Source organism: Streptomyces sp. 2-1 (genome assembly GCF_048564895.1).
In the GTDB taxonomy this organism is placed as follows: domain Bacteria; phylum Actinomycetota; class Actinomycetes; order Streptomycetales; family Streptomycetaceae; genus Streptomyces; species Streptomyces phaeochromogenes.
In genome coordinates, this window is the sequence record NZ_CP183383.1 from 7,547,253 (window position 1) to 7,604,923 (window position 57,671).

Sequence of the window (57,671 nt, forward strand, 5' to 3'; positions counted from 1 at the left end):
CCGACTCCTCGAAGGGGACGGCGGGGTCGGGCTTGTGGAGCTGGTAGAGGCCGATGGCCTCGACGCCCAGCCGCTTGAGCGAGGCCTCCGCCGCCGACTTCAGGTGCCGGGGAGACCCCGTCACCGTCCAGCTCCCGTCGGCCGGTCTGCCGCGTCCGCCCTTGGTGGTCACCAGGACGTCGGCCGTGTCGCCGCCGTACGTGGCGAGGGCGCGGGCCACGAGACGCTCGTTGTGCCCGGGCTCGTCACCGGGCAGGTGGTACGAGTCGGCCGTGTCCAGGAGAGTGACGCCCGCGTCCAGGGCGGCGTGCACCGTGGCCATGGCCCGCCCCTCGTCCGGCCGGCCCTCGATGGACAACGGCATGGCACCGAGCCCAACGGCACTCACCCGCAGGCCGCCAACTGTGCGGTGGCGCATGTCAGTTCACCTTCCCGAGCGTCTCCGCCACCGCACGCGGCAGCCATTCCCGCGCCTTGCCGAAGGCGAACCCGAGCTGTGTGGCCCGCGCGTTGTCCATCCCGTACGAACGCGCGAAGGAGAACGGCGAGAACTCCCCGATCTCGACGGCCCTGAACACGGCCCTGAACACGGCCCGGAAATCGGCCTGGAACGCGGTCCGCCCGCCCCGGAGGTGCTCCGCCAGCGCCTCGCACAACTCCCCGGTGGTGAGCACCCCGTGGGACGCGGCGTTCACCGGCCCGGTGAACTCCTGGCCCGCCGCCCACGCCAGGAAGTCGGCGATCTCCTCCACGTGGATGTACGTCGCCGGGTGGTTCGTGGCGGGGACGGCGATCGTCTCGCCCGCGCGGATCCGCTCGGCGTAGTGGTCGAGCCGTCCGGTGAAGTCGTCGTCCCCGCCCAGCACATGGGCGACGCGCACGGTCACGTACGGAAATTCGGGGTCGGCCGCGAAGACCGCCTCGGCCTGCCGCTTGCCCTCGCCGTAGTGGGTGTCGAGGAACTCCGGGTCGTCCCAGGGGAGTTCGAGATCGACGGGGACCGTACGCGGGTTCACGGCGTCCTCGCGTACGAGTTCCGCCGAGTCCTCGTACTCGTACACCTCGACCGTCGAGGTCATCACGTACCGCCGGGTGCGTCCCGCGAAGACCCGGCGGGCGATCTCCGCCTGCCTCGGCGTGTAGCAGACCTGGTCGACCACGACGTCGAAGGTCCGTGAACCGAGCGCTTTCTCAAGGGAATTCTCGTCATTGCGGTCGGCGACGAGATGAATCGTTCCCGGGGGAGGCGGCGACGAGCCGCGATTGATGACGGTGACCCTGTCTCCCGCGGCCGTCAGCCTGGCTATGAGCCGCTTGCCGAAATAGCGGTTTCCGCCAATGACACACACCTCGCGCACGGCGCGCCTCCCGTAATGCCCTTCACCGCGGTCCTGTTCCGTGGACCCTGTGGTCATAATTCTTCCGGCGTACGAGTGAGGTCTGAAGGGGGAGTCATGGGAGATCCGGCCGCGATACCGAAGGAACCACGGCATCTGCGAGCCGCCGCCAACGAAACGTCGGCGGCCTTCGACGCCCTGGACCGGCAGATCCTGGAGCTGCTCCAGAGCGACGGCCGGATCAGGCTGAGCGAGCTGGGCCGCCGGGTCCGGCTGTCCCCGGCGGCGGTCGCGGAACGCGTCCGTCGGCTGGAGTCCGTCGGTGCCGTCACCGGCTACGGCGCCCATGTCGCGCCGTCCCGCCTCGGCTACGGCATGCAGGCCTTCATCCGCGTCAATCCGCACGGCGGCTACACGCTGAAGCACCCGCGGACCCTGGAGCTGCTCGCCCGCCCCGAGATCACCGAGGCCCACCACGTCGTCGGCGAGGACTGCTGGATCCTCAAGGTCGCGGTCGAGGACACCCTCCACCTGGAGGAGGTCCTGGAACAGACCTCGGCGCTCGGCCGTACGACGACGTCGATCCTCCTGTCGTCCCCGGTGGAGCGGAAGCCGCTGCTGCCTCCGGCGTTGCCTTGACGCCGGGGTCAAGGATTACGTTCGTACGCATGCGAATCGGCGAGCTGGCGGCGCGGGCCGGGACCACCACGCGGACCCTCAGGTACTACGAGTCGCGGGGGCTGCTGCCCGCGCGGCGGGGGAGCAACGGGTACCGCACCTACGACGAGGGCGACCTGAAGCTCCTGCGGCAGATCAGGACGCTGCAGGACTTCGGGTTCGACCTGGAGGAGACGCGGCCCTTCGTGGAGTGTCTGCGGGCCGGGCATCCGGAGGGCGACTCCTGCCCTGCGTCGCTCGCCGTGTACCGGCGCAAGCTGGACGAACTCGACGCGCTGATCGGTGAGTTGGGGGCTGTACGCGCGCATGTCGGCGAGCAGCTGGCGCGGGCGGAAGCGTCGAGGGACGAGCTGGCGGCCGGGGCGGAGGTTCCGGGCGGTCCGGAGCCCGTGTGTGAGCTGGGAGGGACCTTCAAGTGATCAAGGCAGCGGGTGTGGCGGAAGTGACGGACGCCGACTTCGAGGCGGAGGTGATCGGGGCGGAGCTGCCCGTGCTGGTGGAGTTCACCGCCGACTGGTGCCCGCCGTGCCGGCAGATCGCGCCGGTGCTGAGCGCCGTCGCCGCCGAGGAGCGCGACCGGCTCAAGGTGGTGCAGCTGGACGTGGACACGAACCCGGAGACCACGAACGCGTACGGGGTGCTGTCGATGCCCACGCTCATCGTGTTCCGCGACGGGCAGCCGGTGAAGTCGATGGTGGGCGCGCGGCCCAAGCGACGGCTGCTGGAGGAACTGGCCGACGTGCTGTAGCCGGCCAGTCGGCCGACAGCCGCGTCCGCCGGTATCCATCGGCCGAAACTCCCGGGCCAACAAGAAATCCCCCGCGGCCAATTGCCTGCGGGGGATTTCTCTGCGTATATTGAATGGTTCGCGACTTCAAGGAAGTTGGTCGCGAAGAAGTTCACTAGGCGCAGTATATCCGGCCGGGAGCGGAATTGTCAAACAGGGGATCACACACAGAATTCACCGACGATGAATTGAGGCAGGAGCAGGAATTCATCGACGGTCTGTACGCGCGCGTGGACGCCCTGCGCGGCGGCACCGAGGCCTCGGTGACGGACGCGCTCGCGCAGGGCAGCACGCCGATGCAGGCCCGCCTGGAGCGGGACATCCTCGTCGCCGAGCGCTCGGGCCTGCTCTCCGCGCTCAACGCGGTGGACGGCTCGCTCTGCTTCGGCCGTATCGACCTGACCACGGGACTCACCCACCACATCGGCCGTATCGGCATCCGCGCCGACGACACCGAGCACACCCCGATCCTGATCGACTGGCGGGCCCCGGTCGCCCGCCCCTTCTACCTCGCCACCGGCCACACCCCGATGGGCCTGCGCCGCCGTCGGCACATCACCACCGAGGGCCGCTCGGTCGCCGCCCTGCACGACGAGATCCTCGACCTGGGGGACCAGCAGCGCACCGGGCACGAGGACCCGACCGGCGACGCCGTGCTGCTCGCCGCCCTCAACTCCGCGCGCACCGGCCGCATGAGCGACATCGTGCAGACCATCCAGGCCGAGCAGGACCGCATCATCCGCGCCCCGCACCGCGGAGTGATGGTGGTGGAGGGCGGCCCGGGCACCGGCAAGACCGCCGTGGCGCTCCACCGGGCGGCCTATCTCCTCTACGAACACCGGGAGTTGCTCGCCAAGCGTGCCGTCCTGATCGTCGGCCCGAACCCCGCCTTCCTCGGCTACATCGGCGAGGTCCTGCCCTCGCTCGGCGAGACGGGCGTGCTGCTCGCGACCGTCGGCGAGCTGTACCCCGGTGTGAGGGCGACCGCGTCCGACACCCCCGAGGCCGCCGCCGTGAAGGGCCGCGCCGAGATGGCCGACGTCCTGGCAGCCGTCGTACGCGACCGGCAGGCGCTGCCCGACCCGGTGATCGCCATCGAGCACGACCGGGACATCCTGATGCTCGACGCCGGTCTCGTACGCGTCGCCCGTGACCGCACCCGCGAGGTGAACCTGCCGCACAACGCGGCCCGGGAGCACTTCGAGGGCCACATCCTCAACACCCTCACCGACATGCTCGCCGAGCGGATCGGCACGGACCCCTTCGACGGCACGAACCTGCTCGACCCGAGCGACGTCACCCAGATCCGCGACGAGCTGGCCGAGAACCGCGAAGTCTGGGCCGCCATCGACCAGTTGTGGCCGCGTATCACCCCGCGTCGGCTGATCGCGGACTTCCTGGCGGAACCCGACGCGTACGTGTCCGAGGCGGACGCGAACGCCATCCGCCGTACGGTGACCCGGGCCTGGACCACCGGCGACGTCCCTCTTCTCGACGAGGCTGCCGAACTCCTCGGCGAGGACGACCGGTTGGCGAAGGCGGCGGCGGAGCGGGAGCGCAACCAGCAAGTCGCTTACGCCCAGGGCGTGTTGGACGTCTCCTACGCCTCGAGGACGTACGAGTTCGAGGACAAGGACGACGAGGACGCGGAGGTGCTGTCCGCGCACGACATCATCGACGCCGAGCGGATGGCCGAGCGCCACGAGGAGGACGACCACCGCAGCGCCGCCGAACGGGCTGCGGCCGACCGGACCTGGGCCTTCGGGCACATCATCGTCGACGAGGCGCAGGAGCTGTCGCCGATGGCGTGGCGCCTGCTGATGCGCCGCAGCCCCACGCGGTCCATGACGCTCGTCGGCGACCCGGCCCAGACGGCCGACGCGGCGGGCGTCGGCTCCTGGTCGGACATCCTCCACCCCTACGTCCAGGACCGCTGGGAGCACACCCGCCTCGCGGTCAACTACCGCACCCCGTCCGAGATCATGGACGTCGCGGCGGCCGTCCCGCGGGCCGAGAACGCGGCCTTCGAGCCGCCGAGTTCGGTCCGCTCGACCGGTGTACGCCCCCTGGTCCGCGAGGCCGCCGACGTCGCCGAACTGCCCGGCGCCGTGGAGAAGGCCGTCGCGGAGCTGGCTCCCGCGGAGGGGCGGCTCGCGGTGATCGCCCCTCGCGACCTGCATGCGGCTCTGGCCGCGCGGCTCGACGGGGTTACGGCCGGGGCGGAGCCCGACCTCACCCGTGCGGTCGTGCTGCTTGACCCCCGCCAGTCGAAGGGCCTGGAATTCGACGCGGTCCTCGTCGTCGAGCCGGGCCGCTACGGCACGAGTGACCTGTATGTGGCCCTGACGCGGGCCACGCAGGCGTTGGGGATCGTGCACACGGGGGAGCTGCCGCAGCCCCTGGCGAAGGCGCTGAGCTCCTAAGGCCTTCTCCGCCCCCGCCGCCCCTACCCATTCCCGTCCCTGACTCAGGGGCTCCGCCCCCGAACCCCCAAAAGATTGCGCAGTTCCCCGCGCCCCTAAAAAGGGGCGCGGGGAACTGCGCAATCAGCGGCAGCGAACCTGCACTCGTACCACTCCGCAAGCCTCCGTCCACCCAACCTGTCCGGCGCCTGAGGACGCGGCCGTCCAGGCTGATGCCCCCCGGCACCCCACTCAGCCCGTCCGGCGTTTGAGGACGAGGCCGTCAGGCCGATTTCCCCACCCGCCCACGGTCAACCCATCCACCCCCCAGCAGCCCCCTCCCCCCCAGCCCCTCCGGCGTTTGAGGAGCGGGGGTTCGGGGGCGGAGCCCCTGAGTAAGTGACGGGAATGGGTAGGGGCGGCGGGGGCGAGAAAAAGCTAAGCCGGCCGCAGCCACACCGTTGCCAGTGGTGGCAGTGTGAGGCGGATGCTGGCCGGGCGGCCGTGCCACGGCTGGGCGTCGGGCTTGACGGGGTCGGGGTTCGTCACGTCGGCCCCGCCGTAGCGACCGCCGTCCGTGTTCAGGGCCTCGTGCCACGCAGGCACATCATCCGGAACCCCGAGTCGATACTCGTGCCGGACCACCGGCGAGAAGTTGGACACCGCCAGCAACGGCGACCCGTCCGCCGCGTGACGCAGGAACGCGAAGACGTTGTCCTCGACCGCATCCCCCGCGATCCACGCGAACCCGGAGGGATCGATGTCCCGCTCCCAGAGCGCAGGAGCATGCCGGTACACGGTGTTCAGGTCCCGGACGAGGTCCCGCACACCCTGGTGATCGGCGGCGGCCCCGTACGACGGATCGAGGAGCCACCAGTCGGGCCCGTGCGCCTCGGACCACTCCGCGCCCTGCGCGAACTCCTGCCCCATGAAGAGGAGTTGCTTGCCGGGATGCGCCCACATGAAGCCGAGATAGGCCCGCAGAGTGGCCCGCTGTTGCCACCAGTCACCCGGCATCTTGGACACCAACGACCGCTTCCCGTGGACGACTTCGTCGTGGGAGATCGGCAGGACGTAGTTCTCGCTGTACGCGTACACCATGGAGAACGTCATCTCGTGGTGGTGATACTTGCGATGGACCGGCTCGTGCGCGGCATAGCGGAGCGAGTCGTGCATCCACCCCATGTTCCACTTCAGCCCGAAGCCGAGCCCCCCGAAGCCGCCGGGCCCGATGTGGTGGGTGGCCCGCGTGACGCCGTCCCACGCCGTTGACTCCTCGGCGATCGTGACGACCCCCGGCTCGCGCCGGTACAGGGTCGCGTTCATCTCCTGGAGGAAGGCCACCGCGTCGAGGTTCTCGCGCCCGCCGTGGGCGTTGGGCGTCCACTGCCCGGGCTCGCGCGAGTAGTCGAGGTAGAGCATGGAAGCCACCGCGTCGACCCGCAGGCCGTCGATGTGGAACTCCTCGCACCAGTACACCGCGTTGGCGACGAGGAAGTTGCGCACCTCCCGGCGTCCGTAGTCGAACTCCAGGGTTCCCCAGTCGGGGTGCGCGGCCCGCAGCGGATCCTCGTGCTCGTACAGGGGCCGGCCGTCGAACTCGGCCAGCGCCCAGTCGTCCCGCGGGAAGTGCGCGGGCACCCAGTCCATGATCACGCCGATCCCGGCCCGGTGCAGCGCGTCGACGAGGTACTTGAAGTCGTCAGGCGTGCCGAGCCTGGCCGTGGGCGCGTAGAAGCCGGTGACCTGGTAGCCCCACGAGCCGCCGAAGGGGTGCTCCGCCACCGGCATCAGCTCCACATGAGTGAAGCCCAGGTCCGAGACGTACACCGGCAGTTGCTCGGCCAGCTGACGGTACGTCAACCCCGGTCGCCAGGACGCCAGATGGACCTCGTACACGGAGAAGGGCGCCTCATGGGCCGGTGGGTCGGAGGCCCGCCGTGCCATCCACTCCCCGTCCTGCCACTCGTGACGCGAGGCGTGCACGATGGAGGAGGTGGCGGGCGGGATCTCCGTACGGCGTGCCATCGGGTCGGCCCGCATCGTCTTGGAACCGTCGGGCCGGGTGATCTCGAACTTGTAGAGCTCGCCCTCGCCGATCCCGGGAACGAACAGCTCCCACACCCCGGAGGAGCCGAGCGACCGCATCGGGAAGGCCGTGGCGTCCCAGAAGTTGAAGGACCCGGCGACCCGCACGCCACGGGCATTGGGCGCCCACACGGTGAAACGGGTGCCGCTCACGCCCTCGTGCACCATCGGCTCGGCGCCGAGCGCCTTCCACAGCTGTTCGTGCCGCCCCTCGCCGAACAGATGCAGATCGAACTCGCCGATCGTCGGCAGGAACCGGTACGCGTCCTCGGTGTCCTGAACCGTCCCCTCGTACTCCACGAGCAGCCGGTACGCGGGCACCTCCCGCAACGGCAGCACGGCCGAGAAGAACCCCTCGCCGTCGTCGTTCAGCTCGGCCCGCAGCTCCTCGGTGACGACCGTCACCGACAGCGCGTACGGCCGCAGCACCCGGAAGACCACACCGCCGGGCACGGGATGGGCCCCGAGCACGGAGTGCGGCTCGTGATGCGCGCCCCCGAGCAGCCGCTCCCGGTCACCCCGGTCCAGCACGGCCAACGGCCGCACATCCGGCACGGCAGGCTCCACCACGGCCGGCTCCACGTCCCGTACGGGCGCGGCAGCCTCTACCTCTACGGGTTCCACATCGCGTACGGGCTCCGCGTCCTGCATGGTCGGCTCCACATCGTGTACCGGCTCCGCGGGGTCCGCGACCGCGGGCTCGGTCTTCGCCTTCGCCTTGGCGGCGGCCTTGCCATTACTGGCCTTGTCCTTCGCGCTCTTCGGCTTCTTGGCGGGCGGGTTCGGGCGGGGCGTCACGGGTGGAGCCTCCTCGGCGGAGTCGACGGTGGTGAAAAGGCGGGCGGGGCGGGCGGGACGGACGGAACGTGAGGGACGTAAGGGCGCCTACGACGACCCGGAGAGGGCCAGGCGGCGGACCGCCTCCATCGGCACGGGCAGCCAGTCGGGCCGGTGCCGCGCCTCGTACACGACCTCGTAGATCGCCTTGTCGGTCTCGTACGCGCGCAGCAGCACCGGATCCGTACGCGGATCACGCCCGCCCGCCTCCGCGTACCCGGAGCAGTAGGCCGCCCGGCAGGTGTCGGCCCAGCCGGGCACGACGGGTGCGTGCGAGTGCGCCGCGTAGTCGAAGGAGCGGAGCATCCCGGCCACGTCCCGCGCGGTCGGCTGCGGCATCCGCCGCTCGGCGAGCGGCTTGGACGGTTCGCCCTCGAAGTCGATCAGCGACCATTCACCGGACGGCGACCGCAGACACTGCCCGAGGTGCAGGTCACCGTGGATCCGCTGGGCCGTCCACGTCTCGCCCTCGCCCGCCAGATCGGCGAGCGCCTCGAAGGCGGTGTGCAGCCCGGGCGCGTACGGCCGCAGCGCGGGCACCGCCTGGGCGGCAGCCTCCAGCCGCTCGGTCATACCGTCCACGAGCAGTTCCATCTGTCCGCGCCCCATGGTCACCGTGGGCAGCGCCCGCGCCAGCGCCATGTGCACCTCGGCGGTGGCCCGCCCCAGCGCCCGCGCCTCACCGCTGAAGTCCTCGCCCTTGGCGAGCTCCCGCAGCGCGAGCTCCCAGCCGTCCGCCGCACCCTGGACGAAGGGCTGCAGCACACCCAGTACGTACGTCTCGTCGGCCAGGTCCGCGAGCAGCCATCCGGCGGGCGCCGGAACCCGGGGGCAGCCTTCGCGGGACAGCACCAGCGGCAGCTCCAGGTCGGGGTTGTCCCCCGGCACGATCCGCCGCAACAGCTTCAGGATGAACGTATCTCCGTAGACGATCGAGGAGTTCGACTGCTCGGCCGTCACCAGCCGCGGCACCAGACCGTCCCGGATCTCCTGCCGCATGTCCCGCTCGAAGCGCAGGTCGCCGACGCGCGCCCGCGACCGCAGCGCCTCCAGGAGCACATCGGCGGGCCGTGCGTCGTGCAGAGCCTCGTACACGGTCCGTCCGGCCAGCGGTCCCTCGGTCGGACGGCCGATCAGCGCGGGCGCCAGCCGTGGCGGCAGTGTCTCGCGCACACCGATCAGGAGCTGGTAGCAGTCGGCCGGATGCGTGGCGGCACTCTGCGTCGGTACGAGCGGCTGGTGCGCCCGCACGAGCAGATGCAGCAGCCCCAGCTTCGCGTCCAACGGCAGCACCTCTGTCGCCGCCACCAGCGAGAACCCGGTGACGGGACGGCCCTTACCCGCGAACCACCGCTGCCGTGGCAGCCACTCGCGAAGCAGCGGATCGAGGGACGCAAGGAGGCCTGGACTCGTCGAAGCGGAGTGCACGGAGCGGGTGACGGCTTCCGACATGGCGTCGCGTCCTTTCCCCAGGACCCGGAAACCGGGTGAGTCGGGGTGTTACTGATGCGTGCCCAGGGCGGGGCGGGAGAAACCGCCCCGCCCCTGTTCTACTCCTACCTGCTTCTTCTCCCTGTTTCTAGGCCATGTCCTTGCGGAGTCGGAACCAGTAGAAGCCGTGTCCGGCGAGGGTGAGGAGGTAGGGGAGTTCGCCGATGGCGGGGAAGCGGACGCCGCCGATGAGTTCGACGGGGTGGCGTCCGCTGAAGGCCTGGAGGTCCAGTTCGGTGGGCTGGGCGAAGCGGGAGAAGTTGTGGACGCACAGGACGAGGTCGTCGCCGTGTTCGCGCAGGAAGGCGATGACGGCGGGGTTGGAGGAGGGCAGTTCGGTGTAGGAGCCGAGGCCGAAGGCGGGGTTCTGCTTGCGGATCTCGATCATCCGCCGGGTCCAGTGCAGCAGCGACGAGGGCGAGCTCATGGAGGCTTCGACGTTGGTGACCTGGTAGCCGTAGACCGGGTCCATGATCGTCGGCAGGTAGAGGCGTCCCGGGTCGCAGGAGGAGAATCCCGCGTTGCGGTCCGGGGTCCACTGCATGGGGGTGCGGACCGCGTCGCGGTCGCCGAGCCAGATGTTGTCGCCCATGCCGATCTCGTCGCCGTAGTAGAGGATCGGCGAGCCGGGCAGCGACAGCAGCAGCGCGGTGAAGAGTTCGATCTGGTTGCGGTCGTTGTCCAGCAGGGTGGCGAGCCGCCGTCGGATGCCGATGTTGGCGCGCATGCGCGGGTCCTTGGCGTACTCCGCGTACATGTAGTCGCGTTCCTCGTCGGTGACCATTTCGAGGGTGAGTTCGTCGTGGTTGCGCAGGAAGATGCCCCACTGGCAGCCCGACGGGATCGCCGGCGTCTTCGCCAGGATTTCCGAGACCGGGTAGCGGGACTCCCGCCGCACGGCCATGAAGATGCGCGGCATGACGGGGAAGTGGAAGGCCATGTGGCATTCGTCGCCGCCGGCGCTGTAGTCGCCGAAGTAGTCGACGACGTCCTCGGGCCATTGGTTGGCCTCGGCGAGGAGGACGGTGTCGGGGTAGTGGGCGTCGATCTCGGCCCGCACCCGCTTCAGGACCTCGTGGGTGGCGGGCAGGTTCTCGCAGTCGGTGCCCTCCTCCGCGAACAGATACGGCACCGCATCCAGGCGGAAGCCGTCGATGCCCAGGTCCAGCCAGAACCGCAGCGCGGAGACGATCTCCTCCTGCACCGCCGGGTTCTCGAAGTTGAGGTCGGGCTGGTGGGAGAAGAAGCGGTGCCAGTAGTACTGCTTGCGGACGGGGTCGAAGGTCCAGTTGGAGGCTTCGGTGTCGACGAAGATGATGCGGGCGTCGGGGTATTGCTTGTCGTCGTCGGCCCACATGTAGTAGTCGCCGTAGGGCCCGTCTGGGTCGTTGCGGGACTGCTGGAACCAGGGGTGCTGGTCGCTGGTGTGGTTCATGACGAAGTCGATGATGACGCGCATGCCGCGTTGGTGGGCGGCGTCGACGAACTCGACGAAGTCGGCGAGGTCACCGAATTCGGGGAGGACGGCGGTGTAGTCGGAGACGTCGTAGCCGCCGTCGCGGAGCGGGGATTTGAAGAAGGGGGGGAGCCAGAGGCAGTCGACGCCGAGCCATTGCAGGTAGTCGAGTTTGGCGGTGAGGCCTTTGAGGTCGCCGATGCCGTCGCCGTTGCTGTCCTGGAAGGAGCGGACGAGGACTTCGTAGAAGACGGCGCGTTTGAACCATTCGGGGTCCCGGTCTTTTTGCGGGGTGTCTTCGAAGGTGTCCGGGACGGGCTCGTTGACGATCATGGTGTGGGTGACCCTCCGGTTGGCGGTGAGGACGGTCGCAGGACGGTCAGTACGTGCGCGGGCTGGTGCCCGGGCGCTAGGCGTACGTAGTTGGTCCTGCCCCAGTGGTAGGTCTCGCCGGTGAGCTCGTCGCGCACCGGGAACGACTCGTGCCAGTCGAGGCCGAGTCGTGGCATGTCCAACGAGACCGTGGCCTCCTGGGTGTGGTGAGGGTCGAGGTTCACGACCACCAGAACCGTGTTCGATCCGCTGCGTTTCGAGTACGCGATCACCGCCTCTTTGTCCGCCTGGTGGAAGTGCAGGTCGCGCAGTTGCCTCAGGGCCGGACTGCGGCGCCTGACCGCGTTGAGTTCGGCAATCAGAGGCGCGATGCTACGACCCTCGCGCTCCGCCGACTCCCAGTCTCGCGGACGTAGTTGGTACTTCTCCGAGTCCAGGTATTCTTCGCTCCCGTTCCGCACCGGGACGTTCTCGCACAGCTCGAATCCGCTGTAGGCACCCCAGGCCGGCGACAGGGTCGCGGCGAGCACGGCCCGCAGTTCGAAGGCGGGCCGACCGCCCTGCTGGAGGAATTCGTGCAGGATGTCGGGGGTGTTGGCGAAGAAGTTGGGCCGCATATAGGCGGCCGCCTCGCCCGACAGCTCGGTGAGGTATTCGGTCAGTTCTTCCTTGGTGTTGCGCCAGGTGAAATACGTGTACGACTGCTGGAAACCGATCGCGCCGAGCGTGTGCATCATCGCGGGGCGGGTGAACGCCTCTGCCAGGAAGATGACATCGGGGTCGGTGCGGTTGATGTCATCGATCACCTGCTCCCAGAAGATGACCGGTTTTGTATGGGGGTTGTCCACACGGAAGATCCGCACCCCGTGACTCATCCAGAACCGCAGCACCCTGAGCGTCTCCTGGACCAGACCTGGCATGTCCTTGTCGAAGGCGATCGGGTAGATGTCCTGGTACTTCTTCGGGGGGTTCTCGGCGTACGCGATCGTGCCGTCCGAGCGGTGGTGGAACCACTCCGGGTGCTTCTCCACCCACGGGTGGTCCGGCGAGCACTGGAGCGCGAAGTCCAGGGCGATCTCCATGCCCAGGCTCTCGGCCCGGCGTACGAAGGCGTCGAAGTCGTCGATCGTGCCGAGGTCGGGGTGGACGGCGTCGTGCCCGCCCTCCGGTGAGCCGATCGCCCAGGGCACCCCGACGTCGTCCGGGGACGCGTCGAGCGTGTTGTTGGGGCCCTTGCGGAAGGTCGCGCCGATGGGGTGGATCGGTGGCAGGTACACCACGTCGAAGCCCATCTCCGCGATCGCGGGCAGCCGTCGCGCGGCGGTCCGGAACGTGCCGCTGACCGGCGGCTTGCCGGGCTCCACGACCGCGCCCTCCGAGCGCGGGAAGAACTCGTACCAGGAGCCGTACAGCGCCCGCTCCCGCTCCACCAGCAGGGTCAGCCGCTCGGCGGACGAGACCAGTTCGCGCAGGGGGTGGCGCGCGAGGACGTGGTCCACGTCGGGCGTGAGCGCGGCGGCGAGGCGGGCCGCGGCGGGCCGGTCGGTGTCGCGCAGGGCCTCCACGGCCGCGAGGATCGCGTCACGGCGGCCCTTGCTCTTCGGTACGCCGGTCGCGGCACGCTCGTACAGCAGCGCGCCCTCCTCCAGGACCAGCTCGGTGTCCATGCCCGCCGGGATCTTGATCTGCGCGTGGTGGCGCCAGGTGGTGATCGGGTCGCCCCAGGCCTCCACGGTGTAGGTCCAGCGGCCCGGCCTCGGTACGGAGACGGTGGCGCCCCAGCGGTCGGTGCCGGGGGCCAGCTCGCGCATCGGGGTCCAGGGGCCCGAACGGCCTTCCTGATCACGCAGGACGACGTTCGCGGCGACCGCGTCGTGGCCCTCGCGGAAGACCGTCGCGGAGATCTCGAAGGGCTCGCCCACCACGGCCTTCGCGGGGCGGCGCCCGCCCTGCACGAGGGGGCGCACGTCCAGCACGGGGATGCGCCCGATCAGAGGGCCGCTTCCCGGGGCCGGGGCGAGCGCGGGGGCGGACGTGCGGCGGGCGGTGCTCTTGGGGGCGGTGGTCGACGGCCGCGGCTGCTTGGCGGGCTTGGGCGGCTTGGACGGTTTCGCCGACTCTGCGGATTGCAGTGAGTCTCCCGATGGCACCGATGTCACCGATTCTGCCGATGGCGCTGATTCTGCCGGTTGCTGTGCTTTTGCCGGTTGTGGTGACTCTGCCGGTGTCGCCGGTGTGGCCGGCTCCTCCGGTGTTGCCGGCGCCTCCGGTTTCGCCGACTCGGCGGGTGTCGCCGACTTTGTCGACTTTGCGGGCTTGGGCGTCTTGGGAGTCTTGGCCGGCTTGGTGGCCGACTCGACGGTCCTTGCCTTCGGCGGCTGTGGCCGGTCGGCTTTCTCTCCCTGGTCGGGAGGCTCGGTGGTGCTGGGCGTCGGGGGTGGTGACGGCTGGTGGTGCATGGCGGGCATGACCGCTCCTGTCCGCGTCAACGTGGGTGGGCGGATGAGGGTGTGGGGAGGTTGGTCCTGCTGGGCGTACCGGTGGAGCCTTCCCACTCTTTTCGGGTGGGCAATCCGGCACTTTGTTAACTACTCGCGCGTATGTCTACACACAAGACCGGCCTCGTCCGGTGAGAATCCGCCAAGGATCCGTAAAGGATCGGTTGGGGATTCGCGGGACGAGGCCGGTCGGTGAATACGCAAATACTTAGGGGTTGTCGACTTGCAGGAGCTTGTTCGGTGAGCCGAGCCCCGCGTTGGACATCTTCCCGGAAGCTGCCTGCTCGACAAGAGCCTTGCTGACATCTGCGGGTGTCGCCCAGGCGTGGTCGGCCAGATGGAGCGCGGCCGCACCTGCCGCGTGCGGTGACGCCATCGACGTACCGGAGAAGGTCGCCCTGCCCGTGTCGCTCGCGTTGGAGGCGGAGGTGACGTCCACGCCGGGGGCGAACAGATCGAGCCGCGCGCCCCAGTTGGAGAAGTCCGCCCTCGCGTCCTTCTTGTCGCTCGCGCCGACCGTGATCGCCTCCTTGACACGGGCCGGTGAGTAGAGGCTCGCCGGGAGGCCGTCGTTGCCGGCCGCGACCGCGTAGGTGACGCCGGAGGCGATGGAGTTGCGGACCGCGGCGTCCAGTTGCGGGTCCGCGAGCCCGCCCAGGCTCATATTGGCGACGGCCGGCTTCCGGGCGTTCTTGGTCACCCAGTCGATGCCCGCGATGACCTGCGAAAGCGTGCCGGCGCCGTTGTCGTCGAGGACGCGGACGGCGACGACCTTCGCCTGTTTCGCGACGCCGTATGTCGTGCCCGCGATCGTGCCCGCCACGTGCGTGCCGTGGCCCTGGCCGTCCTGGGCGACGGCGTCGTTGTCGACGAAGTCCCAGCCGTTGCTCGCCCGGCCGCCGAAGTCCTTGTGGGTGATGCGTACGCCGGTGTCGATGACGTACGCCGTCACGCCCTGTTTTTTTTTTTTTTTTTTTTTTTTTTTTTTTTTTTTTTTTTTTTTTTTTTTTTTTTTTTTTTTTTTTTTTTTTTTTTTTTTTTTTTTTTTTTTTTTTTTTTTTTTTTTTTTTTTTTTTTTTTTTTTTTTTTTAAAAAAAAAAAAAAAAAAAAAAAAAAAAAAAAAAAAAAAAAAAAAAAAAAAAAAAAACAGCCCGCGGACTCCGGCCAGGTGTAGCTGCTGTCCAGCGGCAGGTCCTGCTGGTCGATGCGGTCGAGGCCCCACGGCGGGTCCGACTGCCGGTGCTCGACGGCCACGGTGGCGTCCCGCGAGACCGAGGCCACCCGGGAGTCGGCGGCCAGGCGCCTGGCCTGCCTCTCGTCGACCTTCACCGCATAGCCGTTGAGCGCGGTGCTGTAGGTGTGGCTTATTTTCGCTCCGTACTTGGTGGCGACGGCCTTGCCCGCCTTCGACGGAGCCTTCGTTCCCCCCTTGAGCGTCACTATGTAGCTGCCGCTGACGGAACCCGTTCCGCCCGCGCCGGATATCTGCCCCTCGGGGGCGGCGTGTGCGGGCAGGGTGATGGCCGAAAGCACCGCGGCCGTCATGACCGCGGTAAGGCCTCCCGCCCAGTGCAGCCGCCGCTCGCGCGTCACTGCCATGGTGTGAGTTCCCCTCCTCGACTCGGCGTGCTCCGGCCGGTGGTGCGCGCGGGCCCGATGGGGCTCTGGCGGGCCTCGCGAGTTCCCCGTACGGGTCCTGCGAGGCCGTGGCCGGATCGCCACTTGGCAGCCTCTCGTGCGGTGTGAAGCGCCACAAGGTCGTACGAGGGGGCGGAATCGGCCATATCGCCCGTGGCGGACATGTAAAGGTTGCGGCGATTTCCGGCCCTTCCACGGGGGGCGCGGGGCCCTGCCGCCGAAGGCTCCACCGCGCGGGCGTGATCAGTGCCGATCGGCCCCCGGTCGCAGTACCGCACATCCCGCGGAGCACTTCGCGCCGTAGTTGCGGAGGCGCCCTCGCCGCTACCGTCATGGGTGACAAAGTGCGCACAGCGACGTGCGTCCGCCGGTTCGCCCTGATCCGCCCGCCCATAGCAACGCCGATACGCCGTCCTGGTAAGTCCTCCGTGAAGGTGGAAGCTCGTGAAGGCCATCCGCAGATTCACCGTGCGTCCCGTACTCCCCGAAGCCCTTCACCCCCTCAGTGATCTGGCGCGCAATCTGCGCTGGTCCTGGCACGCCGAGACCCGTGACCTCTTCCAGTCCGTGGACCCCGAACACTGGGCCGCCTCCGAATGCGATCCCGTACGCCTCCTCGGGAGCGTCTCGACCGAACGGCTGGCCGAGCTGGCCGAGGACCGGCGCTTCCTGCGGCGGCTCGCCGCGGCCGCCGACGACCTCAAGGACTATGTGGGCGGGGAACGCTGGTACCAGTCCCAGACCTCCGAACTCCCCGCCGCCATCGCCTACTTCTCACCCGAGTTCGGCATCACGGCCGCCCTGCCGCAGTACTCCGGCGGCCTCGGCATCCTCGCCGGGGACCATCTCAAGGCGGCCAGCGACCTCGGCGTACCCCTGATCGGTGTCGGACTCCTCTACCGGCACGGCTACTTCCGGCAGTCGCTGTCCCGGGACGGCTGGCAGCAGGAGCACTATCCGGTCCTGGACCCGAACGAACTGCCCGTCTCCCTGCTGCGCGAGCCCGACGGCACCCCCTCGCAGGTGTCCCTGGCCCTCCCCGGCGGGAAGTCCCTCCACGCCCGGGTCTGGCTGGCCCAGGTCGGCCGGGTGCCGCTGCTGATGCTCGACTCGGACATAGAGGAGAACGACCTCGGCGAGCGGGGCGTGACGGACCGGCTCTACGGCGGCGGCAGTGAGCACCGGCTGCTCCAGGAGATGCTGCTCGGTATCGGCGGGGTGCGTGCCGTTCGTACGTACTGCCGGCTGACGGGTCACGCGCAGCCCGAGGTGTTCCATACGAACGAGGGTCATGCGGGATTTCTTGGCCTGGAACGAATTCACGAACTGTCTTATGAGGACCTGGATTTCGACGCCGCACTCGAAGCGGTCCGGGCGGGCACGGTCTTCACGACCCACACCCCCGTGCCCGCCGGAATCGACCGCTTCGACCGGGAACTGGTGGCCCGGCACTTCGGCCCGGACGCGGAACTCCCGCGCATTGACGTCGAACGCATTCTGCGATTGGGAATGGAGACGTATCCGGGCGGCGAACCGAACCTCTTCAACATGGCGGTGATGGGCCTGCGGCTGGGCCAACGCGCCAACGGGGTGTCGCTGCTGCACGGACAGGTCAGCCGGGAGATGTTCTCCGGGCTCTGGCCGGGCTTCGACCCGGACGAGGTCCCGATCACCTCCGTCACGAACGGCGTGCACGCGCCGACCTGGGTGGCCCCCGAGGTCTTCCGCCTCGGCGCCCGCCAGATCGGGGCGCAGCGCACGGAGGATGCGATGACGGTCGGCGCCTCGGACCGCTGGGACGCAGTCGCCGAGATTCCCGACCAGGACATCTACGACCTGCGCCGCGTGCTGCGCGAGCAGTTGGTGACGGAGGTACGGGAGCGGCTGCACGCGTCCTGGCGGCAGCGCGGCGCGGGCACGGCCGAACTGGGCTGGATCGACGGCGTGCTGGACCCGGACGTCCTGACGATCGGCTTCGCGCGTCGCGTCCCCTCCTACAAGCGCCTGACGCTGATGCTGAGGGACCGGGACCGCCTGATGGACCTGCTCCTGCACCCCGAACGGCCGATCCAGATCGTGGTGGCGGGCAAGGCGCACCCGGCGGACGACGGGGGGAAGAGGCTGGTCCAGGAACTGGTCCGGTTCGCCGACGACCCGCGTGTACGCCACCGGATCGTCTTCCTCCCCGACTACGGCATGGCGATGGCGCAGAAGCTCTACCCCGGCTGCGACATCTGGCTCAACAACCCCCTCCGTCCCCTGGAGGCCTGCGGCACGTCGGGCATGAAGGCAGCGCTCAACGGCTGCCTCAACCTCTCCGTCCTGGACGGCTGGTGGGACGAGTGGTTCCAGCCGGACTTCGGCTGGGCGATCCCCACGGCGGACGGCACGGCGGTGGACGACGACCGCCGGGACGAGCTGGAGGCGTCGGCGCTCTACGAGCTCCTGGAGCAGCGGGTGGCCCCGCGCTTCTACGAGCGCGGCCAGGCGGGCCTGCCCGACCGCTGGATCGAGATGGTCCGCCAGACCCTGACCCACCTGGGCCCGAAGGTCCTGGCCGGCCGCATGGTCCGCGAGTACGTGGAACGCCTCTACACCCCGGCGGCCCACGCCCACCGCGCCATGTCCCCTTCCTCCGCAAGGGAGTTGGCGGTGTGGAAGTCCCGGGTGCGGGGGGCGTGGCCGCACGTCACGGTCGACCACGTGGAGACGTCGGCGGGGACTCCGACAGCCGAACTCGGCACCACGCTCTCCCTGCGCGTCCGCGTCGCCCTGGGCGACCTGGCCCCGGACGACGTCGAGGTCCAGGCGGTCTCGGGCCGCGTCGACTCGGAGGACGGCATCACGGACGGCACGACCGCCCCCCTGAAACCGGCGGGCGGCCCCGACCTGGACGGCCGCTGGCTCTACGAAGGCCCCCTGTCCCTGGACCGCACGGGCCCGTTCGGCTACACGGTCCGCATCCTGCCCACGCATCGACTGCTGGCGTCGAGTGCGGAGTTGGGGTTGGTGGCGGTTCCTTCGGAGGAGTTGGGGGAGGGGGCGGGGGTTTTGATGCGGTGAAGTCGCCTGCGCTCAGGGCCGGTTGAGGTGCGGAAGAGGGGGCGGGGGACCCTCGCGCCTCGGTGATCGGAGCTGGTCTAGGGTTGTCGCTCGGGTCCGGAGTGGCAGGGGCAGGGGTGCCGCGGACCCGGTCGGCGATCGGTGGGGGTTGGGCCAGTGGTGAGCGGTGCGCGGCGTGCCATGAAGGCTGTTGTGCTGGTGATCGGCACGACAGTTGTGCTGTCGGCGTGCGGCGGGTCGGGGGACGGGGAGTCGAAGTCCTCCGCCGGTGGTCAAGGGCCGCTCACCAAGGCCCAGTTGACCGACGTGCTGCCCGAGGGTGCCGACCTGCCCGGCTTCAGTGCGGAGCGGCAGAGCCTTCGGCTGCTGGAGGCCAAGGATGTTGTGACGACAGGTCAGGCGGCCTGTCGTCCCCTCGCGGACATGATGAGCGTGAGTCCCCGGCTTCCCCGGCGGGCCATGGTCTGGGCGACGATCGAGGCGGACGGTGCCCCCGCGTCGGCCCCGCCCGGGACCCTGACCCTGACGAGCCACGACGGCGACACCGCCGCGCAGTGGATGACCGGGCTGAAGAGAGCCGTCGCCGACTGCACCCGGTTCACCGCCACGTCGAAGCGCGGCTGGACGTACGACTTCACCGTCGCCTCCGTTCCCCTGGAGCGGATGGGAGACGACAGGGTCGGCTATCGGATCACCAATGTGCTCGACCCGAGCGGGGGCGGCAACGTGATGTCCGTCGTCCGCACCGGCACCACCCTGGCCACGTACCTCCTGCCGCCGTCGAAGAACGGCAAGCCGCGGCCCGTGCCGGAATCCGTCGCCATCGCGCAGGAGAAGAGAATCCGGGCCGCGGCGGACTAGACGAACGACCCTGCCGACGTCGGCCTCGGCGGAATCCGTCGCCCCCCCCGCTACCTCAGAAAGTCGCCCTTCGGGTCCTCGCACATCTTCCGCAGCACCACCCCGCACCGCCGTGCGTAAGCATGCTGCAATCCCCGGGTCGCCGCCCCGCCCGCCTTCGCGTACCACTTCGCCGGGCGGCTGAAGGCGGTTATCGTCAGCCAGACCGTGCCGTCGCCCGTGCGGTCGACGATGAAGGCTTCCTCGCCGGATTCGGGGTGGCCGGGGAGGGTGCCGTAGGCCCAGCCGGCTCGGCGGGGTTCTTCGACCGTCCAGACGATGCGGCAGGGGGCCTGGAGCAGGCCGAGGCCGACCGTGACGTCGACGCCGGGGGCCGCCTGCGGGGCGTCCGTGGTGATCTTGACGCCCACGGCTCTGTGGAGGTCCCAGGTCAGGACCGCCTGGGAGGCGGATTTGAAGACCTCCTGGCCCTCGCCGATGCGGCTGCGGACGTGCAGGGGATGGAAGCCGGGTGGGCACCGGCCGTCGCGGGTCGCACCCACGTCCTCGTACGTGTAGGGCATGGGAACCAAGAGTAGGGCGGTACCCGGGAATGCCTTCGTTCCGGGTACCGCCCATGCTCAACTATTCGACAGTCAGGCCACGTTCACCGCGGACCAGGCCGCCGCCACCGCCTTGTACTCCGTGCTCGCCGTGCCGCCGTACAGCGCCGACGCCGCGCTGAGCGTCGCCGTACGGGCGCCCGCGTACTTCGTCGTCGACGTCATGTACTCGGTGAGCGCCTTGTACCAGATCTTGACCGCCTTGTCGCGGCCGATGCCGGTGATCGTCGAGCCGTTGGAGGTCGGGGAGTTGTAGCTGACGCCGTTGATCGTCTTGGCGCCGCTGCCCTCCGAGAGGAGGTAGAAGAAGTGGTTCGCCGGGCCCGAGGAGTAGTGGACGTCGATGCCGCCCAGGCTGGAGGACCAGCTGTCCTTGGACGCGCCGTCCTTGCTCGGCTTGTCCATGTAGCGCAGCGGGGTGCCGTTGCCGTTGATGTCGATCTTCTCGCCGATGAGGTAGTCGCCGACGTCGGACGCGTTGGCCGCGTAGAACTCCACCGCCGAGCCGAAGATGTCGGAGGTCGCCTCGTTCAGGCCGCCCGACTCACCGCTGTAGACCAGGCCCGCCGTGTTGGAGGTGACGCCGTGGGTCATCTCGTGGCCCGCCACGTCGAGCGAGGTCAGCGGCTTGGTGTTGCCCGAGCCGTCGCCGTACGTCATGCAGAAGCAGCTGTCGCTCCAGAAGGCGTTGACGTACGCGTTCCCGTAGTGGACGCGGGAGTAGGCGGCGACGCCGTTGTTCTTGATGCCGTTGCGGCCGAGCACGTTCTTGTAGAAGTCCCAGGTGGCCTGGGCGCCGAAGTGCGCGTCCACGGCCGCGGTCTGGGTGTTGGAGGCCGCGCCCGTGCCCCAGGTGTCGTCCGCGTCGGTGAAGAGGGTGCCGGTGCCGGACGTACCCCGGTTGAGGTTGTACGTCTTGTGGGCGCCGCGGCCGGTGTCGTTCAGCTGGTACGTCGAGCCCGACAGCGAGGTGCCGATGGTGACCTTGCCGGAGTACTGGCTGTTGCCGGTGCCGGTCTGGATCGCCTCCCACTCGTACAGCTTCTTGCCCGTCTGCGCGTCGGTGACGACGTGCAGCTGCTGCGGGGTGCCGTCGTGCTGGAAGCCGCCGACGACCGTCTCGTAGGCGAGGGTCGGCTTGCCGTCGGCCGCCCAGACGACCTTGCGGGGCGCCTTGTCGGCCGCGGACTTGGTGCTGCCCTCGGCCTTCGCCGCCTTCAACGCCTGCTTCTCGGCGGTGGACTTGGCGATGTCCGGGGTGACGTCGGAGACCTTGATGGCGGCCTTGGTCGCCTTGGTCACGCCCTGGGTCTTGCCGGCCTTGGTCTCGTGGACGACCAAGTCGCCGCCGAGGACCGGGAGTCCGGCGTACGTGCGCTCGTACCGGGTGTGCGTCGTGCCGTCGGCGTCCTTGACGACGTCTCTGACGACGAGCTTCTCCTCGGCGCCGAGACCTATCTCGTCGGCCGTGTCCGCCGTGGCGGCGTCGGCCTTCTGGATGAGGCTCGTACGGGCTGCCGCGGTCAGCTGGACCGGCGCCGCGGCGAGGGTCGACCCGCCGGACTGCTCGGCCGGGGACTGGGCGGAGGCACCGGTGGTCAGACCGGTGGTGAGCAGGGCTCCGGCGGCGACGGCGGTGGCGATGGCCAGAGTGGTGCGCTTGTGACGCGCGTAGAGGGGGGTCACGCAAGCTCCTTCGTGGGGGGTGTCCGACTGGCATGGGGGACCGGTCGGGCGGTTGTGAAGTTGCGGTGCGGGTGTGCCGTAAGCGGTGATGCGGGGTGAACGTTGCCAGTTGAGTCCTGTACATGTCAGCGGGGCGAATAAAGGTTGGCCGGAAATCGTCCGCTGCCCGAAGATCCGCGTACGGATTGCGGACTTGATCGCCCGCAAAGGCCTGGCAAAAGATGGGGAGGCCCTCGCAAGGCCGGGGCAATGACATGGCAATGGCACGGCAAAAGAGCCGCCGCCCCGGGGAGTTGGATCCCCGGGACGGCGCCCTGTGGGCGTGAGCCTGGGTGAGTTCGTATGGCCTCGGCTCACCCGGATCGGTTACGCCTGCGGGAAGGTGATCTTCCAGCCATTGATCCTGCCGGTGTCCTGCGCAGCCTGGTCCTGGACCTTCAACTGCCAGGTGCCGTTGGCGACTTCGGAGGACGCGTTCACCGTGTACGGCTCGGTGACGTTGTCCGCCGAGTCCGAGGAGCTGAAGGGCTTGAGGCGGTAGCTCGTGCCGTCCGGTGCCACCAGGTCGACCACGAGGTCACCGCGCCACGTGTGCGTGATGTTCGGGGTGACGACCAGGTTGGTGGGAGCGTTGCCGGCCTGGCCGGTGACCGCGATCGACGACGTCACCGCCGCTCCGTTGTCCGGAATCGATACGACCGTCGTGCTCTCGAACGACGTGCCGCCGCCCCCGCCGCCGGGCCGGGCGCCGACGTTGATGCCGGCCCACGCGTTCTGCACCGCCGTGTACTCGGCGCTCGTGGTGCCGTACAGCTCACCCGCGACCGCGAGCGTGCCGGTGCGGGCCGCCGCGTAGTTGGTCGTCGAGGTGAACTTCGTGGTGAGCGCCTTGAACCAGATCAGCGCGGCCTTCTCGCGGCCGATCCCGGTCACCGGCAGACCGTCGGAGGTCGGCGAGTCGTACGAGACGCCGTTGACGGTCTTGGCGCCACTGCCCTCCGAGAGGAGGTAGAAGAAGTGGTTCGCCGGGCCCGAGGAGTAGTGGACGTCGATCGAGCCGATGCCCGAGTACCAACTGTCCTTGGACGCGCCGTCCTTGCTCGGCTTGTCCATGTAACGCAGCGGCGTCCCGTTGCCGTTGATGTCGATCTTCTCGCCGACCAGGTAGTCGCCGACGTCGGAGGTGTTGCCGGCGTAGAACTCGACGGCCGCCGCGAAGATGTCGGAGGTCGCCTCGTTCAGGCCGCCCGACTCACCGCTGTACACCAGGCCCGCCGTGTTGGAGGTGACGCCGTGCGTCATCTCGTGCGCGGCCACGTCGATCGACGTGAGCGGCTTGGCGTTGCCCGAGCCGTCGCCGTACGTCATGCAGAAGCAGGAGTCCTGCCAGAAGGCGTTGACGTAGTTGTTGCCGTAGTGGACGCGGGAGTACGCGCCGACCCCGTCACCGCGGATACCGCTGCGGCCCTGCACGTTCTTGTAGTAGTCCCAGGTCAGCGCGGCCCCGTAGTGGGCGTCCGCGCCCGCCGTCTCCAGGTTCGACGCGGCCCCGTTGCCCCAGACGTCGTCGGCGCCGGAGAAGAGCGTGCCGGTGCCCGACGTACCGCGGTTGAGGTTGTTCGTCTTGTGGTTGCCGCGCGTCGTGTCCGTGAGGTTGTACGTCGACCCGGACTGGGCGCTGCCGAGGGTCACCGAGCCGCTGTACTGGGTGTTGCCGGTGCCGGTCTCGACGGCCTGGTACTCGTAGAGCTTCTTGCCGGTGGCCGCGTCCGTGATGACGTGCAGCTCGTTCGGGGTGCCGTCGTGCTGCAGACCGCCCACGACCGTCTCGTACGCGAGGCTCGGCGTGCCGTCGGCCGCCCAGATCACCTTGCGCGCGCCGTCCGCCTCGGTATTCTTCGAGCCCTCCGCCGAGGCGGCCTTCAGGGCCTGCTTCTCGGCGACCGCCGGCTTCACCGCGGCGCTGGTGGTCAGGCCCTTGAGCTGGGCCTTCACCGCACGCGTAACGCCTTCGGTCTTGCCCGACTTGGCGGTGTCGACGACCAGGTCGCCGCCGAGGACCGGGAGTCCGGCGTACGTGCGCTCGTACCGCGTGTGAACGGTGCCGTCGGCGTCCTTGACGACGTCGCGGACGACGAGCTTCTCCTTTGCGCCCAGGCCGAGTTCCTTCGCCGTGTCCGCCTTCGCCGAGTCGGCGTCGCGGATCAGCGCCGCGCGCTGGGCGGGGGAGAGCTTGACGGCCAGCGAGCCCTTGTCGAGCTTGCCCGGGGCGGGTTTGGTGTCGGCGGTGGCGGCGCCCGTCTGGACGGCCGCGGCCAGCAGGGCGGCGACGGCGACGAGCGCGCCGGCGGCGGCCTTGCGCCGGGTGGAACGGGAGGCGAACGCGGAACGGGAGTTGCCCACGGTCTCAGAGGTGCCTGCGGTGTGGGAGGTGCGTCTGTGGGAGGTGCGTCTCAACACGGACTCCTTCTGCGTGGCCGCGGATCGCGGATCGCGCGGCCAGGGGGGACCGGACGGTTGGGATCCGTCCGGGCAGAACAAGGCGGAACGCGGAACCACTTGCATGGGGCACGTGCGGGCGTGCGTGGGGGTCCACCACGGCACAGCGGTTCTTGTGAGGTTGCTGTGCAGCGGTCGTGGGAAGAGTGGCAGGAGATTGCGCTCTCTGTCAGGTGCGCATCAACAAGTTGGCCGGAAACGGTTCGTTGTCCGGGTGGTCATGTTCGGTATACGGACTCGTTGTCGGGTGGACGCCCAGGCGGACCAGGGCTCACGCGGACTCAGGCCCGCGCAGCACCAGGCGCGCGAAAGACCGGGCTCACGAAGGCCGTTGGTCGGGAAGCCCCGGCCGCTCGCCGTGCCACGAGTGCCACAGGGCCGCGTACGCGCCGTCGGCGGCCACCAGGCTGTCGTGGGTGCCCAGTTCGGTCAGGCGGCCGTCCTCCATCACGGCGACCCGGTCGGCGTCGTGGGCGGTGTGCAGGCGGTGGGCGATGGCGATGACGGTGCGGCCTTCGAGGACGGCGGCGAGCGCGCGCTCGGTGTGGCGGGCGGTCGCCGGGTCGAGCAGTGCCGTGGCCTCGTCGAGGATCAGTGTGTGGGGGTCGGCCAACACGACCCGGGCCAGGGCCAGTTGCTGGGCCCGGGAGCCGTCCGCCCGGTGCGGACTGTCGGGGCCGAGCTCCGTGCCGAGGCCGTCCGGCAGCTCCCGGACCCAGTCGTCGGCGCCGACCGCCGCGAGCGCCGCCCACAACTCGGCGTCACCGGCCGACGGTTCGGCGATGAGCAGGTTGTCGCGGACCGTGCCGAGGAAGATGTGGTGCTCCTGGGTGACGAGCACGATCTGCCGCCGCAGCTGCTCCGGGTCGAGGTCGACGATCGGCACCCCGCCCACCGTCACCGAGCCGGAGCGCGGCGCGTCGATGCCCGCCAGCAGCCGGCTCAGGGTGGTCTTCCCGGCGCCGGAGGGCCCGACCACGGCCAGCCGCTCGCCGGGCCGCACGGTCAGATCCACCCCGCGCAGGACCTCGCCCCCGCGGTCGTACGAGTAGCGCACGTCCGTCACGTCGATCCGGTCGTCCGCCGGGGCCGGGGAGCCGGACGGGACGGCCCGCGGCGCCCGGCCGAGGCCCTCCACCCGGGCGAACGAGGCGCCGCTGGCCTGCAGTTGCTCCACCCGCATCAGGACCTGGTCGAGCGGCGTTTCCAGCTGCCGCAGATACAGGGCCGCCGCGATCACGGCGCCCAGGCTCACCGTGCCCCGCTCGTGCAGGGCTCCGCCGACCAGCAGCACGACGGACACGGGGAGCACGAACGAGATCTCCACGGTCACGAAGAACACGGTCCGCAGGTACAGCGTGTACAACCGGGTGCGCCGGGACGTCTCCAGCGCGTCCCGGCTCGCGGCGATCCGCCGCCGCTGGAGTCCGAACGCCTCGACCGTGCGCCCGCCGGACGCGGTCGCCGTGAGGATCTCGGCGACCTCCGACGTGGCGGCCCCCTCGGCGAGATAGCCGGTGCGCGCCCGGCGCAGATACCAGCGCAGCGCCAGCCAGATACCGGCCTGGGCCAGCACCGCACAGGCGCCGAGCAGCGGGTCGAGCGCGAAGACCGCGCCGAGGAGGAACAGACACTGGACCGAGGAGATCAGCAGCTCGGGACCGGCGTCGCGCAAAGTCGTACCCACCGCCGAGACGTCCGCGGTGCCCCGGGCCGTCAGATCGCCCGTGCCCGCCCGCTCCACGACGGAGGCGGGCAGGGTCAGCGTCCGGTCGACGAACTCCTCGCGCACCCGCGCCAGCGTCCGCTCCCCGAACCGGTACCCCACGTACCGGGCACCGCGAGCCAGCAGCAACTGCCCCAGCGCGCACACCAGGATGACCAGCGCGAGGCGGTCCACGACGGCCACTCCGCCACCGGCCCGGACCTCGTCGATGATGCGGCCGAGCAGCCACGGACCGACCAGACCGGCAGCGGCGGCCAGCGCGTTCAGGGCGAGTACGACGGCGAAGGCGCGGCCGTCCGCGCGGATCAGCCGGCCCGCGGCCCTGCGTACGTCGGCCGGTTCGGCGACCGGCAGCTGCGCGGTCATCGCACGGCCTCCTCTGCGTCCAGATCCGATGCCGCGGCCGGGCCCGATGCCGCATCCAGGTCCGACTCGTCGGCGTCCGCATGGTCCACGCCGCCCACGCCGCCCACGCCGTCCGTGTCATCCGTGTCGTCCGCGTCGCGGGCCACCAGCGCGCGGTAGCCCGGCTCCCCGTCGAGGAGTTCCTGATGGCCGCCGACGGCCGCGACCTTGCCGTCGACCAGGTAGTACACGGTGTCCACCTGGTCGAGGACGAGCGGCGAGGTGCTGGTCACGACGGTCGTACGGCCCGAGCGCGCGGCGCGCAGCCGGGCGGCGACGGCGGCCTCGGTGTGCGCGTCCAGTGCCGAGGTGGGCTCGACCGCGAGCAGCACCTCGGGGTCGGCGAGCAGCGCCCGCACCAGGCGTACGCGCTGCCGCTGGCCTCCGGAGAGACTGCGGCCCTGCGCGTCGACGGCCGAGTCGAGCCCGTCCGGCAGCCCGAGCACGACGTCGTCGGCCACGGCCGCGTGCACCGCCCGGGTGATGGTCTCCTCGTCGGGGTCCCCGCGGCCGGAGACCAGATCGCGCAGGGTGCCCGCGAACAGGTCGGCCTCGTTGTCCGCGACCAGGATGCGCGCCCGGACCTGCGGCAGGGCGACCGCGTCGAGACGTACGCCGCCCCAGGTCACCGCCGACGCGGTGTACCGGCCGAGCCGGTCGACCACGGCGGCGGACTCCGCAGGACGGGCGCCGACCAGCGCGGTCAGCCTGCCGGGTGCCACCCGGACACCGGACCGGGGATCGTGCAGCACGGAGGGTTCGGCCGGCGCGTCCACGGAGGCGCGGCCCGTCTCCATCGGCTCCAGGGACAGGAACCGTACGACGCGCCGGGCGGCCACCACACCCCGGCTGAGCTGGTAGCCGCACTCGACGAAGAAGGCCACCGGTGCCACCAGGACCGCGACATAGCCGTACACGGACACCAACTCGCCGATGGTGATGGACCCTTGAGCGGCGAGCCGGGCCGCCAGCCACGTAACGACGGCCAGGAACACGGTCGGCAGCCCGACGCCGAGTGCCTGGATCCAGCTCGTCACCGACCCGACCCGGTACCCCTGAACCCGCAGCCGCTGCGAGTCACGGCGGAAGGCGTCGGCGAACAGCCCTTTGCCACCAAGGCCGTTGAGGACCCGCAGCCCGCCCGCGAGGTCGCCGATCCGCGCCGTCAGCACGCTCTGCCGCTCGCGGTACTCCGTCTCCGCGCCCCGCAGCCGACCCATCAGCGGGCCGACGAGTACGACTATCACCGGCACCCCGAGCAGTACCACCGCGGCCAGCGGCAGCGAGATCGACAGCAGCAGTCCGGCCACGACGGCGTAGGCGACGGCCGCGCCGACGCCCGGGCCGACCACCGTCAGGGACTGGCTGATCGTCTGCACGTCACCGACACCGATGGTGACGACCTCCCCGGCTCCCGTCCGCCGCGACAGCGTGGCACCCAGCCGGGTGGCCTGCCCCACCACGAGCTTGACCGACCGGAAGTTGGCGTCCATCCGGAGCCTGGTCATCGTGCGGTGCCGCATGATGCTCAGCCAGGAGTTGAACACCCCGAGGCCCAGCAGCGCGGCGGACCAGCCGGCCAGCGCCGCCTGGTCGCCCGGTTCGAGGCCGTCGTCGATCGCGCGGGACAGCAGATACGGCGTCAGCGCCATCAGCACCATCCAGACGGTGCCCAGCAGCGCCCCCGCGGCGGCCCGGCCCGGCTGCCTGGCGACCAGCCACCAGAGATAGCGCGCGCCACCGCGACAGTCGGGTGTCCCCGGATCCTCGTACGCGTCAACCATTCGACCCTCTTTTTGCGCTCGGTTCGCTTCCGGGGCGCCAAAGCCTGTGCCGAGGCTTCGGCTCACTCGCTGGGGTGGGACAGGGCCTAGACCAGGCTGTCCCGCCACGCCTGATGCAGGTCCGCGAACCTGCCCGTGTCCGCGACGAGTTGGGCGGGGCTGCCGTCCTCGACGATGCGGCCGTGCTCCATGACCAGCACCCGGTCGGCGATCTCGACGGTCGACAGGCGGTGCGCGATGACGACGGCCGTCCGGCCGCGCAGGACCGTGTCCATCGCGCGCTGGACCGCCCGCTCGCCCGGCACGTCCAGCGAACTGGTGGCCTCGTCGAGGATCAGGACCGCCGGATCGGCGAGCAACGCCCGCGCGAACGCCACGAGTTGACGCTGACCGGCCGAGATTCGGCCACCCCTCTTGCGTACGTCCGTGTCGTAGCCGTCCGGCAGGGCGCTGATGAAGTCGTGGGCGCCGATGGCCTTCGCGGCCCGCTCGATGTCCTCGCGAGAGGCGTCCGGGCGGCCGATGGCGATGTTCTCCGCGACCGTGCCGGAGAAGAGGAAGGCCTCCTGCGTCACCATCACCACCCCGCGGCGCAGTTCGCGCACCGACAGCTCGCGCAGGTCGACGCCGTCGAGGAGGACCCGGCCGTCCGTGGGGTCGTAGAAACGGGCCAGGAGCTTGGCGAGCGTCGACTTGCCCGCGCCCGTGGAGCCGACCACGGCGACGGTCTGGCCCGCCGGGAGGGTCAGCGAGAAGGTCGGGAGCACCTCGCCGCCGGTGCGGTACGCGAAGCGGACGTCGGTGAACTCGACCTCGCGGCCCGGGTGTTCGGAGACGAGCTCCGGCAGTGAACGCGCCCGCGCGGGCTCCGGCACGGAGGGAACCTGGGCGAGCAGACCCGCGATCTTCTCCAGTGACGCGGCTGCCGACTGGTACGAGTTGAGGAACATGCCGAGCCGGTCTATCGGGTCGTACAGCCGGCGCAGGTACAGCACCGCGGCGGCCAGCACGCCCAGCGCCAGCGAGCCCGAGGCCACCCGGTAGGCGCCCCACAGCACGATGCCCGCCACCGCCGTGTTGGCGACGAGCCGGGAGCCGATGACATAGCGGGCCATCTCCAGGATGGCGTCGCCGTTGACGCGTTCGTGGTGGCTGTTGAGTACGTGGAAGTCCGCGTCGTTGACCGCCTCGCGGCGGAACGCGCGCACCGGCCGGATGCCGTTCATCGTCTCCGCGAACTTCACGATGACGGCGGCGATGGCGGTCGAGCGGACGCTGTAGATCGCTCCGGCGCGGCGCCGGTAGAGCCGGATGAGGAGGTACAGCGGCACGAACGAGGCCACGGCGACCGAGCCGAGGCCCAGGTCGAGCCAGAGCAGCAGCGCCGAGATGTAGACGAACGACAGGATGACGGTGATGAGCTCCTGGAGGCCCTCGCTGAGCAGTTCGCGCAGCGACTCGACGTCCGTCGTGGAGCGCGAGATGAGCCGGCCCGAGGTGTAGCGCTCGTGGAAGTCGACGCTGAGCGCCTGCGCGTGCCGGAAGATCCTGCCGCGCAGGTCGAGCAGGACGTCCTGGTTGACGCGGGCGGAGGTGCGGACGAAGCCGTACTGGAGCGTGCCGGCCGCCACCGACGCCAGCACGTAGGCGACCGCCACGGCGATCAGCGGACCGTGGTCGTCGCCGCGGAAGGCCGGTACGGCACGGTCGATGGCGTACGCCACGAGGAGCGGGCCCGCCTGCACGGCCGCCTGCTGGAGCAGCAGCAGGACCGCGGCGAGGACGACGCGGGCCTTCATCGGCGCGAGCAGGGAGCGCAGGAGGCCGGCCGTCGCGCGCGCGGGAGCGGGCAGGGAGTCGCGGTCGAAGGGGTCGCCGTGCTTGGGCGGAGGTGCCGGCCGGTCCTCTTCGTCGGTCGGCGCGGTGGTCGTGGGCGCCGTCATCGCTTGTCCCCCTCGAACGTCGCTGTCGTCGTCGCTGTCGCCGTCTCTTGTGTCGTCTCTGTTGTCTCCGCCGCCCCGGACATCAGCCAGGCGTACTCCGCGCTCGTACGCAGCAGTTCGTGGTGCGTGCCGACGGCGGTGATACGGCCCTCGGAGAGCAGAGCCACCCGGTCGGCGAGCATGACCGTGGACGGGCGGTGGGCCACGACGAGGGCGGTCGTATCGGCGAGGACGCGGCGCAGGGCCGCCTCGACCAGGGCCTCCGTGTGCACGTCCAGGGCCGACAAGGGGTCGTCCAGGACGAGGAAGCGGGGTCTGCCGACCACGGCCCGGGCCAGGGCGAGGCGTTGGCGCTGGCCGCCGGAGAGGCTGAGGCCCTGCTCGCCGACCTGTGTGTCCGTGTCCTGGGGGAGCGTGTGGACGAAGTCCGCCTGTGCGACGGCCAGGGCGCGGTTCAGCTCGGTCTCGCCCGCGTGGGCCTCGGCGCCCATGAGGACGTTCTCCCCCACGCTCGCGGAGAAGAGGGTCGGCTCCTCGAAGGCGACCGCCACGAGTGCGCGGAGCGTCTCCCGGGGCATCTCCGTGATGTCCACGCCGTCCAGGGTGATCCGGCCCGCCGTGACCTCGTGCAGCCGGGGGACCAGCGCGGTGAGCGTCGTCTTTCCGGTGCCGGTCCCGCCGACGAGGGCCATGGTCTCGCCGGAGCGGATGTGGAGGTCGATGCGGTCGAGTACGGGAGCGGAGCCGGCCGGGGCGTCGGGGTAGCGGAACTGGACGGCGTGGAAACGGAGTCCGCCGGTGGCGGTGGCGGTGGCGGCGCTGGAGGCCGTGCCGGAGCCTGTGGCTGAGTCGGTGCTGGAGCCCGTGGCTGAACTGGTGCCCACGGACTCCGGTTCCGCGTCCATCACCTCGAAGTACCGCTCCGTCGCGGTCGCCGCCTCCTGGCTCATCGCCAGCAGGAAGCCGATCGACTCGATGGGCCAGCGGAGCGCGAGAGCCGTGGACAGGAAGGCGACCAGCGTGCCGGTGGACAGTTCGCCGTCGGCCACCTGCACCGTCCCGAGCACGAGCGCCGCGCCGATGGCGAGTTCGGGCAGGATCGTGATCGCGGCGAAGATCCAGGCGAGCAGGCGCGCCTTGGCGAGCTCCGTGCCGCGCAGGGTGCGGGAGAGGTCCCGGAAGGCGAGGGCCTGACTGCGGTGGCGCCCGAAGCCCTTGATGATCCGGATGCCGAGCACGCTCTCCTCGACCAGCGTCGTCAGATCACCGACCTGGTCCTGTGCCCGCCGCGCCACCTTCGAGTACTGCTTCTCGAAGAGCCAGCAGACGATCATCACGGGCACTGCGGGCGCGAGCAGCACCAGCCCGAGCGTCCACTCCTGGGCCAGCATGATGACGAAGCCGATCAGAATCGTCACGCCGTTGACCAGCAGGAACGTCAGCGGGAAGGCGAGGAACATGCGCAGCAGCATCAGATCCGTCGTGCCGCGCGACAGCAACTGCCCCGAGGGCCAGCGGTCGTGGAACGCCACCGGCAGCCGCTGCAGATGCCGGTACAGATCCGCCCGCATCGACGCCTCGACCCCGGCGAGCGGGCGGGCCACCAGCCACCGCCGCAGCCCGAACAGCACCGCCTCGGCGAGCCCGAGCAGCAGCAGGTACAGCGCGCCGAGCCACACCCCGCCCGTGTCGCGGTCGGCCACCGGCCCGTCCACGATCCACTTCAGTACGAGCGGAATCACCAGCCCCGTGCACGAGGCGAGGACCGCGACGACGGCCGCCGTGAAGAGCCGGACACGCACGGGCCGCACGTACGGCCACAGGCGCAGCAGGCTTCGTACGGCGGAACGGCTCCTGGCCGGTTCGGTTTCTGTGGCTTCCTCGGCAGGGGTGTCGGCGGCGGGCGCGGGTGTAGTGGGCATCAACGCGAGCCTACGGATCGGCACTGACAACGCCCACCGAGTTTTGGCCGGTCCGGGATCCGCCGCTGGTCCTACGACCTGCGTGTTCGACGGGTCGTACGCATGGGCGGGCGGGTCGTACGCGCGGGGCGGGCAGGCGGTGCGCGTCGGGAGGCCACGTCGTACGCACGATGCAGGCCGGGTCGTACGACGGCATCAACCGATCGGTTGATGCGAGTTCGAGCGCGACGGCCGATGTGGCGGACCCCGCCCCGGCGGGACGCTCGGAGCATGTCATCCACACCCGTGATCGAAGTCACCGATCTGCGCAAGTCCTACGGCGGCAGGCCAGCCGTCGACGGCGTCTCCTTCACCGTCGAGGAGGGCGAGATCTTCGGCGTCCTCGGCCCGAACGGCGCGGGCAAGACCACCACCGTCGAATGCGTCGAGGGTCTGCGCGTGCCCGACGCGGGCCGTGTCCGGGTGACCGGCCTCGACCCCGTCACCGAGCACGCGGCCACCCGCCAGGTGCTCGGCGCGCAGCTCCAGGAGAGCGAACTGCAGGCCAAGATCACCGTCCGGGAGGCCCTGGAGCTGTACGCCGCCTTCTACACCCGCCCGCTCGACTGGCGGCCCCTCGCCGAACGCCTGGGCCTCACCGACAAGCTCACCACCCGGTTCGCCAAGCTCTCCGGCGGCCAGAAGCAGCGTCTGTTCATCGCGCTCGCCCTCATCGGCAACCCCCGGATCGTCGTCCTCGACGAACTGACCACCGGCCTCGATCCACGGGCCCGCCGCGACACCTGGGAGCTCATCGAGGACATCCGGGCGAACGGCGTCACCGTCCTGCTCGTCACGCACTTCATGGAGGAGGCGCAACGGCTCTGCGACCGGATCGCCGTGATCGACAAGGGCCGGGTGGCCGCGCTCGACACCCCGGCCGGCCTGATCCGCCGCTCGGCCGGTGCCACCGTCATCAGCTTCACGCCGTCCGCCCAGCTCGACGACCGCGACCTGAACGCGCTCCCCGAGCTCGCCTCGGTCGAGTACAAGGACGGCCGCGTCACCCTGTCCGGCACCGACGAGACCGTCAACGCCGTCATCACCCTCCTCGCCCGCAACCACGTCACGGCCCATCAACTCCGCGTAACCGACGCCACGCTGGACGACGCGTTCCTCGACCTCACGAAGGACGCCACCACGGACGCCACCACGGACGCGAACAAGGACGGCACCCCGGACTCGACCAAGGACGCCACGAAGGAGGCAGCGGCATGAGCACGGCCCTCGGCACCACCACCCGCGGCGCCACCGCCCTCGTCAACCCCGCCGTACTGAAGAGCGAGGTCCGCCTCTTCCGCAGGGAGCCCGGCAGCCTCTTCTGGATCCTCGGGTTCCCGACCCTGCTGCTGGTGATCCTCGGCTCGATCCCCGCCTTCCGGCAGGCCGACCCGGACTTCGGCGGACTGCGCCCGGTCGACGCCTACGTCCCGGTGAGCGTGCTGCTCGGCCTGACCGTCGGCGGTCTGCAGGCGATGCCGCAGATCCTCACCGGCTACCGCGAGCGCGGCATCCTGCGCCGGATGTCCACCACCCCGGTCCGGCCCGCCGCCCTGCTGTCCGCGCAGATGCTGCTGTACGGCGGGGCCGCCCTGACGTCGTCCCTGCTCGCCCTCGCGGTCGGCCGCCTCGCCTTCGACGTACGACTGCCCGAGCAGCCCTTCGGATACGCGCTGGCCCTGGTCCTGGCCGTGCTGGCGGCCCTCGCCCTCGGCGCGGTGATCTCGGCGCTGTCCCGGACGACGAAGATCGCGGGCGCCATCGGGTCGGCCGTGTTCTTCCCGGCGATGTTCTGCGCGGGTGTGTGGATGCCGGTGCAGACCATGCCCGACGTACTGGCCCGGGTCGTCGGCTACACACCGTTCGGCGCGGCGGCCGAGGCCCTCAACCAGGCGGCGGCGGGCGACTGGCCCGGCTGGGGCCACCTGGGTGTGCTCGTGGTCTGGACGGTGCTGCTGACGGCCGGCGCCTCGCGCTGGTTCCGCTGGGAGTAGGGGAGAAGACCCGTGCAGACTGGGGAGATGACCGAGGCGGACCAGCGAATCGAGCACCGTTGGGACCAGCTCCACACCTGGGGTCCCTACGGACTGCTCCTTGTCTCCACCGTCCTTGCGGTCCTCGCCGGCGAGCTCATGGAGGGTCCCGCCGAGTGGTACGCGACCGGGGCGCTGGTGGTCGCCGCGGTGGCGCTCCAGCTGTGGCACGGGCCCCGCCGTGGCCGCCGGACCCCGTCCCGCAGCGGGACCGTCTACTACGTCCTGCGCTGGGTGATCTCCTTCGCCCTCACCTGGCTGAACCCGTTCTTCGCCTTCTACGCGTCCACCGGCTACTTCGACTCGGACGAACTGATGTCCGGAACACGTCGGCACCGGCTCGGCCTCTTGGCCACCGTCGTCGTGGTGGCGGGCGCGCAGGCCGGCGGGCTGCCGTTCCACAGCCCGATCCAGTGGGTGCTGTTCGGCGTGATGCTGGTCGCGAACAGCGCCCTGCTGATGGCGGTCGGCCATCTCACCCAGCAGGAGGAGCAGCGCTCCCGCGACCGGGCCGTCACCATCGCCGAACTCGAACGCACCAACACGGCGTTGCAGCAGGCCCTCGACGAGAACGCCGCCCTGCACGCCCAACTCCTCGTCCAGGCGAGGGAGGCCGGGGTCGCCGACGAACGCCGCCGCCTCGCCGCCGAGATCCACGACACCATCGCCCAGGGCCTGACCGGAATCATCGCCCAGCTCCAGGTCGTCGGGAGCGCCCCCGACCTGGCCACCGCCCGCATCCATCTCGACCGTGCCTCGGACCTGGCCCGGCACAGCCTCGGCGAGGCCCGCCGCTCCGTGCAGAACCTCGCCCCCGTGGCCCTGGAGAACGACGGACTGCCCGAGGCCCTGAAGAAGACGGTCGCCGAATGGGGCGAACGGACGGGCGTACGGGCCGAGTTCACGGTCACCGGTACCGCCGAGCAGCTCCACGAGGAGATCTCGGCGACCCTCCTGCGCATCGCCCAGGAGGCCCTGTCCAACGCCTCCCGGCACGCCCACGCCACCCGCCTCGGCCTCACCCTGACCTTCCTCGGCGACGAGGTGATCCTGGACATCCGCGACGACGGCTGCGGCTTCGACCCGCTCGCCCTCCCCGCCCGCTCCACCGCCGCCGGGTTCGGCCTCGACGGCATGCGCGCCCGCGCCGAACGCGTCGCGGGCGCCCTCACGGTCGAGTCCGAACCGGGCCACGGCACGGCCCTCTCCGCTCGCGTACCGTTGGTACGCCATGACAGATGACGCGACGGCCGACGGCACGGAAGACAGCAGGGCAGAGGGCACGATCTCCCTCCTCGTCGTGGACGACCATCCCGTCGTACGGGACGGTCTGCGCGGCATGTTCGAGTCCGCGCCCGGGTTCCGCGTACTGGGAGAGGCGTCCAACGGCGTCGAGGCGGTCGAGCAGGCCGCCGCGCTCGACCCCGACGTGATCCTGATGGACCTGCGCATGCCGGGCGGCGGCGGTGTCGAGGCCATCGCGCACCTCACCCGCGCGGGCGCCCGCGCCAAGGTCCTCGTCCTGACGACGTACGACACCGACTCCGACACGCTCCCCGCGATCGAGGCGGGCGCGACGGGCTACCTCCTCAAGGACGCACCCCGCGACGAACTGTTCACCGCCGTACGCGCGGCCGCCCAGGGCCGTACGGTCCTCTCCCCGGCCGTGGCCTCCCGCCTGGTCTCAGCGGTCCGCACCCCCCGGGCCCCCGGCAACGAGCCCCTCTCCACCCGCGAACGCGAGGTCCTGGCCTTGGTCGCCAAAGGCACCTCGAACCGCGAGATCGCCCGCGAACTCTTCATCAGCGAGGCGACGGTGAAGACCCACCTCACCCACCTGTACGCGAAGCTGGGCGTCAAGGACCGAGCGGCGGCGGTGGCGACGGCGTACGACCGCGGAATCCTGGGCTGACCCGCCCGCCCACGCCGCCCCACTTCGCAGCCCGACTACGCGGTCGGGTACGGGAGCAGACCGTCCGCGATCTTCTCCCACGACGCCTTCAGCTCGGCCAGCAACTCCGGCCTGTCCGGGGCGAGGTCGGCCTGCTCGCGGGAGTCGGCGGCGAGGTTGTAGAGGTGGTCATCGCCGGTCTCGTCCCGGTAGTACTTCCAGTCGCCGCGCCGCAGGGCCCGGTTGGCCCGGACCCGCCAGAACAGGTCCCGCTCGGGTACGTCCTCGTCCCGCAGCAGGTATCCGGCGAGGCTCCTGCCGTCCAGCGGGTACGCCGGGTCGGGCCGGGCCCCGCCCAGTTCCAGCAGCGTGGCTGTCCAGTCGGGGGAGAAGTTCGGCTCGTGGCTGACCTGGCGGCCGTCGATCCGGGCGGGCCAGCGCACGATGGCCGGCACCCGGATACCGCCCTCCAGGAGCACGAACTTCTCTCCGCTGAGCGGCCAGTTGTAGGAGTAGCGCTCCCCGCCGTTGTCGCTGGCGAACAGCACCAGCGTGTTCTCCTCCTGCCCGGACCTGCGCAGCGCCGCGAGCACCTCGCCGACGGCCGCGTCCAGGCTCTCGACCATCTGCGTGTACTTCTCGACCGAGCCGCCGTCGTAGTGGTTGAGCGCCCTGGAGACCTCCGCCTGGCTCTTCGCGGCCCGGATCTTCGCGGCGATCTCGGCACCGGTCTCCGCGTCGTCCTCCGCGAGCCAGGGCCAGTGCGGGGTCGTGAAGTTGAGGTTCAGCAGCCACGGCCTGTCGTGGTCCCGGCCGACGTACTCCACGGCCCGTTCGGTGAGGACCTCGGTGTAGTAGCGCAGGTCCTGGTACTCGGCGTCACCCTCGTAGAGGTCGTAGGTGCCCAGCTGGCCGAGCTTGGAGAAGTACTCCAGTACGCCGCCGAAGTTGCCGAAGAACTCGTCCCAGCCGGACTTGGTGGGGCTGTAGTCGGGCAGCCAGCCGCAGTGCCACTTGCCGATCAGCGCGGTCGAGTAGCCCGCCTTCTTCAACTGGGAGGCGAGCGTGGGGTGGTTCAGATCGAGCCCCTGGGCCTTGTTCGCGATCGGCTCGGCAAGACCGCCCGGCGTCCGGCCCGGATAGCGCCCCGTGTAGAGGCTGAACCGCGTCGGCGAGCAGGTCGCGGACCCGGAGTACGCGTCGGTGAACCGCACCCCCTGCCGGGCCAGCCGGTCGAGGTGGGGTGTCCTGATGTGCGGGGCGCCGTAGGAGGAGAGATCGGCCCAGCCGAGGTCGTCGCCGAGGATGACCAGGAGGTTGGGGCGTTTGCCGGAGGCGGCGGGGCGCGACTTGAAGGGGCGTTCGGCGGGCGTGGCCTCGGCGGCGGTGGCCGTACTGGCGACGGCGGTCACGGCACCGCCACCGACGAGACCACCGAAGGCGCGGCGGGATATTTCAGGCATGCGGAATCCTTGCGGGGAGAGAGGGAGTGGTTTCAGTGTGATCAGCCGGTCACCCTCATGGCCAGGAATCCCGCGCGGAGTTCACGGTCCTGAAACGTTGTCTCAGCCGGCCCCCTTCACCCGGCCACCCTCAACCCGCCACCTTCAGCAACATCACCGCCCGCGCCGGCACAGTGATCGCCGCCCCCGCCCGATGCACCACCCCCGGCACCTCCCCCTGCTCCTCCCGCGACGTGTCGACGACGACCTCGTACCGCTCCGCCCACGGCGCCCCCGGCAGGACGAAGCTCGCGGGCCGGTCCCCCGCGTGCAGGACGGCCAGGAAGCTGTCGTCGGTCACCGGCACGCCCCGCGCGTCCCGGCCGGGGATGTCCCGCCCGGAGAGGTACATGCCGAGCGTCGCCGCGGGCGCGTACCAGTCCCGTTCCGTCATCTCCGCGCCGCGGGCCGTGAACCAGGCCAGGTCGCGCAGCCCGTCGGCGGAGTGGGCGCGGCCGGAGAAGAAGGCCCGCCGCCGCAGGACGGGATGGGCGTGGCGGAGGGCGATCAGGCGGGCGGTCAGGTCGAAGAGGGCCCGCCAGTCGGGGTCGTCGAGCAGGGTCCAGTCGATCCAGCTGATCTCGTTGTCCTGGCAGTACGCGTTGTTGTTGCCCCCCTGGGTCCGCCCGAGCTCGTCCCCCGCGACCAGCATCGGCACACCGGTGGACAGCAGCAGGGTGGTGACCAGGTTGCGCAGCTGACGGCGCCGCAGGCCCCGTACGCGGGCGTCCTCCGTCTCGCCCTCCGTGCCGCAGTTCCAGGCGCGGTTGTCGTCCGTGCCGTCCCGGTTGCCCTCTCCGTTGGCCTCGTTGTGCTTGCGCTCGTACGACACCAGGTCCCGCAGGGTGAAGCCGTCGTGGGCCGTCACGAAGTTCACCGAGGCGTACGGCCGCCGCCCGCCCCACGCGTACAGGTCGCTGGACCCCGACAGCCGGTAGCCGAGATCCCGTACGTCCGGCAGCGCTCCGCGCCAGAAGTCCCGTACGGCGTTGCGGTAGCGGTCGTTCCACTCGGTCCACAGGGGCGGGAAGGCGCCCACCTGATAGCCGCCGGAGCCGACGTCCCACGGCTCGGCGATCAGCTTCACCCGGCGCAGCACCGGGTCCTGGGCGATGACGGCCAGGAACGGCGACAGCATGTCGACGTCGTGCATGGAACGGGCCAGCGCCGCCGCCAGGTCGAACCGGAAGCCGTCCACCCCCATCTCCGTCACCCAGTAGCGCAGTGAGTCCGTGATCAGTCGCAGGACGTGCGGCTGTACGACGTGGAGCGTGTTTCCGCAGCCCGTGTAGTCCGTGTAGCGGCGCGCGTCGCTCTGCAGGCGGTAGTAGCCCCTGTTGTCGATGCCGCGCAGCGACAGCGTCGGGCCCAGCTCGCCCGCCTCCGCCGTGTGGTTGTAGACCACGTCGAGGATGACCTCGATACCGGCGGCGTGCAGCGCGCGCACCATGCTCTTGAACTCGCCGACCTGCTGGCCGGTCGTCCCCGAGGCCGCGTACCCGGCGTGCGGCGCGAAGTAGCCGATCGAGTTGTAGCCCCAGTAGTTCTTCATGCCCCGGCGCAGCAGATGGTCCTCGTGCGCGAACTGGTGCACCGGCAGCAGCTCCACCGCCGTCACACCCAGTTTGGTCAGGTGCTCGATCGCCGCAGGGTGCGCCAACCCCGCGTACGTGCCCCGCAGTTCCTCCGGGATGTCCGGGTGCAGCTTCGTGAAGCCGCGCACGTGCAGCTCGTAGATGACCGAGTCCGCCCAGGGCGTCTTCGGGCGGCGGTCGTCCGTCCACTCGTCGTCGGGCGCGTCGTCGTGGACGACGACACCCTTGGGGACGTACGGAGCGGAGTCCCGGTCGTCGCGCACGGTGTCCGCGACCTGCTGCTGGGGCCAGTCGCGCACATGCCCGTACACCTCCGGCGGCAGCGTGAAGTCGCCGTCCACGGCACGGGCGTACGGATCGAGGAGCAACTTCGCCGGGTTCCAGCGGGCGCCGGTCCACGGGTCCCAGCGACCGTGCACCCGGAAGCCGTACCGCTGCCCGGGCCGTACGCCGGGCACGAAGCCGTGCCAGATCTCGTGGGTCAGCTCGGTGAGCGGCACCCGGATCTCGGTGCCCGCTCCCGTGCCGTCCACGTCACCCGCGTCGCCGTCGTAGTCGAACAGGCACAGCTCGACGGACTCCGCACCGCCCGCCCACAGCGCGAAGTTGGTGCCCGAGACACCGTCGGGACCGGTCCGGAAACGCGCCCCGAGCGGGGTCGGCGCACCGGGCCACACGGGGACGGCCGGCGCGACGCGCGGACTGCCGTTCAGCACGGGAGCGGGCTGCGCGGGCAGCCCGACATCCGGGGCGCGCCCCTCCTGCACTGCCTCCTGCTCGGCTGCGCTCGACACCTCACGGCCTCCTGCGGCTCGATGGGAGCGACGCGCGGAGATGCCCATGGCGTCCCGGCCACGGCTCCCCGTCGCGTCGTCCTTCCCACTGTTCTGCCCAGCGCCGGGCTCGCACTCACGTTTCCCCAGGAGAGGGCTGACCGGCCTCGGGCGGATGAGGCGTCCCCCACTTCCCCGGGGCCGGTCGGTCGTTGGGCCCCACGTGATGCACGCACAGACGCGCGCGGCGCGCGCAGGGGCCGCGCTGGCCGCCGTACTGACATGGGCAGGGCTGCTGGCCGGAGCCGCGGGATGCACCTCGCACGGTGTGGACAGGGTGCTCGGCAAGCCCCGTTCGCCCGAGAACACGATCCGCGTCTCGCCGGACGACGGCAGCAAGGCCGTACGCCCCGAGGAGAGTCTGCGGGTACGGGTGCCGGCCGGACGCCTGGAGTCGGTGAAGGTCGTCAGGTCCCAGGACGCGCAGGACTTCCCGGTGCCGGGCCGGATCGCCGAGGACGGCATGACCTGGCGCCCCGACGACCCGAAACTCGCCCTGGCCGCCAAGTACTCGGTCGACGTGGTCGCGCTCGACGGCCACGGCAGGCGGGTGGCCCGGCACGCGACGTTCACGACGTCCGTCCCCGACGAGCGGTTCATCGGATACGTCATGCCCGAGAACCGCTCCACGGTCGGCACCGGAATGATCGTTTCGCTGGACTTCAACCGGGTGATCGAGAACCGCGCGGCGGTCGAGCGCGCCGTCCGTGTGACCTCCGTGCCGGAGGTGGAGATCGCCCCGCACTGGTTCGGCGAGAAGCGCCTGGACTTCCGGCCCGAGGAGTACTGGAAGCCGGGCACGAAGGTCACCGTCGCACTGCGGCTGCGCGACGTCGAGGCGGCCCCGGGCGTGTACGGACTGCAGTACAAGACCTTCTCGTTCACGGTCGGCCGCAGCCAGGTCAGCCTCGTCGACGCCGCCGCCCACACCATGGAGGTGCGCCGCGACGGCGAGGTCCTCTCCACCGTGCCGATCACCGCGGGCGCCCCCAAGAGCACGACGTACAACGGGAAGATGGTGGTCACCGAGATGCTGGAGGTGACCCGGATGAACGGCGCGACGGTCGGCTTCACCGACGCCGACGGCAAGGGCGAGTACGACATCCCCGACGTGCCGCACGCGCTGCGCCTCACCACCTCCGGGACCTTCCTGCACGGCAACTACTGGGCGCAGGGCGTCTTCGGCACCGCCAATGTCAGCCACGGCTGCGTGGGCCTGCGCGATGTGAAGGGCGGCAGCTCCGCGACCCCGGCGGGCTGGTTCTTCGACCGCAGCCTCATCGGTGACGTCGTCGAAGTCGTCAACAGCAATGACAAGAAGGTCGCTCCTGACAACGGCCTCGGCGGGTGGAACATGGGATGGAAGGCATGGAAGGCGGGCTCCGCCGTGAAGTAGCCGGACACCGGGGTGGTGGAGCAGACGGACATAGGGGTACGGACAAGACGTACGCCGGTGGTCCCGCGGGCTGTTGAAGTTGGGACTGAACGGTGACAATCCCAGGAGGTCAACGCTCCTGGCGGTGTGATTAATTAGCGCGATACACGCGTGGGACGCGGCTGTGAGCTGCGGGCTCCCGCCATGGGCCCAGGCGTCACGGGGCGACCAACGATGGGTAGTGCGGGCCTTGATCAGGCCGTGCGAGGGGAGAACGAACTTGAACGGGCGACCGATATCGGGGGCGTCGGTTGGCGCGCGGACACGGCGTGGGAAGGGGGCCCTGGCGCTGGCGCTGGGCACCCTGATGCTCGTCGTGACCGCATGCGGCGGGGGAGGGGACTCGGACTCCGGGTCCGGCTCGGGGAAGGGCGGGGACAAGGATTCCGGCCAGGCGGACACCAAGGTCTCGCAGGCGGTCGTGACCGTGGCACCGAAGGACGGCGCCGACGGTGTGAAGACCAGCGGCGCGCTCAAGGTGACCGCCGCCAAGGGCAAGCTGACCGAGGTCGAGGTCGAGGACACCAAGGGCAACCCGGTCGAGGGGAAGATCACCGACGGGGGCGCGACCTGGACGCCCGACACGCACCTCGCCGCGTCCACCAAGTACAAGGTCCACGCGGTGGCCAAGGACTCCGAGGGCCGTGAGTCGGCGGAGGAGTCCGCGTTCACCACGCTGACCCCGAAGAACACGTTCGTCGGCATCTTCACGCCGGAGGACGGCTCGAAGGTCGGCGTCGGGACGACCTTCTCGGTCAACTTCACGCGGGGGATCACGCACCCCGAGGACGTCGAGAAGGCGATCGACATCAAGACCGAGCCGGCGGTCGACGTCGAGGGCCACTGGTTCGGCAACGACCGCCTCGACTTCCGCCCCGAGAAGTACTGGAAGCCCGGTACGAAGGTCACCGTGAAGCTCAACCTCGACGGCGTCGAGGGCCGGCCCGGTGTCTACGGCGAGCAGGCCAAGACCGTGAAGTTCACGATCGGCCGCAGCCAGGTCTCCACCGTCGACGTCAAGACCAAGAAGATGACCGTCAGGCGCGACGGCAAGGTCATCAAGACCATCCCGGTCACGACGGGCAAGCCCGGCTACGAGACCTGGAACGGCCAGATGGTCATCACCGAGCGCCTCCGGGTGACCCGGATGAACGGCGAGACGGTCGGCTACGGCGGCGAGTACGACATCAAGGACGTGCCGGACGCCATGCGGCTGACCACGTCGGGCACCTTCATCCACGGCAACTACTGGGGCGGCGACGCCTTCGGCAACTACAACGCCAGCCACGGCTGCATCGGCCTGCGCGACCAGCGCGGCGGCGGCGACCGCGGCGCGCCCGCCGCGTGGTTCTTCGACCGCTCGATCGTCGGAGACGTGGTGGTCGTGAAGAACTCCAACGACCGGATCGTGTCCCCGGACAACGGGCTCAACGGCTGGAACATGTCGTGGGAGAAGTGGAAGGCGTGACGGTACGGGCCCGGGGGCGGCACTGACCACGCTTCCCCCGGCCCGCCCTGTCGCGGCCTGTACGGCCCCGGTGTGCTGCTCCTCTGTGACGCAGCACACCGGGGCCGTCGCCGTTAGCCCCCGTTAACCTGCCTTCATGACTGTGCATCTCGAAGTCGCCGAAGGTGTCGGCACGATCCGTCTCGACCGCCCGCCCATGAACGCGCTGGACGTCGCCACGCAGGACCGCCTCAAGGAGCTCGCCGAGGAGGCCGCGCGCCGCGAGGACGTGCGCGCCGTCATCCTCTACGGCGGCGAGAAGGTGTTCGCGGCGGGCGCGGACATCAAGGAGATGCAGGCCATGGACCACGCGGCGATGGTCGTACGGTCCCGTGCCCTGCAGGACTCCTTCACCGCCGTGACCCGCATCCCCAAGCCGGTCGTCGCCGCGGTCACGGGTTACGCGCTGGGCGGGGGCTGCGAGTTGGCGCTCTGCGCCGACTTCCGCATCGCCGCGGACAACGCCAAGCTGGGCCAGCCGGAGATCCTGCTCGGGCTGATCCCGGGCGCGGGCGGCACCCAGCGCCTGTCCCGCCTGATCGGCCCCTCCAAAGCCAAGGACCTCATCTTCACCGGCCGCATGGTCAAGGCCGACGAGGCCCTGTCGCTCGGCCTGGTCGACCGGGTCGTACCGGCCGACGAGGTGTACGCCCAGGCGCACGCGTGGGCCGCGAAACTGGCCCAGGGCCCGGCGCTCGCGCTGCGCGCCGCCAAGGAGTCCGTCGACGCGGGTCTGGAGACGGACATCGAGACCGGGCTCGCCATCGAACGCAACTGGTTCGCGGGGCTGTTCGCCACCGAGGACCGGGAGCGGGGGATGAAGAGCTTCGTCGAGGAGGGGCCGGGCAAGGCGAAGTTCCTCTGACTTCCTCTGACCGGGGTCCGTGGCGTGGAGGCGTAGGTGTCCGTGGGTGTCTGCGGGCGCCTGAGGCAAGGGGTTGCGGGTGCCGTGAAAGTCACCCGCCGAATTCCGCTGATCCACTTGCAGTTGACGCGATGTCTTACCCGCGTCCCTCGAAGGGGCGGTTTATCCGAGCCTTAAAGCAACCTTAAGGCTTCCTTGTCGAGGGCTGCGGGCGATTGCCCCGAACGGGACTGTTCTCGCAGGCCAGACGGGCTGCGGTCGCCTCCGAACTGCCAACGGCATATGCCGATCGAATCGTGCGGAATGGGGGGTTCCGGGGGGCGTATTCCTCCGGAACGCCCCCAACGGGGCCTCTGGGCGGCCATGATGGGGGCATGGCGGGGCTGGAGGGTATCGAACAGCCGCGGCGGCACGGGAGTGCGACCGCGGCGCGCTGGTCGCCCGCGGTCGAGGACGAACACGCGCTCAAGGCGCTGGAGTTGTTCGGCAATCCGACCGAGGGGGAGGTGCCGTTGCCTTCCCGGCCCGAGTCCGCCGCCGCCGCGCGCCGGCTGACCCAGGTCGTGGTTCTGCGCCACTGGGGGCTCTCGCCGAAGATGACCGAGGACGCGGTCCTACTGGTCTCGGAGCTGGTGGGCAACGCCGTGCGGCACACCGGTGCGCGGGTGTTCGGGCTCCGTATGCGGCGCCGCCGGGGCTGGATCCGGGTCGAGGTCCGGGACCCCTCCCGTGGGCTCCCCTGCCTCATGCCGGTCCAGGAAATGGACGTGAGCGGCCGAGGCCTCTTCCTCGTCGACAAACTCTCCGACCGCTGGGGCGTGGATCTCCTGCCTCGCGGCAAGACGACATGGTTCGAAATGAGGGTGGCGGACCGGTAGGGGTTTTTCGCCCCCGCCGCCCCTACCCATTCCCGTCCCTTTCTGGGGGCTGCGCCCCGGGCCCCCGCTGGGTGGGTGGGGTGATCGGGATGGGATGTGTGCGGGTTGGTCGTGGCTGGGCTGCGCAGTTCCTCGCGCCCCTAAAAGATTGCGCAGTTCCCCGCGCCCCTATTCAGGGGCGCGGGGAACTGCGCAATCTTTTGGCGGGGGTTCGGGGGCGGAGCCCCTGAGTAAGGGACGGGAATGGGTAGGGGCGGCGGGGGCGAAATCCGCACGAGAGCGAAAATGGTGCGCGTGCCCCCGCCCGCTGAGAAGGCCGAGGCAACGCCCGTCGACGGCACGCCGCCGTACGAGTGAAGATCCACGGCCCGCCCCCGCAGAACCGAGATCGTGCTCCTCATGATCACAACTCGCCTGCGGCGCCGGGCCGCTGCCGTCGTCCTGTCCCTCTCGGCCGTCTTCGCGACGTCCGCAGCGACGCTCCCCGCCGACACCACGACGAAGGCACCCACGGCCTTCGCCACGAAGGCCGCCGCCCCCACCTGTCCCCAGTTCGCCGACCCCGTCCACGCCGCCGCGGACCGCCGCGTGGACGTCGGCCGCATCACGCCCGAGCCCGTCTGGCGCAAGACCTGCGGCACGCTCTACCGCAGCGACGGCCGCGGCCCCTCGGTCGTCTTCGAGCAGGGCCTCCACCCGAAGGACGTCCTCAACGGCCAGTACGACATCGAGCAGTACGTCCTGGTCAACCAGCCCTCCCCGTACGTCTCCACGACGTACGACCACGACCTCTACAAGACGTGGTGGAAGAGCGGCTTCAACTACTACATCGACGCCCCCGGCGGCGTGGACGTCAACAAGACCATCGGCGACACCCACAAGTGGGCCGACCAGGTCGAGGTCGCCTTCCCCGGAGGCATCGAGCGGAAGTACATCATCGGCGTCTGCCCGGTCGACAAGAAGACCAAGACCGAGATCATGAGCGACTGCGAGAGCAACCCGCACTACGAGCCCTGGCACTGAACCCGAGCACGGGGCACGGCTACTGAGTCCCGGCCCGCCCCAAGCGCCCCAAGCGCCTCAAACCGGCCCGCCGCCCCCGCCCTAGCGGGCGATCAACAGCGCCTCCGCCCCGACCGGGCGGAACCCGGCCGCCTGGAAGGCCCGCACGCTGCGGGCGTTCCCGGCGGCCTGCTGCGCCCAGACCGGCTCGCCCCCGCTCAGATGCCGGGCGGCCACCGCGAGCGCGCGCCCCAGCCCCCGGTGCCGTACTCCCTCGGCCACCTCGATCGCGGCCTCCGGCCGACCCGCGACCCCGCGCCCCAGGACGAGTACGCCCCCGTCGGCGGCCCACACCCGCACGTCGTCCCGGCGCTCGCGGGCCCGGGCGACCCGGGGATGGCCGGGATCGTCGAGTTCCGTCAGCCTCAGCGGCGGCGGGCCCGGCAGCGGCGCGGCGACCGTCAGCAGGTCGATCGTGTCCGTCGTACGCCCCGTACGTTCCATGAATGCCGACAGGAACCGCGGGTTCATGGTCGCGGCGAGCGGATCGCAGTCGGCGGCGGCCAGTGTTTCGCGCACCCAGCCCTCCCCCTCGTCGGTGAAGACGACGGAGTGCGCGGTGAAGGCGATGACCCCGGCGTCCCGGTGGGCGTGCTGCGGCACGACGGTCGTACCGCCGTCAGGAGGCGGGAAGACTCCTCGCGCCGCCGCGTCGAGAATGTCCCGCAGAGTGCCGGCCACCGCGCCGCCCTTCTCTCGCCCGTCCCTCGCCCGTCCCTCGCCCGTCCCTTGAGTCTCCACCCACTGGAAGGCCCAGACTCCACCCCATGATCGACGACGGCACCGGACTGCTCACCATCGGGCAGCTCTCCCGGAGCACCGGACTGCCGGTGCGCACCATCCGCTACTGGTCGGACGCGGGCGCCCTGCCGCCCGTGACCCGCTCCGAGGGCGGCTACCGGCTGTACGACGCCGGGGCCGTGGCCCGCCTCGAACTCATCCGGACGCTGCGGGAGTTGGGCCTCGGCCTGGACGACGTACGCCGGGTGGTGGCCGGTGAGACGACGGTCGCGGAGGTGGCGGCCACGCATGTGGCGGCCCTCGACGCGCAGATCAGGTCGCTGAAGGTAACCCGGGCGGTGCTGTCGACCGTGGCGCGACGCGGTTCGACCGCGGAGGAGACGACCCTGATGAACAGACTGGCGCGGCTGTCGGCCGCGGAGCGCAAGCACATCGTCGACGACTTCATGGCGGAGACCTTCGACGGCCTCGACACCGCGGACCCCGACATCCGTACCCGGCTGCGCTTCGGCGTGCCCGACCTGCCCGACGACCACAGGACCGAGCAGGTGGACGCGTGGGTCGAGCTCGCCGAGCTGATGCAGGACACGGGCTTCCGCGCGCGGATGCGGAGCATGGTCGAGTTCAACGCCGCGGACCGGGGGCCCGACGTGCCGGCCGGTACGTCCCTGTGGTTGATGAGCCGCCTGGTGCAGCTGGCCGGAGAGGCACGGGAGCGGGGCATCGCGCCGGACGCCCCGGAGGCCGCCACGGTCCTGACCGAGGTGCTCGGCGACGCCGACAGGACCGTCGTACTGGACCGCATGGTGTCGGCGGGCCAGGCAGAGGCCGCCCGCTTCCGGGAACTGCTGGCGCTCGTACGGGGCACCGAGCCGCTGCCCACGCACCGGGAGGCGTTCGCGTGGGTGGTCGCCGCGCTGCGCGCTCGGTCGGGCAGTTAATCTGACCTCGGCAAGTACGGCACATCAGAAGGGGCGGGTCCGGTGGCGGACATCGAGGAAGCACGCAAGGCGTTCGAGCGCATCGACGTGGACGGGGACGGCTACGTCACCGCCGCCGAGTTCAAGAAGGCCCTGGCCCAGGGCGGCGACTGGAACGTCACCGAGTCGGTGGCCGAGGCCGTGATCGCCTCCCAGGACCTCAACGGCGACAAGCTGCTGTCGTTCGACGAGTTCTGGTCCCACCTGAACAAGTAGCCGAACGCGAGGATCGCGAGCATCGCGAGGGGCGCTCCCGCCGGACGGGCAGGGGCGCCCCTCGCGTCGTGCGGTGCGCGACCTCTGTCCCACGCGATGATGGCCGGGACGGCGGTTTCCGGCCGTTCGAAACGCTCTGCGGCCTTTCGGGTGATGCCCGGAATAGCCCGCTTGCCCCGGAGGTTGGTGCTCCACATCGGAGTCATCGACCCCCGGAAGGGCGCGCGAGTCATGAAGATCGGCATCATCGGAGCGGGCAACATCGGCGGCAACCTCACCCGGCGGCTCACGGCCCTCGGCCATGACGTCTCCGTCGCCAACTCCCGGGGTCCGGAGACCCTCACGGCACTGGCCGAGGAGACCGGCGCGACGCCCGTCCCGGTCGAGGAGGCGGCACGCGGCGCCGAGCTCGTCGTCGTCACGGTCCCCCTGAAGGTGGTCCCGAACCTGCCGTCCGGGCTCTTCGACGAGGCCGCCGACGGAGCCGTCGTCGTCGACACCGGCAACTACTACCCGCGGCAGCGGGACGGCAAGATCGCCGGGATCGAGGACGAGGGCTTGACGGAGAGCCGCTGGACGGCCCAGCAGCTCGGCCACACGGTCGTCAAGGCCTTCAACGGCACGTACGCCCAGGACCTACTCGACCGCCACCGCCCGGCCGGCGCCCCGGACCGCATGGCCCTCCCGGTGGCCGCCGACGACGCGTCCGCCAAGCAGGTCGTCCGCGACCTCATTGACGAACTCGGCTTCGACACGGTCGACGCGGGCACCCTCGACGACTCCTGGCGCCAGCAGCCCGGCACCCCGGTCTACGGCCTCCAGGAAGGCGTGGACGCGGTGACGAAGGCCCTGTCGGAGGCACCGCGGGAACGCTCGGCGGACTTCCGGGCGTAGGGCCCCGGCGGCAGCGCTCGGCGGACTTCCTTCCGGGCGTAGGGCTACGACGGCAGCGCTCCGGAGCCCGCGCTCAGACGATCTGCAGGGGCACGTGCGGCCCGTCCGGCAACTCGACCTCGACCGGGTCACCGGGCCGCACCACCCCACCCGTGACGACGACACTCATGATCCCGGCCCGGAACCGGACGGTCCCGTCCTCGTCCCGCCCGACGACCTGCTTCATCAGCCCCTTCTGGAAGCCGTCGATCTGCGCACAGGGATTCCGCAGCCCGGTGACCTCCACGACGGCCTCGTCCCCGACCCGCAACCGGGTCCCGGTCGGCAGCCCGAGCAGGTCGATCCCCCGGGTGGTGACGTTCTCCCCGAGCTCCCCGGCCGCGACCTCGAACCCGGCCTCCCGCACCTCGTCGAACAACTCCTCATGAATGAGGTGCACCTGCCGCAGATTCACCTGAGAAGGATCCTTCTCCATCCGGAACCGATGCTTCACCGTCACCCCGGCATGCACATCCCCCTCCACCCCGAGCCCGGCAAGCAACGTAATGCCGTCCCGATTCGGCTTGGAGAACGAATACTTACCGCTGCTGCTGACCGCAGCCACTGTCCCACCCATGCCCGGCAGCCTACGGTGTCGCCCATTCCCGCAGGTCGGCGAGGGTGTCGAACTGTGCCACGTTCTTGTCCAGCGGGTCGTCCGTGTACTGGTGGAAGCGCCACTTCGCCTGGATGCGTGGCTTGCCCGCGGTCACGTAGTCGGCGATCCAGAGACCGTCACCGGCATACGAGGTCGTGTCGACATTCAGCCAGTAATTCCGGTTGCAATAGAGCACGACCCGGTTGTTCGGCCGGAGTTCCTTCACCTTGCGGATGAAGCGGTCCTTTTCGGCGTTGGTCGCGTGGGTGCCGTCGCCTGTTGTTTCCCAGTCGACGGCGAGGATGTCGCCGGCTTTTTCGGGGGCCTTGCTGACGAAGTACTCGGCCTGGGCCGTGAGGTTGCCCGGCCAGAGGAAGTGGTAGAAGCCGACGACGCAGCCGGCGTCACGGGCCCGCTTCGTCTGTGCGCTCAGCTTCGGGTTGACGTACGTGCGGCCCTCGGTGGCCTTGACGAAGACGAAGGACACGCCTTCGGTGCTGTACGTGGACGACTGGTAGCCGCTGACGTCGATGCCGCGCAGCATGTGGTTCCTCCGTGCGGTGGGGGGCGGGTGCAGGTGTTGCCTGTGGGGGGCAACTTCCTTTGCTCTTCCCCCACTTCGCCCGTCCCATCCTCAGCACTCGATGATGTTCACCGCGAGCCCGCCGCGGGCCGTCTCCTTGTACTTGACGCTCATGTCCGCGCCCGTTTCCTTCATCGTCTTGATGACCTTGTCGAGGGACACCTTGTGGGAGCCGTCGCCGCGCATGGCCATCCTGGCCGCCGTGACGGCCTTGACCGCGGCCATGCCGTTGCGTTCGATGCAGGGGATCTGGACGAGGCCGCCGACCGGGTCGCAGGTGAGGCCGAGGTTGTGCTCCATGCCGATCTCCGCGGCGTTCTCGACCTGTTCGGGGGAGCCGCCGAGGACCTCGGCCAGCGCGCCCGCCGCCATCGAGCAGGCAGAGCCGACCTCGCCCTGGCAGCCGACCTCGGCGCCGGAGATCGACGCGTTCTCCTTGAAGAGCATGCCGATCGCGCCGGCCGCGAGCATGAAGCGGACCACGCCCTCCTCGTCGGCGCCGGGCACGAAGTTGATGTAGTAGTGCAGGACCGCCGGGATGATGCCGGCCGCGCCGTTCGTCGGGGCGGTCACGACGCGCCCGCCCGCCGCGTTCTCCTCGTTCACCGCCATCGCGTACAGCGTGATCCACTCCATCGCGTGGGCCAACGGATCGCCCTCGGCGCGCAGTTGACGGGCCGACATGGCCGCGCGACGGCGCACCTTGAGGCCGCCGGGCAGGATGCCCTCGCGGGACATGCCGCGCGAGACGCACGCCTGCATCACCCGCCAGATGGCGATGAGCCCCTCGCGGATCTCGTCCTCGGTGCGCCAGGCCCGCTCGTTCTCCAGCATCAGGGCGGAGATCGACAGGCCCGTCTCGCGGGTGAGCCGCAGCAGCTCGTCGCCCGTGCGGAAGGGGTACTTGAGGACCGTGTCGTCCAGCTTGATGCGGTCCGCGCCCACCGCGTCCTCGTCGACGACGAACCCGCCGCCGACCGAGTAGTACGTCTTCGACAGCAGCTCGGCGCCCGAGGCGTCGTGCGCCCACAGCGTCATGCCGTTCGCGTGGTACGGGAGCGTCTTGCGGCGGTGCAGGACCAGATCGTCGTCGAAGGAGAAGTCGATCTCGTGCTCGTCGAGCAGGTTGATCCGCCCCGAGGACTTGATGCCCTCCACCCGTTCGTCGGCCCCCTCCACGTCCACCGTGCGCGGTGAGGCGCCCTCCAGGCCGAGCAGCACCGCCTTGGGGGTGCCGTGGCCGTGGCCGGTCGCGCCCAGTGAGCCGTACAGCTCGGCGCGCACCGAGGTCACCGAGGACAGGACGTCCTCGGTGCGCAGCCGGCGGGCGAACATCCGCGCGGCACGCATCGGGCCGACCGTGTGGGAGCTGGACGGGCCGATGCCGATCGAGAACAGGTCGAAGACCGAGATGGCCACGGGAACTCCTCAAAGCGGGGGTGGTGCGGAAGAACGAAAGGCGCGAAGCGAAGCGCTGCGACCAGAGCGGTGGTGGTGGGTGTCGGGCGGTCGGGGCACCACGCACACCTTCCAGTGTGCGCGGTGCCCCGGTGAAACGGGACTACTGGCCCAGACCGGGGTACAGCGGGTGCTTCTCGGCCAGTGCGGACACCCGGGCCTTCAGTGCCTGCGCGTCGGCCTCCCCGAAGGTCGCGGGGGCCTTCAGCGCCTCGGCGATGACGTCCGCGACCTCGGCGAAGTCCTCGGCGGTGAAGCCGCGGGTGGCGAGGGCGGGCGTGCCGATCCGCAGGCCGGAGGTGACCATGGGCGGGCGCGGGTCGTTCGGGACGGCGTTGCGGTTGACCGTGATGCCGACCTCGTGGAGACGGTCCTCGGCCTGCTGGCCGTCCAGCTCCGAGTCGCGCAGGTCGACCAGGATCAGGTGGACGTCCGTACCGCCGGAGAGGACGTTCACGCCGGCCGCGCGCGCGTCGGGCGCGGTGAGCCGCTCGGCGAGGATCTGCGCGCCCTCGACCGTACGGCGCTGGCGCTCCTTGAAGTCCTCCGAGGCCGCGACCTTGAAGGAGACGGCCTTGGCCGCGATCACGTGCTCCAGGGGGCCGCCCTGGAAGCCCGGGAAGACGGACGAGTTGAGCTTCTTCGCGAAGGCCTTCTTGGCGAGGATGATCCCGCCGCGGGGGCCGCCCAGCGTCTTGTGGGTGGTGGAGGTGACCACGTCCGCGTGCTCCACCGGGTTCGGGTGGAGACCGGCCGCGACCAGACCCGCGAAGTGCGCCATGTCGACCCACAGGTAGGCCTCGACCTCGTCCGCGATACGGCGGAACTCGGCGAAGTCCAGCTGCCGCGGGTACGCCGACCAGCCCGCGATGATCACCTTCGGGCGGTGCTCCTTGGCGAGCCGCTCGACCTCGGCCATGTCGACCAGGCCGGCCTCGTCCACGTGGTAGGCGACCACGTTGAACTGCTTGCCGGAGAAGTTGAGCCGCATCCCGTGGGTCAGGTGGCCGCCGTGGGCCAGGTCCAGGCCGAGGATGGTGTCGCCGGGCTGGGCCAGCGCGAAGAGCGCGGCCTGGTTGGCGGAGGCGCCCGAGTGGGGCTGGACGTTGGCGTACTCGGCGCCGAACAGCTCCTTGACCCGGTCGATGGCGATCTGCTCGGCGACGTCGACGTGCTCGCAGCCGCCGTAGTAGCGGCGGCCGGGGTAGCCCTCGGCGTACTTGTTGGTGAGGACCGAGCCCTGGGCCTCCATGACGGCGACCGGGGCGAAGTTCTCCGAGGCGATCATTTCGAGGGTGGACTGCTGACGGTTGAGCTCGGCGTCGACGGCGGCGGCGATGTCCGGGTCGAGCTCGTGGAGGGACTGGTTCAGAAGCGACATCGGTCAGGAGTCCTTAGCTGCCGGAGAATTCGGTGTACTCGTCCGCGGAGAGCAGGTCCTTCGGCTCCTCCGCGACCCGTACCTTGAACAGCCAGCCGCCCTCGAACGGGGCGGTGTTCACCAGCGCGGGGTCGTCCACGACGTCCTGGTTGATCTCGGTGATCTCACCGGAGACGGGCGAGTACAGATCGCTCACGGACTTGGTCGACTCCAGTTCGCCGCAGGTCTCGCCCGCGGTCACCGTGTCACCGACCTCCGGGAGCTGGACGTACACCACATCGCCGAGCGCGTTGGCCGCGTGCTCCGTGATGCCGACCGTCGAGACGCCGTCCTCGGCGCCCGACAGCCACTCGTGCTCCTTGCTGTAGCGCAGCTGCTGGGGGTTGCTCATGGCCTGAATTCTCCTGTACGCGGGGGAGTGCTGATGCAGGGGGACTGGGGGTGACCTGGGCGGATGTGCTCAGGGTCACTTCATGACGCTCGCGGACCAGGGTTCACTGTCCGGCGCTCGCCGTACCAGGGTCTACTTCTGGCGCTTGTAGAACGGCAGCGCCACGACCTCGTACGGCTCGTGGCTGCCCCGGATGTCCACGCCGACACCGGGCGAGCCGGGTGCGGAGTGCGCGGCGTCGACGTACGCCATCGCGATCGGCTTGCCCAGGGTGGGTGAGGGTGCGCCGGAGGTGACCTCGCCGACGACCTTGCCGTCGGCGACGACCGGGTATCCGGCGCGCGGCACGCGGCGGCCCTCGGCGATCAGGCCGACGAGGACGCGCGGGGGCTGCGACTCGGCGCGGGCGGCGGCCTCGGTCAGCGCCTCGCGCCCCACGAAGTCGCCCTCCTTCTCGAACTTCACGACCCGTCCGAGCCCCGCGTCGAAGGGGGTGAGCGCGGTGCTCAGCTCATGCCCGTACAGCGGCATGCCCGCCTCCAGGCGCAGGGTGTCCCGGCAGGAGAGGCCGCAGGGGACGAGCCCGACCGCGGTGCCCGCGTCGGTCAGCGCCTGCCACAGCTTCTCGGCGTCGGCCGGGGCCACGAACAGCTCGAAGCCGTCCTCGCCGGTGTAGCCGGTGCGCGCGATCAGCGCCGGGACGCCCGCGACCGTGCCGGGCAGGCCGGCGTAGTACTTCAGGCCGTCCAGGTCGGCGTCGGTGAGGGACTTGAGGATGCCGGGGGACTCGGGTCCCTGGATGGCGAGCAGGGCGTACGCGTCACGGTCGTCGCGGACCTCGGCGTCGAAGCCCGCGGCCCGCTCCACGAGCGCGTCCAGGACGGTCTGGGCGTTGGAGGCGTTGGCGACGACCATGTACGTGGTCTCGGCGAGCCGGTAGACGATCAGGTCGTCGAGGATGCCGCCGTCGGCCCGGCAGATCATCGTGTAGCGGGCCCGGCCGGGCTTCACGCCCCCGATGTTGCCGACCAGCGCGAAGTCGAGCAGCGCGGCGGCCTGGGGTCCGGTGACGGTGATCTCGCCCATGTGGGAGAGGTCGAAGAGACCGGCCCTCGTCCGTACGGCGAGGTGCTCGTCGCGCTCGGAGCCGTATCGCAGGGGCATGTCCCAGCCGGCGAAATCGGTCATCGTCGCGCCGAGCGAACGATGGAGGGCGTCGAGCGCGGTATGGCGCGGTTCAACGGGGGCGTTACTGCTCACGGTGGGGCTCCCAAGGCATGACGGCGAGGTCGTTCCTCCCCATCTGTCATCGGAACCTGAGAGGTTCGCCGTGACCACCGGTCGAGCGGACGGTCACTGACTTGCACCTTGGGTGGAGCCGAAGCCCTGGTGACAGGGGGACGGCCCGCTTTTCAGATGTGCCTCGCCCGCGCGGTAACGGTGCCTGAGAGATTCAAGGGAGGGACTTGCTCCTTCGGCGCCCGGACCACGTACGCAAAAAACGTGTCCGGAACTCTCCCGCGCGGATTCAAGCGGCCGGTATGCAGTTGGCGGGCACATCATTGCACGCATCGGAGCGGCGCGGCAGGGGACTCTTCGCGAGGGGGCGGTGTACGGCGTCGCGGCCCGGCATCACGGCGTCCGCACAGGGTCCACAGGCATCCACAGCGATCTGTGACGGGGCTGTGGCAGGACGAGAACAGAAATGAGGAGACCAGCGCATTACCTTCTCTTTACACTCGACGGGGATGGGTCTCCCGACCCCATGGGGAGGACGATCAGGGTGAACAGGACCACGGCGTACGCCACGAGCGCGGCCATCGCGCTGCCCAAGCAGCCCACTGCCCCGGCCGGGGAGGCGTGCGGCCCGCTTCCGGCGCCCGTCGTCCGCGATCTGCGGGAGCGCGCGGGACACAGCCCGCACGGTCTGCGCTTCGGCAGGGCCGACCTGGTGGTGGTCACGGGCCTGCCCGGCAGCGGCAAGTCGACCCTGATGCGCCGGGCGGTGACGGGCCGCCGCATCGACTCCCAGGACACCCGCGACCGCTGGGACGGCCGCCTGGCCCGCTTCCTGCCGTACGCGGTCTACCGGCCCCTGGTCCGCGCCGCGCACTACGCGGGCCTGCGCCGGGCCCTGAGGTCCGGCGAGGGGGTCGTGGTGCACGACTGCGGGACACAGGCCTGGGTGCGCAGCTGGCTGGCCCGGGACGCCCGGCGGCGCGGCGGCGCCCTGCACCTGCTGCTGCTCGACGTGGACCCGGGCACGGCCCTGGACGGCCAGCGCGAGCGCGGCCGCGGCGTCTCTCGGTACGCGTTCGCGCGGCACCGCGGCGCGTTCGGCCGGCTGCTGCGTTCCGTGGAGAAGGGCGACCTGCCGGAGGGCTGCGGTTCGGCGGTGCTCATCGACCGGGCGGCGGCGGACGTGCTGCGGCGGGTCGACTTCGGCGACTGAGGTCCCGGTGACCGGACGGACTGCGGCGGGTGAGGGCGCGTACGCGTAATCTCGACAGCCGCAGACGGCGGTTCGAGCAGGCGGTAGAGAGATGGACTTCCCGGCACACGACATTCCGGTGCAAGCGCACCCACACCCCCATGTCGGCTGGCCCGGCAACGAGTTGGAGGAGGTACTGGCCGCCTCCCTCGGTGCGGCGGCGTCCCCTTCGGCGGGGGCCCGGATCGTGGAGGTCATGGGCCGCAGCTTCATCTGGGTGCCGCTGCCCGAGGGCGGCGGCCCGCACAGCGGCCCGCTCGACCTGCCCACGATCGAGCTCGGCGGCCAGGCGTACGTGCCGGTCTTCTCCTCGGAGCAGCAGTTCCGCCAGGTCGTCGGCGACCACATGTCGTACACGGTGGCGCCCGCCGTCGAGTTCGCGCGCGGTCTGCCGCCGCAGGTGGGCATCGTGGTGAACCCGGACGGCACGGTCGGGGTGCCGGTGCCGCCGCTCGCCGTGGCCGAGCTGTGCCGGGCCGGGCGCACCGAGCTGGACGGGTCGGCGAGCGGCGGCCGGGTGCGGCTCTTCCAGCCGGACTGGCAGCACGACCCGGTGGACTTCCTGGCCGCCGCCTCCGCGGAGTTCGCCGCGACCGGTGTGGTCCTGAGCGCCCGCCGCTGTCTGGCGAGCATCGAGGGCGCCGACCCCGTGATGTTCGTCGGCGTCGAGCTGGCCCACTGGCACGACGACGCCCGCACCCTCCCCCTGGACGCCTTGGGCCGGGCCCTCGGCCGGGTCCCGGTGCCGCACCCGGTGAACCTCGTCTTCCTGGACGTGGCCCAGGACCCGGTGGGCGACTGGCTACGGGCCCAGGTGCGGCCGTTCTACACCGTGGCCCACTGAGGCGCGCCCGGCCGCACACGACCCGCAGGCAGGGGATTACGGAAAGTCCCGAGCTCTCAACAGCTTTCCCGGCGGAGCGCAACGGTGCTGTCGGGATCGCCACTTAAGCTGGTTTCATGGCTCGGTCGGGGTGGTGCCATGTTCAAGCGAGCACGGCGCCCCGTCGAATGGACCTGTATGTCAGGGATGTCACGAAGGGGCGGTAGAAGGTGAGCGCGTCGGGCACGGCCGCGGCCGGGCAGGTCGAGCACATGCTGCGCCAAGTGACGCCCGGGCGTTACGACGCCTACGAGGCGCTGCTGCGCGCCCTCGCGACCCCGTCGTCCGGCCAGGTCTGGATGCTGCTCTGGCACGGCCAGTCGGGCTCGCCCGACGCCCAGTACGGGAACATGGAGGTCGGCGGCTTCGGTTACGCGCCCTGTGTGACCTCCGCCCAGGAGCTCTCGGCGAGCGGCTGGAACCGTTCGTACGAGGTGGTCGACGGGCTCGACGTGGCCCGCACCCTCTACCCCGACCACTACGGCCTCTGGCTGAACCCGCACGCGCCGGGCGGCGGTGTCGGCATCCCCTGGCTGGATCTGCGCCGTATCGCGACCGGCCTGGAGCGGCAGCCCGCGGGCCCGCTGCGGCTGTCCGAACCGGGCATCGAGATCCCGCAGTTCTACGCCCTGCTCACGCAGAACGCGCACCGGACCACCGCCGTCAGATCGCTCCGCCGCGCCTGGGTGCAGCCCGCGCTCGGGGCGCCGTACCTCGCCATCGGGCTCGATGTGTACGACACCAGCCCGCCCGCCGTGGACTCGGTGCGGGCGATGATGCAGCAGTCCATCGGCGCGGTGCCGGACGGACTGCCGGTGTCGACGGTCGCGATGTCCGACGAGTACGACCCGGTGGCCCTGTGGCTGCGGATCAACGCGCGGCCGTTCTACGATCGTGAGGCCCACGCGGCGCCCGCCCAGGCGCCGGCCGCCGGCGGATACGGATTCCCGGGCACCTACTGAGACGAATCGAACCACCTGAGACGATCCGGTCGAAGCACCCGGGCGAACCACCTGAGACGATCCGGGTCCGGTCGAGTCCAACCTGTGGAGCATCGGCTCTCTCTCCCGCACCACCCCTGGGTGGAATGTCCCGATCTACGCGGGTAAATGGGCTGCGAGGCCCCTTTCGCACCAAAACTCCCGCGTCCGACCCCCGTTACCCGGCGTTCGGATAACGGAACCCTCCTGACAGCATCACGTTTGCGCATCCATTCACCGTCAGGTCTGGCAACAGATCGCCGAGGCGTTGAAGACTCCCGGTCCAGGGGGTTTATCCCCCGTGTTCGACGGACTGATCACGCCGCTACAGCGGCAAGTGTGGGCCGGCTACCGCCGGTT

44 protein-coding genes, 1 pseudogene and 1 riboswitch (1 of these 46 only partly in view) are annotated in these 57,671 nt (G+C 70.3%); of the genes and pseudogenes, 21 read left to right on the forward strand and 24 right to left on the reverse strand.

The features are described from left to right. Both ACN20J_RS33345 and ACN20J_RS33350 read right to left on the reverse strand, forming a co-directional pair. Positions 1-418, reverse strand: the beginning of a protein-coding gene (locus ACN20J_RS33345) for an aldo/keto reductase (RefSeq protein WP_419667430.1). 506 nt of this gene lie to the left of the window's left edge; only the first 418 of its 924 coding nucleotides appear in the window; it begins with the start codon at positions 416-418; its stop codon lies beyond the left edge, outside the window. 1 nt (position 419) lies between these two features. Beyond that, positions 420-1,358, reverse strand: a complete 939-nt coding sequence (locus ACN20J_RS33350; RefSeq protein WP_419667431.1) for an NAD-dependent epimerase/dehydratase family protein — start codon at positions 1,356-1,358, stop codon at positions 420-422. 96 nt (positions 1,359-1,454) lie between these two features. Between ACN20J_RS33350 and ACN20J_RS33355 the strand changes: the two genes are divergently transcribed. The 4 genes from ACN20J_RS33355 (at position 1,455) to ACN20J_RS33370 (ending at position 5,225) form a co-directional block, all read left to right on the forward strand. Next, positions 1,455-1,976 (forward strand): Lrp/AsnC family transcriptional regulator, encoded by a 522-nt coding sequence (locus tag ACN20J_RS33355; RefSeq protein WP_419667432.1) that lies wholly within the window; start codon positions 1,455-1,457, stop codon positions 1,974-1,976. Positions 1,977-2,005: 29 nt separating this feature from the next. Then, positions 2,006-2,434, forward strand: a complete 429-nt coding sequence (locus tag ACN20J_RS33360; RefSeq protein WP_361922168.1) for a MerR family transcriptional regulator — start codon at positions 2,006-2,008, stop codon at positions 2,432-2,434. After that, positions 2,431-2,763: a thioredoxin gene (trxA, locus tag ACN20J_RS33365; protein ID WP_308437201.1), complete on the forward strand. Its 333-nt coding sequence runs from the start codon at positions 2,431-2,433 to the stop codon at positions 2,761-2,763. The genes ACN20J_RS33360 and trxA overlap by 4 nt, the downstream gene beginning before the upstream one ends. A 167-nt stretch (positions 2,764-2,930) precedes the next feature. Then, on the forward strand, positions 2,931-5,225 hold the full coding sequence (locus ACN20J_RS33370) for a HelD family protein (protein ID WP_419669004.1): 2,295 nt from the start codon (positions 2,931-2,933) through the stop codon (positions 5,223-5,225). Positions 5,226-5,642: 417 nt separating this feature from the next. Here the strand turns inward: ACN20J_RS33370 and glgB are convergent, their stop codons facing one another. From glgB to ACN20J_RS33400, 6 genes and pseudogenes are all read right to left on the reverse strand, one after another. Then, on the reverse strand, positions 5,643-8,090 hold the full coding sequence (gene glgB, locus ACN20J_RS33375) for a 1,4-alpha-glucan branching enzyme (RefSeq protein WP_419667433.1): 2,448 nt from the start codon (positions 8,088-8,090) through the stop codon (positions 5,643-5,645). 87 nt (positions 8,091-8,177) lie between these two features. Then, complete coding sequence (locus ACN20J_RS33380) at positions 8,178-9,581, reverse strand: maltokinase N-terminal cap-like domain-containing protein (RefSeq protein ID WP_419667434.1); 1,404 nt, start codon at positions 9,579-9,581, stop codon at positions 8,178-8,180. A gap of 127 nt (positions 9,582-9,708) precedes the next feature. Continuing rightward, positions 9,709-11,409 (reverse strand): maltose alpha-D-glucosyltransferase, encoded by a 1,701-nt coding sequence (gene treS / locus ACN20J_RS33385; RefSeq protein ID WP_326759408.1) that lies wholly within the window; start codon positions 11,407-11,409, stop codon positions 9,709-9,711. Next, positions 11,406-13,559, reverse strand: coding sequence for an alpha-1,4-glucan--maltose-1-phosphate maltosyltransferase (locus ACN20J_RS33390; RefSeq protein ID WP_419667435.1), 2,154 nt, complete (start codon positions 13,557-13,559; stop codon positions 11,406-11,408). The genes treS and ACN20J_RS33390 overlap by 4 nt, the downstream gene beginning before the upstream one ends. A 556-nt stretch (positions 13,560-14,115) precedes the next feature. Then, entirely contained in the window at positions 14,116-15,129 is a 1,014-nt protein-coding gene (locus ACN20J_RS33395; RefSeq protein WP_419667436.1) for a S8 family peptidase, read from the reverse strand. Beyond that, positions 15,054-15,506 (reverse strand): annotated as a pseudogene (locus tag ACN20J_RS33400) (S8 family serine peptidase); the annotation flags it as partial. The pseudogene ACN20J_RS33400 and the gene ACN20J_RS33395, both read right to left, overlap by 76 nt. Before the next feature lie 483 nt (positions 15,507-15,989). Between ACN20J_RS33400 and ACN20J_RS33405 the strand changes: the two are divergent. Together ACN20J_RS33405 and ACN20J_RS33410 are read left to right on the forward strand one after the other, a co-directional pair. Next, positions 15,990-18,608, forward strand: coding sequence for a glycosyltransferase family 1 protein (locus tag ACN20J_RS33405; protein ID WP_419667437.1), 2,619 nt, complete (start codon positions 15,990-15,992; stop codon positions 18,606-18,608). Between the two features lie 180 nt (positions 18,609-18,788). After that, entirely contained in the window at positions 18,789-19,469 is a 681-nt protein-coding gene (locus tag ACN20J_RS33410) for a hypothetical protein (protein WP_190232625.1), read from the forward strand. Positions 19,470-19,519: 50 nt separating this feature from the next. On the opposite strand, the gene ACN20J_RS33415 is transcribed toward ACN20J_RS33410, so the two are convergent. From ACN20J_RS33415 to ACN20J_RS33445, 7 genes are all read right to left on the reverse strand, one after another. Beyond that, positions 19,520-20,032 (reverse strand): DUF1990 family protein, encoded by a 513-nt coding sequence (locus ACN20J_RS33415; protein WP_190232624.1) that lies wholly within the window; start codon positions 20,030-20,032, stop codon positions 19,520-19,522. Between the two features lie 72 nt (positions 20,033-20,104). After that, positions 20,105-21,757, reverse strand: coding sequence for a M4 family metallopeptidase (locus ACN20J_RS33420; protein ID WP_362001504.1), 1,653 nt, complete (start codon positions 21,755-21,757; stop codon positions 20,105-20,107). Positions 21,758-22,123: 366 nt separating this feature from the next. After that, positions 22,124-24,217 (reverse strand): M4 family metallopeptidase, encoded by a 2,094-nt coding sequence (locus ACN20J_RS33425; protein ID WP_419667438.1) that lies wholly within the window; start codon positions 24,215-24,217, stop codon positions 22,124-22,126. Positions 24,218-24,575: 358 nt separating this feature from the next. Then, positions 24,576-26,348, reverse strand: a complete 1,773-nt coding sequence (locus tag ACN20J_RS33430) for an ABC transporter ATP-binding protein (protein WP_419667439.1) — start codon at positions 26,346-26,348, stop codon at positions 24,576-24,578. Then, positions 26,345-28,171: an ABC transporter ATP-binding protein gene (locus ACN20J_RS33435; protein ID WP_419667440.1), complete on the reverse strand. Its 1,827-nt coding sequence runs from the start codon at positions 28,169-28,171 to the stop codon at positions 26,345-26,347. The genes ACN20J_RS33430 and ACN20J_RS33435 overlap by 4 nt, the downstream gene beginning before the upstream one ends. A gap of 86 nt (positions 28,172-28,257) precedes the next feature. Then, on the reverse strand, positions 28,258-30,114 hold the full coding sequence (locus tag ACN20J_RS33440; protein WP_362001510.1) for an ABC transporter ATP-binding protein: 1,857 nt from the start codon (positions 30,112-30,114) through the stop codon (positions 28,258-28,260). After that, positions 30,111-32,036: an ABC transporter ATP-binding protein gene (locus ACN20J_RS33445; protein ID WP_419667441.1), complete on the reverse strand. Its 1,926-nt coding sequence runs from the start codon at positions 32,034-32,036 to the stop codon at positions 30,111-30,113. The genes ACN20J_RS33440 and ACN20J_RS33445 overlap by 4 nt, the downstream gene beginning before the upstream one ends. Positions 32,037-32,306: 270 nt before the next feature. Between ACN20J_RS33445 and ACN20J_RS33450 the strand changes: the two genes are divergently transcribed. From ACN20J_RS33450 to ACN20J_RS33465, 4 genes are read left to right on the forward strand one after another with little or no spacing between them, the layout of a single operon-like run. After that, positions 32,307-33,293 (forward strand): ABC transporter ATP-binding protein, encoded by a 987-nt coding sequence (locus tag ACN20J_RS33450; protein WP_419667442.1) that lies wholly within the window; start codon positions 32,307-32,309, stop codon positions 33,291-33,293. Then, complete coding sequence (locus ACN20J_RS33455) at positions 33,290-34,069, forward strand: ABC transporter permease (protein WP_361903135.1); 780 nt, start codon at positions 33,290-33,292, stop codon at positions 34,067-34,069. Before ACN20J_RS33450 ends, ACN20J_RS33455 begins: the two co-directional genes overlap by 4 nt. Before the next feature lie 27 nt (positions 34,070-34,096). Beyond that, the gene (locus ACN20J_RS33460) at positions 34,097-35,350 is read left to right on the forward strand and encodes a sensor histidine kinase (protein WP_419667443.1); all 1,254 of its coding nucleotides are present in this window, start codon (positions 34,097-34,099) and stop codon (positions 35,348-35,350) included. Next, the gene (locus ACN20J_RS33465) at positions 35,340-36,020 is read left to right on the forward strand and encodes a response regulator (RefSeq protein WP_190232615.1); all 681 of its coding nucleotides are present in this window, start codon (positions 35,340-35,342) and stop codon (positions 36,018-36,020) included. Before ACN20J_RS33460 ends, ACN20J_RS33465 begins: the two co-directional genes overlap by 11 nt. Positions 36,021-36,055: 35 nt before the next feature. Here ACN20J_RS33465 and ACN20J_RS33470 read toward each other — a convergent pair whose 3' ends face one another. Both ACN20J_RS33470 and glgX read right to left on the reverse strand, forming a co-directional pair. After that, on the reverse strand, positions 36,056-37,462 hold the full coding sequence (locus ACN20J_RS33470; protein WP_419667444.1) for a sulfatase: 1,407 nt from the start codon (positions 37,460-37,462) through the stop codon (positions 36,056-36,058). 130 nt (positions 37,463-37,592) lie between these two features. Continuing rightward, complete coding sequence (gene glgX / locus ACN20J_RS33475; protein ID WP_419667445.1) at positions 37,593-39,890, reverse strand: glycogen debranching protein GlgX; 2,298 nt, start codon at positions 39,888-39,890, stop codon at positions 37,593-37,595. A 202-nt stretch (positions 39,891-40,092) separates the two neighbouring features. On the opposite strand from glgX, the gene ACN20J_RS33480 reads away from it, so the two are divergent. The 5 genes from ACN20J_RS33480 to ACN20J_RS33500 all read left to right on the forward strand — a co-directional run bounded on the left by ACN20J_RS33480 (position 40,093) and on the right by ACN20J_RS33500 (position 45,637). Then, the gene (locus tag ACN20J_RS33480; protein WP_190232613.1) at positions 40,093-41,325 is read left to right on the forward strand and encodes a L,D-transpeptidase; all 1,233 of its coding nucleotides are present in this window, start codon (positions 40,093-40,095) and stop codon (positions 41,323-41,325) included. A gap of 259 nt (positions 41,326-41,584) precedes the next feature. Continuing rightward, positions 41,585-42,832: a L,D-transpeptidase gene (locus ACN20J_RS33485; protein ID WP_419667446.1), complete on the forward strand. Its 1,248-nt coding sequence runs from the start codon at positions 41,585-41,587 to the stop codon at positions 42,830-42,832. A gap of 136 nt (positions 42,833-42,968) precedes the next feature. Beyond that, entirely contained in the window at positions 42,969-43,736 is a 768-nt protein-coding gene (locus ACN20J_RS33490) for an enoyl-CoA hydratase/isomerase family protein (RefSeq protein WP_361921889.1), read from the forward strand. A 269-nt stretch (positions 43,737-44,005) separates the two neighbouring features. Then, positions 44,006-44,614, forward strand: a complete 609-nt coding sequence (locus ACN20J_RS33495) for an ATP-binding protein (RefSeq protein ID WP_419669005.1) — start codon at positions 44,006-44,008, stop codon at positions 44,612-44,614. 399 nt (positions 44,615-45,013) lie between these two features. Further along, complete coding sequence (locus tag ACN20J_RS33500; protein WP_419667447.1) at positions 45,014-45,637, forward strand: ADP-ribosyltransferase; 624 nt, start codon at positions 45,014-45,016, stop codon at positions 45,635-45,637. A gap of 81 nt (positions 45,638-45,718) precedes the next feature. Here the strand turns inward: ACN20J_RS33500 and ACN20J_RS33505 are convergent, their stop codons facing one another. Further along, the gene (locus ACN20J_RS33505; RefSeq protein ID WP_190232221.1) at positions 45,719-46,357 is read right to left on the reverse strand and encodes a GNAT family N-acetyltransferase; all 639 of its coding nucleotides are present in this window, start codon (positions 46,355-46,357) and stop codon (positions 45,719-45,721) included. A gap of 86 nt (positions 46,358-46,443) precedes the next feature. Between ACN20J_RS33505 and ACN20J_RS33510 the strand changes: the two genes are divergently transcribed. The 3 genes from ACN20J_RS33510 to ACN20J_RS33520 all read left to right on the forward strand — a co-directional run bounded on the left by ACN20J_RS33510 (position 46,444) and on the right by ACN20J_RS33520 (position 48,507). Further along, positions 46,444-47,358, forward strand: a complete 915-nt coding sequence (locus ACN20J_RS33510) for a MerR family transcriptional regulator (protein ID WP_419667448.1) — start codon at positions 46,444-46,446, stop codon at positions 47,356-47,358. A gap of 42 nt (positions 47,359-47,400) precedes the next feature. After that, positions 47,401-47,613, forward strand: coding sequence for an EF-hand domain-containing protein (locus ACN20J_RS33515; protein ID WP_189843688.1), 213 nt, complete (start codon positions 47,401-47,403; stop codon positions 47,611-47,613). A gap of 231 nt (positions 47,614-47,844) precedes the next feature. Continuing rightward, positions 47,845-48,507, forward strand: coding sequence for an NADPH-dependent F420 reductase (locus ACN20J_RS33520; protein WP_419667449.1), 663 nt, complete (start codon positions 47,845-47,847; stop codon positions 48,505-48,507). 73 nt (positions 48,508-48,580) lie between these two features. Here the strand turns inward: ACN20J_RS33520 and ACN20J_RS33525 are convergent, their stop codons facing one another. From ACN20J_RS33525 to gcvT, 6 genes are all read right to left on the reverse strand, one after another. After that, positions 48,581-49,123, reverse strand: coding sequence for an MOSC domain-containing protein (locus ACN20J_RS33525; RefSeq protein WP_362296299.1), 543 nt, complete (start codon positions 49,121-49,123; stop codon positions 48,581-48,583). 10 nt (positions 49,124-49,133) lie between these two features. Continuing rightward, positions 49,134-49,688, reverse strand: a complete 555-nt coding sequence (locus ACN20J_RS33530; protein WP_361920673.1) for a glycoside hydrolase family 25 protein — start codon at positions 49,686-49,688, stop codon at positions 49,134-49,136. A gap of 90 nt (positions 49,689-49,778) precedes the next feature. Then, positions 49,779-51,146, reverse strand: coding sequence for an L-serine ammonia-lyase (locus ACN20J_RS33535; protein WP_190232227.1), 1,368 nt, complete (start codon positions 51,144-51,146; stop codon positions 49,779-49,781). Positions 51,147-51,288: 142 nt separating this feature from the next. Next, positions 51,289-52,566 carry a serine hydroxymethyltransferase gene (gene glyA, locus ACN20J_RS33540; RefSeq protein WP_419667450.1) on the reverse strand — a complete coding sequence of 426 codons (1,278 nt, stop codon included), beginning with the start codon at positions 52,564-52,566 and terminating at the stop codon, positions 51,289-51,291. A 13-nt stretch (positions 52,567-52,579) separates the two neighbouring features. Continuing rightward, a complete protein-coding gene (gene gcvH, locus ACN20J_RS33545) occupies positions 52,580-52,957 on the reverse strand; it encodes a glycine cleavage system protein GcvH (protein ID WP_143640549.1) in 378 nt (125 codons plus the stop codon). Between the two features lie 132 nt (positions 52,958-53,089). Further along, positions 53,090-54,217, reverse strand: coding sequence for a glycine cleavage system aminomethyltransferase GcvT (gcvT, locus tag ACN20J_RS33550; protein WP_361920671.1), 1,128 nt, complete (start codon positions 54,215-54,217; stop codon positions 53,090-53,092). 162 nt (positions 54,218-54,379) lie between these two features. Continuing rightward, a riboswitch (glycine riboswitch) is annotated at positions 54,380-54,488 on the reverse strand. Between the two features lie 234 nt (positions 54,489-54,722). On the opposite strand from gcvT, the gene ACN20J_RS33555 reads away from it, so the two are divergent. The 3 genes from ACN20J_RS33555 (at position 54,723) to ACN20J_RS33565 (ending at position 57,293) form a co-directional block, all read left to right on the forward strand. Then, positions 54,723-55,409: an AAA family ATPase gene (locus tag ACN20J_RS33555; protein ID WP_419667451.1), complete on the forward strand. Its 687-nt coding sequence runs from the start codon at positions 54,723-54,725 to the stop codon at positions 55,407-55,409. Between the two features lie 91 nt (positions 55,410-55,500). Next, positions 55,501-56,292 (forward strand): enhanced serine sensitivity protein SseB, encoded by a 792-nt coding sequence (locus ACN20J_RS33560; RefSeq protein WP_189843681.1) that lies wholly within the window; start codon positions 55,501-55,503, stop codon positions 56,290-56,292. A gap of 209 nt (positions 56,293-56,501) precedes the next feature. Beyond that, on the forward strand, positions 56,502-57,293 hold the full coding sequence (locus tag ACN20J_RS33565; protein ID WP_189843680.1) for an enhanced serine sensitivity protein SseB C-terminal domain-containing protein: 792 nt from the start codon (positions 56,502-56,504) through the stop codon (positions 57,291-57,293). Positions 57,294-57,671: the final 378 nt, after the last annotated feature.

Excerpts from the sequence above, each read along its gene's own strand:
- ACN20J_RS33355 (WP_419667432.1), top strand. The coding sequence starts at position 1,455 with ATGGGAGATCCGGCCGCGATACCGAAGGAACCACGGCATCTGCGAGCC.
- ACN20J_RS33360 (WP_361922168.1), top strand. The coding sequence starts at position 2,006 with ATGCGAATCGGCGAGCTGGCGGCGCGGGCCGGGACCACCACGCGGACC.
- ACN20J_RS33380 (WP_419667434.1), bottom strand. The coding sequence starts at position 9,581 with ATGTCGGAAGCCGTCACCCGCTCCGTGCACTCCGCTTCGACGAGTCCA.
- treS (WP_326759408.1), bottom strand. The coding sequence starts at position 11,409 with ATGATCGTCAACGAGCCCGTCCCGGACACCTTCGAAGACACCCCGCAA.
- ACN20J_RS33410 (WP_190232625.1), top strand. The coding sequence starts at position 18,789 with ATGAAGGCTGTTGTGCTGGTGATCGGCACGACAGTTGTGCTGTCGGCG.
- ACN20J_RS33415 (WP_190232624.1), bottom strand. The coding sequence starts at position 20,032 with ATGCCCTACACGTACGAGGACGTGGGTGCGACCCGCGACGGCCGGTGC.
- ACN20J_RS33430 (WP_419667439.1), bottom strand. The coding sequence starts at position 26,348 with ATGACCGCGCAGCTGCCGGTCGCCGAACCGGCCGACGTACGCAGGGCC.
- ACN20J_RS33435 (WP_419667440.1), bottom strand. The coding sequence starts at position 28,171 with ATGGTTGACGCGTACGAGGATCCGGGGACACCCGACTGTCGCGGTGGC.
- ACN20J_RS33440 (WP_362001510.1), bottom strand. The coding sequence starts at position 30,114 with ATGACGGCGCCCACGACCACCGCGCCGACCGACGAAGAGGACCGGCCG.
- ACN20J_RS33445 (WP_419667441.1), bottom strand. The coding sequence starts at position 32,036 with ATGCCCACTACACCCGCGCCCGCCGCCGACACCCCTGCCGAGGAAGCC.
- ACN20J_RS33450 (WP_419667442.1), top strand. The coding sequence starts at position 32,307 with ATGTCATCCACACCCGTGATCGAAGTCACCGATCTGCGCAAGTCCTAC.
- ACN20J_RS33455 (WP_361903135.1), top strand. The coding sequence starts at position 33,290 with ATGAGCACGGCCCTCGGCACCACCACCCGCGGCGCCACCGCCCTCGTC.
- ACN20J_RS33460 (WP_419667443.1), top strand. The coding sequence starts at position 34,097 with ATGACCGAGGCGGACCAGCGAATCGAGCACCGTTGGGACCAGCTCCAC.
- ACN20J_RS33465 (WP_190232615.1), top strand. The coding sequence starts at position 35,340 with ATGACAGATGACGCGACGGCCGACGGCACGGAAGACAGCAGGGCAGAG.
- ACN20J_RS33470 (WP_419667444.1), bottom strand. The coding sequence starts at position 37,462 with ATGCCTGAAATATCCCGCCGCGCCTTCGGTGGTCTCGTCGGTGGCGGT.
- ACN20J_RS33490 (WP_361921889.1), top strand. The coding sequence starts at position 42,969 with ATGACTGTGCATCTCGAAGTCGCCGAAGGTGTCGGCACGATCCGTCTC.
- ACN20J_RS33500 (WP_419667447.1), top strand. The coding sequence starts at position 45,014 with ATGATCACAACTCGCCTGCGGCGCCGGGCCGCTGCCGTCGTCCTGTCC.
- ACN20J_RS33510 (WP_419667448.1), top strand. The coding sequence starts at position 46,444 with ATGATCGACGACGGCACCGGACTGCTCACCATCGGGCAGCTCTCCCGG.
- ACN20J_RS33520 (WP_419667449.1), top strand. The coding sequence starts at position 47,845 with ATGAAGATCGGCATCATCGGAGCGGGCAACATCGGCGGCAACCTCACC.
- ACN20J_RS33525 (WP_362296299.1), bottom strand. The coding sequence starts at position 49,123 with ATGGGTGGGACAGTGGCTGCGGTCAGCAGCAGCGGTAAGTATTCGTTC.
- ACN20J_RS33530 (WP_361920673.1), bottom strand. The coding sequence starts at position 49,688 with ATGCTGCGCGGCATCGACGTCAGCGGCTACCAGTCGTCCACGTACAGC.
- glyA (WP_419667450.1), bottom strand. The coding sequence starts at position 52,566 with ATGTCGCTTCTGAACCAGTCCCTCCACGAGCTCGACCCGGACATCGCC.
- gcvH (WP_143640549.1), bottom strand. The coding sequence starts at position 52,957 with ATGAGCAACCCCCAGCAGCTGCGCTACAGCAAGGAGCACGAGTGGCTG.
- ACN20J_RS33555 (WP_419667451.1), top strand. The coding sequence starts at position 54,723 with ATGGGGAGGACGATCAGGGTGAACAGGACCACGGCGTACGCCACGAGC.
- ACN20J_RS33560 (WP_189843681.1), top strand. The coding sequence starts at position 55,501 with ATGGACTTCCCGGCACACGACATTCCGGTGCAAGCGCACCCACACCCC.